The organism is Clostridium lundense DSM 17049 (assembly GCF_000619945.1).
Lineage (GTDB): Bacteria > Bacillota > Clostridia > Clostridiales > Clostridiaceae > Clostridium_AO > Clostridium_AO lundense.
The window spans coordinates 1-57671 of sequence record NZ_JHVC01000021.1 but is presented as its reverse complement, the minus strand read 5'-3'; the positions used below and the strand labels follow the sequence as shown (position 1 = coordinate 57671).

The window sequence follows — 57671 nt, the reverse complement described above, 5'->3', positions numbered from 1 at the left end:
AATAGTTAGACAAGCTTTTCCTCATATTGTATCATTGTGATTATAAGAAAATTATTCTAATAATTGGAGGGAAGCTACGTGTTAGAGACAATGATTCTTGGCATGTTTATTATGGGACTCTTAGTTTGTATATGGTGTAATTTATCCATTCTGTATGCTCTATTATTTGGGTTTACTCTCTTCTTCTTATATGGTTTAATGAAAAATAATTCAGTAAAACATATGATACAAATGTCTTTTAAAGGTATAAAAACAGTTAAAAATATATTAATTATATTTTTCATGATTGGCATGCTTACAGCAGTATGGCGTGCATCAGGGACAATATCCTTTATTGTTTACTATTCTACAAAATTAATTATTCCAAAAGCATTTATTCTAATAACATTTTTATTTTGCTGTATATTATCTATACTTACAGGAACCGCATTTGGCACGGCTGCTACCATTGGGGTAATTTGCATGACCATATCAAATGCCATAGGTTCAAACGAAATATTGGTGGGAGGGGCTATATTATCTGGTATCTATTTTGGTGATAGATGTTCTCCCATGTCAACAAGTGCATTGCTAATAAGCGAACTAACAGGCACAGATATTTATAAAAACATTCAGCTTATGATTAAAACTTCAATTATACCATTTATATTTACATGTGCAGTTTATCTAATTTCTGGTTTTTTATTAGAGAGTAAAAGTGTCTCTCTTGAAATTAGAACCTTGTTTGCAGATAATTTCAACTTGCATTGGCTCACTATTTTACCTGCTATTCTAATTATTGTAACGTCTATATTTAAGTTAAATGTAAAAATCACAATGATTTTAAGTATCATAACTAGTAGTATTATTTGTATTTGGATTCAAAAAATTGAGTTTACCTCACTGCTTAAAATGTTTATTACAGGATATCACTCATCTAATGCAGAACTTGCCCTCATGCTAAATGGTGGCGGTATTCAATCTATGTTAAAAGTTTCTGCCATTGTATGTTTATCATCTTCTTATGCCAGTATTTTTGAAGGAACAGGTTTATTAGATGGCATAAAAAAACATATTAATAATCTTTCAAACACAATTACTCCATTTGGTAGTATTGCTATAACTTCATTTTTAGCAAGCATGATAAGCTGTAATCAGACTTTGACTATCATATTAACTCATCAGTTATGTAATAAGGTTACATCTGACAATTACCAAATGGCAAATTCATTAGAAAATACAGCGGTTGTTGTTGCCCCACTTATACCATGGTCTATTGCATCAGCTGTACCATTAGCTACAGTATCAGCACCAACAATTTGTATTTTAGCCGCTTGTTATTTATATATATTGCCAGTGTATAATTTCTTTCGCTCAAAAACAAGAGGTGCTATATATATGGAAGCATAATGCTAATACAAAAAAATTCATTGAAATAAAAAATAACAGAATCTGTTTTCAGAATCTGTTATTTTTAAGTCCTAATCAATAGTTATCTGATAACTACCCACTTTAATAGCAAATGTATTAATTTTACATATTTCTCCTTAAAATATGTTATAATTGTCTCATGCTTTATATAGGAATAGATTATTTATACTATGGAGGAAAAATAAAATGTTTATTGAATTAATGAAGGGAATAGGAATATTTTATTATTGGACATGGTTTTTGTGGCCCTTTATATTTGTATTTGCATTAGTACATGCTATTTCTTCTATGATAAAAGATGAAAAAGCATCATCAAAAAATAGTAGTATAGTTGCTTCTATTTCACTTTTGATTATTTTAGCAGGAATCGTCTCCCCCGCTTTTAACTAAAAAATAGATTATAAGTTACGCGTCACATTGGATTGTAAGGAGGTTTTATGGTGAAAAAAATTATAGGCATTGCGTCCATTTGTATGATATGTATTTATATGATTGGATGTAATAATGCAAATCAACAATCAGTTGAACATAAAAATGATAATACATCCTCAGTTGTTACAGAAAATAAGAATACATTATTAAAGGAAACCCTTGTAGAGAACACTTCCTCATCAAAAAAAGCTGTTGACTATACTGAACTTTTTAATGGTATTGATGGCTGTGCTGTTTTTTATAATAGTGATACCAAAGAATATCAATTTTATAATGAACAATTATGCGAAAAACAGGCATCTCCTTGCTCAACATTTAAAATAATATCAACATTAGTTGCACTTCAAAAAGGAGTACTTACTTCTACTGAATCAAAAATGAATTATAATGGAACTGATTATCCTATAAAATCTTGGAACAAAGATTTAACTTTAAAAGAAGCTTTTCAAACATCCTGTGTCTGGTACTTTAAAAAAGTTATAGATAAAATAGGGAAAGATGACATGGGAAAATCACTAAAAAAACTTTCATATGGTAACTGTGATGTAAGCCAATGGAACGGCGAAAATATCAATCCATTACCTGAACTAAATGGTTTTTGGTTAGAATCTTCTTTGAAAATTTCACCTAAAGAGCAAGTAGAAGTTTTAGCAAATATTTTTAATGGCAAAACAGATTTTTCAAAACAAAATATTGAAATTCTTAAAGATATAATGTTAGTAAACAAAAATGAACATATTTCCATTTATGGTAAAACAGGTACAGGGTATAAAGATAATGCTTGGTTTGTAGGAATGCTTGAGCATAATACACAGAAATATTTCTTTGCAATTCATTTAAATGATAAAAATAATAAAAATATATCTGGCCCAACGGCCAGGGAAATTGCACTTAAAATTATTGACCGATACTATAATAATTAGATACTTGGGGAACACATATAGATTTGTGTAAATCAAATCTATATGTACTCCCAATGGCCATGAATTCCAAGAATTCCCTTGTTATTTAAGTTTTGATAAATCTATAGTAAATTTATCCCCTACCTTTTTATATTCACCATCCATCCTACCACTTTTCTCTGGATATTTAGCTGCATATGGAGTTAGTGTTAACGTCTTAGCACCTACATTAATTTTTCCAGTTTTAAATAATGCTTCATTTTTTATATCATAGTTCATATAAAACGAAACTTTATTACCTAAATCATCATTTCCTCTTAACTCTATGTCATATGCAGATTTTGTTTTTAAATTAGCTGTTGATGAGGAAGCATAAATTTTTTGACCAAGTGCACTATCTGTATACTTAGTTAAAGTATATTCTTTACCATTTTCAAGTATAAATTTATTATTAAGCGCTATTTCTCTAGTATCAATTTTTAACTGATCCCCATTAGTTTTAAACTCAAAACTCCATGTTCCCTTTTTTTCTTTATTATCTAATATCATGGACTTACATAAAATTTTTATATTTAAATCTCCACTTAAATTAACTTTATCTAAATCATAAGTCATTACTCCTTCTGTAGTGTAATCATCAACAATTGTATCGCTTCCACCAGCTCCATTACTTGCTTTCTTACCATTTATATAGACAGTGAAGAAAGGCATCCAAGATCTACCACCTTCTAATTTTTCATTAGAACTTATATTATAAGAAACATTTAACTGATTTCCATCTAGTATAACTTCATTTAGCTTAACTGTTATCCCTTTATTAGTTACAGATTTATTTACAACAGTTTTATACTCATCTAAATTTTTTTGTATTCCTAAAAGACTACCTATATCTCTACCAATAATGTTACTTACCCTTGTAGCATATACGTAAGCATTATTACCTAGTATTCCTACAGTTAATACTAAAGCTACTGCAGCTGCCACTGCTATATTTCTTTTATAAGGTTTCTTACTATTAATTGATTTTCTAAACTTAACCTTTAGATTCTTCTTTTCAATATCATTAAAATCATCTTTTTTGTACTGCTCCAAATTTATATCTGCATCATTTAGCATGGTATATATATCATTTTTCATATTATTACCCCCTACTTTCCATAATTTTAAACATACTTTTTATTTTTTTCTTTCCTCTAGATAACCTATTATAAATAGTTTCTCTCTTTAATCCTGTCTCTTTACTTACAGCCTCTATTTCTTTTTCTTCCACATATAACTTGTAAAATAACTCTCTATCCCTTTCCTTTAAGCAATTTAACATATCATTCACATCATCATCTAATTCATTTTTAACAACTTCTTCATGAGTTGTATCTGGGACCCCTATTTCTAAATCATCTATATTTTCATACCCCAGACTTTTTAAATACTTCCTTTTATAATCTATAGACTTAAACTTAGCTATGCCAGCTACCCAGTTTTTAAATTCATTTTTACTTTCGTCAAAACTGTCAATGTTATTCCAAATACCAAGAAGTATATCATTGATGCATTCTTCATGAACACTTTGCAAATTATAAAGTTGCTTCTTTACAATAGACTTTATAATCCATCCATAGTTGTCTATAACATAATCTAATGCTTTTTCATTCTTATTCACTAACTGAGATATAAAATTCCCCTCATCAATTTTCATTTTTAACCTTCTTTCTAAAGCAAGCTTGCATTTATTTGTTCCCTACACTTAATACTTCGAGTGTTAGATTGGTATATCTATCAATAGTTTAAATTTAATCCATATTTTTTTATAAGCCATATACTAATTTGCCATATTTTTCTTTAGCAATATGTTATAATTAATTCATGATTGTAGAGTTATTTAATAAATTTATGAGTTATATTTTATAGGGAAGAATTTATGATAGAATCAGGAAAATCACAGAAGATAATTTTCTCATAATCTAAGTGGTATTGGTAAATTTATGTGACTATGAAAGGATGATTTAAATTTTGATTGGCAAGGTTTTTTATTTAGTGAAAGAAAAAAGAGAAAAACTATTTTTCAACCATGCTATACATGAATCTGTCCCATTTGGTATACTTCTTGCAATTGTTGGTGGATTTTTAGATGCTTATACATTCATAGGAAGAGGTGGTGTTTTTGCCAATGCCCAAACTGGAAATATTGTACTTTTAGGCATATATGCTTCAAAAAAAGAATGGAGGCAAGCACTAATCCATGTTCCACCTATACTTGCTTTCATAGTTGGAGTAATTGTTGCTGAATGGATAAGAAATAAACAATCATGTTTATTTTTACAGGATTGGCCACAAACCATCTTAACTCTTGAAATTATAGTGCTTATTATTATAGGATTTATACCTGATACTATTCCTAATATTGTTGTAACTGTTACAGTTTCCTTTGTTGCCTCTATTCAGTCCACTTCCTTCCGTAAATTAGTTGATTCTCCATATGCTACAACAATGTCCACAGGAAACTTGCGTACAGCTTCACAGGCAGCTTATATTGCCTTCTCAAAAAAGGATCATGAATCAGCCATACGTGCTGTACGTTTTTTTACAGTAATTCTATCCTTTATACTGGGAGCATTTTTAGGTGGATTGTCTACATTAGCTATGGGAGTTAAGGCAATATGGGTTGCATCCATTATATTGGTCTGTTCAGCTATATTATTTAGCATTGGCAAACAAAAGAACAAATGTGAATCAGACAAATAAGTCTATATGGAGGAATTAGTTAATGAATAATAAAAAGTTTATTCGTAATTGGGAAAAATATAGACGCAAAGGTAAGAAAATATATGTATTGACTAATAGTATCATCATGGGTATAGCAATGTTTGTAGGCTCTATAATTGGTACATTAGCTAGAGGAAATAATTATAACTTTGATACGCATTTATCATTTTTTTTCGGAGGTCTTTTAGGAGGATTAATTGCGGGACTTATAAACTGGCCTAGAAATGAAAAAAAGTATAAGGAATTAATAAATAATAATTTAGACAACTAGACCAAGTTTTATATATTTATTTAGGAACAATTAGAAATATAAAAATGTACAAGTTATATTTTAAGGGGGCCAATTATGATAGAATTACAAAAAATCACAGAGGATAATTTTAATGATTGCATTAAATTAGAACCAAAAGAAGAACAAAGAAGTTATGTTGCCAGTAATCTATTAAGTCTTGCAGAAGCCTATGTTGCTTTAAGCAATAATGAGGGTATTCCTATGCCCTATGCCATTTATAACAATGACGTTATGGTAGGCTTTATAATGTTAGTATATATTGAAGCAGCTGAAGATACTGATGAAAATACTTATTGGGTTTGTAGATTAATGATCGACAAAGAGTATCAAGGCAAAGGTTATGGTAAGGATGCTATGACAAAAGTAATTGAATTAGTTAGAACTTTCCCATATGGAAAAGCTTTGGCACTTTCCCTTTCCTATGAGCCAGAAAATATAGTAGCAAAAACACTTTACGCATCTTTAGGTTTTGTGGAAACAGGTGATATTGAAGATGGTGAATTAGTAGCAAAGCTTACTTTGTAGAAACATAATATCTTAAAAAACTGTAATTTATTATTTATTGATAATTGTATAATATTTTTATAAATATACTGTTTATAGTGAGGTGATAAATATGTATGAGTATAAATATGTTCAAACAACTTTAGGAGGTATATTCGCTCAAGCCAATCATCATGAAATAATAGATAAATATGCCAAGGAAGGCTGGAGATTAGTACAAGTATTACCTATGTATTATAATTCTCATGGGAAACCTACTGACTATGAGGTTATATTTGAACGAGAAATCACTAAATAAAATTATTCTTCCTCAAATATGGGAGTATTATATAAATACTCCCATATTTTCCTTTATTAATATGTTATAATTGATTCATAATTATTAAATACGTAAATGATACCTAACAATAAAAAAGGGGTGAATAATATGTTCATCAATATAATAAGAACTGAAGATAACATAAATTTTATTGAACCAAAAAGTTATTCAATATTTACTGACAATGATGATGGAACTGTATCAGTTCAACAGAATGTATGTGCAATTTCAGATAGGATTTGGATAGATGAAGAATTTCCTTTCAATACAGGTCAGGAATATATATATAAGATAAAATTACCTAATAATATTTCCTTGGAAGGTTATATTTTTGAAAAAGGTAACGATGACTATGGACACTATATTCTTTTTCTTAATTTTAATGCTTCTATATACCTTCATGACAATGAGAAACGTCCAAATATTCCTTGCGGTAAAGTAGAGATAAATTTAATTTTATCTCCTGATATGATAGAAGGTTCGGATAAATTAATTAAAAATTTCCATGGAACTTGGCCAAGTTTTCATGAGGCAAACATTAGAATTATTGAAAAATCAACAGAATCTATGACTTTAGAATTTCATGATGGATTTCTATTTGATAAAGTAGTAAGACTAATAATAACTGGTATTATTTCTGAAAGCTATGATAAAGATTCTATTGAAAGCTTTAATGATAGATGTTTAACCAATGTTCAATTCAGAAAAGTTGAATCTAATATGAAAATATTACTATTTGATGATTATATCATAGAAAGTCTACCTGAAGATTTTGATACTTCAGTATTTGATGATCCAGAATTTGATACTGATACAATTAGACACCTATATATTACTGAAGAACATAAGAATCATGGTGTTATAGTGTGTAAAAGTTTAAAAATAGTTGTAACCATAAATGAAGATAAAAAGAAGCAGTTGGAAGAAGACTATAAGGAATTTTTAGATGAATGTCAACATAGTGTACAATAGTAATATAGGACTAAACCTAAAACATATTTTAACTCTAAAAAGTGTATTTCTAGGAGGATAAAATGAAAGTCGGTGTTAGCTCTCCATATAAAAAACTTCATTTAATTTCAGAAACATTTAAAGAATATAATATTGAACATATACAAATCTCATTACCTGCTGATCTAAAAATAATTGAAAATGATCTATATAATGAAATTATTAAATATAAAACTAAAAATCCAAGTATTGAAATAAGTATTCATGCATATCCATTCAATTTAGCTGAAAAAGTTCAAGCTGTTCGTAATATATGGATTGAATTAGCTGAAAAAACAATTTCTTTTGCAAATAAAATCGAAGCATCATTTGTCAACTTTCACATTGGATATAGTTGTAATTCTGGAAAGCGAACTGAACACCATAAAATAATAAAAAAACTAATACCAGTATTATACAAAATCACCGAAGTAGGTATACACAACAATGTGGAAATTCATATTGAAAATTCATACCCAGAACAAAGAAACAGTGATTTTAGTAAAATGGGTGATAGATTAAGTGACTTTGAAAAAATATTTGAAGTCATTGATTCTTCTGCATTAAAATTATGCTATGATTATGGCCATGGAAATTTAGATGAACATGGAATTGACATACTTCGTAAATTTCACTTTAGATTAGGTAGTATTCATGCTCATGATAACGATCAATTAGCTGATATACATTGGCCAATTGGAAACAAGAAGTTAGGTACAATTAATTGGAATAAAGAAATTAAGTTTTTAATGGATATCAACTTTCAAGGTGCTTTTATATTGGAAAGTTACATAAAAGATCAATTAGAATCCTTAAATTATCTAAAAAAATTAAAATAGTATGAAAATCATAAAAATGTGAATTAATTTTATTAGTAAAAAGAAACTATGGGGGGGATTTTTATGCTAGTGTTAATTTTAGTAGGCATGGGTATTTATGCTTTCATATTATTTGTGAAACTTGCAAATAGAGGAATTACAGCACTTGATATTTACATAGAGGAAAAGAGAAATAATAAATTGTAGATACATAACTTTCTTAAAACAAATAACTTATTTACCACATTTTATAATTTGTTCTAAACTTTTCTGTTAAATTACCGATGTAATCTTTAAGGAGATGATATAGATGAACACAATAAACAATTTTCAGGGTATAAGTAATTACACAACAAATAAATCTGTTATTGATAGAGTAAAATCTGAAAACCTTCAAACAGAAAAAACATATACACCAAATATATCTAAAGAACAGCTGCTACCAAACCAAGCTATCACAAATCCAGACGATATTGAGCAAGCCATGCTTACAGATTTTACAGAGTTAAGTCGCTTTAGCTGGAGTAGTTTTTCCCCATTATATTTTAAAGATAATACTCAAAAAATTGATAATCTTGTGAATGCTACAAAAAAATACACTCAGTATATAAATGATAATTTTGATGGTGATAAGAAACAAAAGTATTTAGATTCTCTAAATAAATATGTAAATCTTGCTAAGAGCTCAATATCGGATGAAATATCATGCAATATTAGCAAATTTTTTAAGCTAGATGTGGATGATACTAATGATATAAAAAATAATATTAGTAGTATTATAGATAATAAGCTTAATAATACTGCGAAGACAGATAAATCAACTTCACTTAAAGATATGAATTATGAAGATTTAAAAATCTTAAGTGCTGGTATTGAAAGTATCGGTAAAAACTTGATGGAAGATTTTTATTATTCTGATGGTTATAACGTAGCCGCCTTGGGAATGGCTAAGATGAAAACTAACTTTATAGTACAAAAAACCAATTTATCAGATGACATTAAGAAAAAACTTTCAGATTGCGTAGATAATAAGGTAAATAAAGAATTAGATTCTATTTTTAAACTTCAAGGATTTGCTCAAAGACTAAGAGAGGTATTTGCCAGAGAAAAAGGCTTCTCATTGGAAGAGATAACAGGTGTAGATTCTTCTAGTAGGCTTGAACAATTAAAAAAGCGTACCTCAAATACATATAAAAAATTTACAAATATTGAATTTAACATGAATTTTATGAATAGCTTTTTAAATATAATGAACGATATTAATAAGCAATGTTCCGATGATATAGATTATTATAAAAAGATTGATGCTAAACTAGGTACCGGAATAAGCAAGTCTATTTCAGAATTACAAAAGACTATTACTGATAAACTTACTTGTGATTGGAATGATTTCATTGATAAAATGCCTATAGAAGATGATAAATCACAATATTATCTTCCTTCAAGTAACCATAATATCATCTGTACTTTTGCTTGATAGATTATACAGATGTCTTTGAAAATTAAACAAAAATTATATTAAAGAGCCTAGCAAAACACCGTACTATTCAATTCTGAATTTTACGGCATTTTTGCATGGCAATACAAATATATGACGCAAAATATAACTCTTCATATAGCGCTCCCATACATTACACGTCTCCTATTTCTTCTAAGCCTTTTAACCACATTTAAAATATTTATACACCCTTAAACCCATTCTCGTCCATTATATAATAACAAATGTATTACTTCCTCATATATCCATTTAGTAATATGTTATAATTGATTGGTAATTGTTAAACATGGAACTTAAAACCAATAATCAAAAGAGGCTGTTGTATGGGTATATTTTTATAGTAATCCTTATTGAGGAAAAAACAAATAATAAATTGTAATTATGCGCCTTTCTTAAAACAGAACTGAAGAGTATATGGATGACTTAAAAGATTTCAAATGGCAGGAGGATAAAATGATAAATTATAAGTATAGATTATTAATAAAATTAATTGTTATTTGGCTACTCATAAATATTTATCCAATTACAAATCAATTAAATCCTTTAACAGCATACAAGATTAATGAAATAAAATTCTCTATTCCTAATGTTATTTTCTATTCAACTATAGCATATTTGATAACCTTATTTATATTTTGGTTAATTAACAAAATTAGTTTTAATAACTTTGGCAGAAAGGTATTATTAATTACAGGAGTTATTCCAATAATATTACCAGTTATATGTTACATAATAAAAGATGGTTTAGGTACATTTATTTATATGCTATTAGCTATAGTAGCTATAATAAGTGGAGTGATAATATATTTTTTTCAAAAAACAAAAACTCATTTCATAAAAGGTTTGTTAATTTACTTATCTCAATTCCTTGGACTTTACTTAATAATTATCATTTGGGAAAGTATTACAAATATAAACTTTGAAATTATACTTTCTGTTGGACTAGCTACTTTGTTTTTATCAAATTTAATTTTGTTAAATGAATTAAAGATTGATAAAAAAAACTTTTTCTAGAATATTATCTAAAATTATTTATATAACATAAAAGGAATGATGTACTTTGAGTAGTAGACCTATATTTAATGAAAAAATCACAGTTGAAGAATTTAATAAATATTATTGGTATAAAACAGAGCTAGTAAGCTTTTCAAAGATAAAATGAAAGTTGCTTCTATTTATTTGTGAAACTTGCCAATAGAGGAATTAAAGCACTTGATATTTACATAAATGAAAAGACAAATAATAAATTATAAATTTTAAGGAAGTCTATTTCAGACTTTCCTTAATTCACATTTTATAAAAACATTCTAAAACAAAGTTGCTTGAAAACATAATATACCATTACTAAAACCCTTAATAAGATTTCCTTCATATTTTATATAAACTGGATTACATCCATAAACAGGATGAATATATTTTACTTCTATCTTATTAGTTTGAGTTGTATCACAAAGTTCTTTTAGAATAAACAATCCTTGTACAACAGGATTTTCTGTAAGGTGAATAGAATTTGTATCTCCTGTTAGATGGCTGAAATCTGCAATTTCTTCTTTTGAAAAGTTACGCCATAAAGCCCCATTATCTGTAGAAGTTTCTGTTTGAATATATTCTTTAACTTTTACATTCATCATTAAATAAACTGTTAATGTTTGTGCGATTTCATTATTAACATATCCATTACAGTTGATTACACAAAGTCGTCTATTATTTTTTACAATTTCATTTTTATAAGTTTCTTTATCTAATTTTGGTTGGAATCGTTGATATTTTACTTTAGCAATAAATGCACCATCATAAAAAAAATCTTCTTTTGTAGTAAATGCTCTAAATAAATCTATCATTATTATTCTCCTTATATTAATATTATAAGTATGTCCATATAAATTATAATTTTGTCTTTTCTTAATTATACTGAATATTAATAGAAATTCAAATAATGAACATTACTATATAAATAAACTATACTTTAGTATATATATTGTACATTATTGTAAAGTAATTTTCTTAAAACAGAGTTATTGAAGATTATTTTGTACGCTTTTTTTAATTAAATACTTGTTAAAAAACAAATAAAACATTGGCATAAATACTATTCGCCCAATCAAGTGATTCTTAGCTTCAGATGGAATTTTCTTAAAAGGAATACTTACTCCAGCTGAAGCTTAGAAGAACTTATCTAGGGACGTAGCTGCCTTTATCTGCCACTTATAGAGGATGGCAGTATTAGGGCAGGTAGTCATCAGATAAACCAACCAATTTCACCATTTCTCAAATCTACAAAATAACCCCAAATGACTGCAATCATAAATGTAGCTATAATTCCACTATATTTTTTCATATTTAGTCCCCTTCTTCAATGAACAGAATATTGTTTTTTAATCATAATTTTATCTTGTGATTAAGATTTTTAAAAATTATTTTACATATTTAATATATACTTTTTAATTAGTTAAAAAGTGTCATCGTGGTATAATTATAACATATTATTAAATATTATTTAACAATGAATTTAACTAATAGTTCTGTTTTAAGTTTTTATAATATTGTTTTAAATAAGGTGGAATAGGAAAACTTTCAACATGCTCATATTTCTCAAGGATAATCTTATTATTCAATACCTTGAATGTAAAATTATCAGTACCGATAGGATTATGTGCTCCCACAAAAGGTTGAACTTGAAGTTTAAAGATAAATATTAGCCCCTCTTGTCCATATATCATTTTCGCATCAATAATCTTTCCATCCTCTAATTGCCATGGCAAATTCATTCCATAATGGTCCTTTATTTCTTTTGTAGTATATCCAGATAACATATTTACTATATAAATTCTATTAACATCTTCTGTTAAAAATGGTGCTACCGAATCATTATTTTTAATCTCTTTAGGTACACCAAAAGCAAATATATAATTCGGATATTGAATCAGTAGTATTACTACTAATAAAATATTTAATATTCTTTTCAAACATATCACCTTCCAAACAGCATAAGCCTTCGATAATAGTTTTCCCTTTAGTAAAATACTTATTTATAGTATATAAAAAGATAACATGTTTTAATTTATAAAATTAATCAAGCTTTTGTAATTTCATTTGATAATTTTAATTATGTTCTTGACACTATTATTACAATATGAATAAAGAAGAAAAAAATGCAAATGATAATTGAATAAGCAAATAAAAGGAGAATTATATTATGGATTTTAATAAAATCAACTTATATATTGATAACCTATACGAACAAAATGCAGAATTAACCAAGAAGGAGTTTATTAATAATATAAAACTAAAAGATTTTATACCTATTGTTGATGATGATGTTATAAGATTTCTAAAATTAGTAGTTCAAGCTACAAAGCCAAGAAGAATTTTAGAAATTGGAACAAGTATAGGATACTCAACTATATACATGGCTAAAATAGTAAAAGAATATGGTGATAAAATAATTACTATTGAATGCGATGAAAAAATTGCAGCTCAAGCCAAACAAAATTTTATTAATGCTGGTGTAGCCGATTTTATTGAATTGAAAATTGGAGATGCAAAAGAAATACTTCCAAATATCAAAGATGAATTTGATTTAATATTCCAAAATGCAGATAAAAAATTATATTCTCTATTATTTAATGACTGTTTGAAAATTTTAAAAACAGGAGGATTACTAGTGGCGGAGGACACACTGTTCCCTGTATTGGATTTAGATGCGAAGTGGCATGACTTGATTAAAACAATTGAGCAGTTTAATCAGATGGTTGTTAATTGTCCTAACCTTGAAAGCACTCTCTTGCCTATTGGTAAAGGTGTTATTATTGCAGTAAAAAAATAAATATGGTGGAGAATAATAATATATAATCAAAAAACAATAAACTTATTATTTATCATCTAACAAAAGATGTGTACTATATTAGATGTGTACTAATATTAGAAGTGAAGCTTATGTGATAAATAAACTCCACTTCTTATTTTATTATTCTTATAACTATAAAATTCTAATTAGCTATTTATAATTTTCTTTTAAGTATGTTACAGCTTTTTCAATATCAGCAACGCTTGGACATTCAAATTCTTTCTCAGTGAAAGGATCTTTAAATGTAGTTTTGTAACTTGTCTTTTTCAATATGTCTTTATAATCACTTGGTGAAAGTGTATTATTAATACCCTTTAATATTGCTACAAAACCACCTATAACTGGTGATGTTGATGATAGTGAAAAATATGGTATATTATTCCCACCACTAATATTATTCTTTGATTTTTCATACTTTTTATAAGTATCTATCCTTAATACATTATAGTCATAGTTTAGTATATTTAAGTCTGGTTGTCTTTGATTATTATTGATCCTACTTGCAGACATACCGTTAGGCCAAATATTATTAGGGTTATCATAATGTATAAAAGTAGTTACAATATTGTTTTTAATAGCCTTATTAACAGCTTCATCAAATCTTTGTCTATTTTTTTCAGATATTGGAGCTTGAGAATATGTTAATATATCAATTTTATGTTCTATAGCCCAGTCTATGGCTTTTATCATTGCTGTAACTTTCTTATCCTCATTACTATCTGCTATATTCATAGCATATACATCACATTCTGGAGCAATTTCTTTCAAAGTAAGTGACATCCAGTAACCATGATCACATGATTTATTAATGGAATCAGAATTGCCTATAAAATCAATCCCCTCTTTATATAGTTCTTTATGATTTTCATAACCAAAATCATGATCTAAAACACCAACTTTAATCCCTTTTCCTTTACTTATACTTTGCGCCTCCTTCACATTATGCAGCGTAAAGTATGTTTCTCTTGAATTGGCATCCTTAAAATCAATATGCCAAGGTTGTCCTTTTAATTTCAAAAATAAAAAACCATTCAATGATATGGAAATCAATAATATTACACTCACTATAAATTTCATAGATTTAAATTTCATTAAAAATATCTCCTTAGTTGCTAATCATTTACCCCTATGTAATAATTTTATTAGATTTGAATAAAAAGTGTATTAACATTTCCTTATAAAATAATTAAGTTTTTCTTAAAAATATCCATAAATGAAACTTTTAATGTAATTTAAATGTATTTTCATAATTTAATGCTATTCCATTACCATAGATATCTGATAAAACTGCTACTTTCATAGAATAATCTCCCTTATTAATTAATCTTCAGGTACTTCATAAAATCTTTGGAGTGCGACGCAAAAACGCTGTAAAATTCAAATTTGAATAATACAGTGTTTCGGTGAATTGCTCATTTTTTTAGCTGTGACGTTAAATTAAAATAGTACGAATTAATCTATTTGTAGAGTATGCTTTCCTTATAACTATTTTTGCCATACTAATAAATATCTCCAAAAGAGTTTGCGTCTAACTTTTGCTGTAGGAATATGTTTTTGTGCTGACGATTTTATCTCATTAATTGTCATATACCTGTCATGTTTACCATGTCTCTCCCAAACTTCTTTTGAATGAGCGTCATCTTTTTGCAACCTACCGTTTTTTATTAAGTTCATAACGATATTAGGAATAATAGCACTACCCCATATAATATAATCACTTAATGATTTGGCTTTTACAAGGTCTAATATAATTAGTTTACCACCTTTTTTAAGTTTATTCTTTGCGAAACATAGTAGCCAGTCATAGGGCAAATGATGTGCTGTTGCTGTTGTTATAATAACATCAAAGCTATTGCTTTCAAATTTCATATCGAGAATATTTTCACAAATATAACTTATATTGTTATTCGGATGTAAGACTTTTGCACTTTCAATCATTTTATCTGCAAGGTCAACTGCAATTACTTTTTGGGATTTCTTTGACAACATAAAGGAAAGTTCACCTTTTCCACAACCTATTTCCAGGCAGGTTTCAACGTTATTTGGTATAAGTTTTATAAGGTGTTCAAAGTAACAATTATTATGATTCCATGTTAGTTCATCGAGTTGTGAAATTTCATTAAAATCATTTTTAACAATGTTATAATCTTCCATCTTCATACCTCGCCTATAAAAATTAATTTTTGCTTCTACATATTTTACTATTTTGACTTTGTTAATAATAATTGTATCATAAATACAATTATAAAAAACCACATTTACCTCCAATAATTTGCTAAACATTTCTGCTTTTTCACCGCATTATTCAGTTATCAAAGAACATTGTTCGTATCTCTAAATTTAGTAGTTACGTTGTATTTTTTTCATACTATATATCCTTTGCTCAATTTTTATCATAATTATATAAACTAAATACCATATTCACCAACCTTTTTTCTTCACTGATTTAGTTTTCTTTTTCACAGATTTTTTAAGCTCTATTCCATTAGATGTTGTCCATATCAAAGCTGCCGAAATAACAATCATAAGTACCATAGTCAAATAGCAAAGAGGTGTGTTGTATGTGACATCAGGGTCATAGGCACGATATTTAATAATTCCTAAGCAAGCTGATATAGGATACAAATTCAATAGTATTTTATGTCCAGCGGCAAACATTCCAATATATCCATAGACAAAGGCACCAATAGTACCTGCTAAAAATCCGTTTTGCAAATGGCTAGTTCCAATAATGATTGGTAACACCGCCAAGTAAAGTAATAAATTAAAAAAGGTAATTTGAATAAAAGATTGTATAAGTAGAGATACTGTAAAACCTGGAAATTCAACAATAAGATTTGATATAATCATAAAAATCCAGCATGCTATTCCAAACACCAATGATAATAAACCAACAACAATAATCTTTCCCATCAATAATTTTTTAAAAGAAATTGGAACGGCCAAGATACTTTTTAACGTATCATCTTTTTGTTCACGGTTAATAATATATCCTGCAATTAAAGTAATGCACATAGGAAAAATAATGGTCATATTATTTTTTATAACCTGCTCGATAAAGTATCTAAAATCCCATACTGACCCATCATTTGCAAGGGATGTAAACAAAGTTAAAAGTACAGATAAAAGCATTAAAACAATGCCTGTCCATATAATAGAATATCGCTTTAATTTCCATAATTCTGTCTTCACTATATGCCACATTTTCTATCATTCCTCCCTTATTCTATATAAACGAACTATTATAAAAATTGATGCTGTTGCCATAATAAATAGTGTAGTTACCACTTGTATAGTGGATGGAATGAGAAATTCAAGCTTTGTTAAATCCATTTTAATGTGCTTTGCCATATTTCCTGCACTCCAAAAGGTAGTTAGTGGATTAGGGAAAATGTGAAGAACTGATTTAGGTAGCACATCATACATAAAAGTAGCACTCATATTTAAAAAGCTATAAAAAACACAAAGTAGGATAGAAAAAATATAGGAACGGCTGAAGAATACAATGACCACAACCAAAGGAAGAGTTCCTGCTGTAGTAAAAATGCCCATTACTACTGAAAACCATAGTTTATACCATATACCATTTACTTCAAATATTATACTTCCACAAACAATGGATGCTACAGTAGATGCAACACAAAATACAATGCTTACTATAAAAAGTACACATATCTTTGCAAAAACCATTTCAGTACTTGAAACTGGAATAGTCCGTAAATTCTTAAAGGTATCATTATCTCGTTCCATAAAAAACAATATAGCTGCAATTGTGCCTAAAATACAAGGAAACAAAAATTGTATTCCAAATCCAATAATTTCATTCCAAAGTGCATCATAAATCTCTGATGGCCCAGAAAATCTTTCTTGTATTGAAGGCTTCATCATAATAAAAGTTAATGGAATAGGAAATAAAAAAGCTGAAGCAATAACAAGCTGAATAAATTTTTTGCGCTTTAATTTCCAAAATTCACATTTTATCAGCTTAAGCAATACCTACACCTCCAGTTACCTTCTTGAAGTAATCCTCCAATGTGTTTTCACAAACATGAGCTTCTGTAATATCAACTCCGTTTTCTATAAAAGTGCGGTTAATAATAGGTAATAATAAATTGGTATCATAAAGTCTTATTCCATGTTCATCTTCCACATGAAAATTTTTCGTATTGAAGCTTCCTTCTAGAATACGAGCCGCCTGTGCTATATCCGATACAATGAAATGAATATATTTACTGTTTTTACCTTCAAGTTCTTCAAGACTTTCTTCTTCCAAAAGAACTCCATTATCAATAATACCAATATCATCAGCTAACAGAGCAATTTCTGATAATATATGACTAGAAATCAATATGGTTTTTCCTCTTTCCTCAGAGAGCTTACGAATAAATGAACGTACTTCTGCAATTCCAATAGGATCTAATCCATTTATAGGTTCATCTAATATTAATAATTCTGGATCATGCATTACTGCTAAAGCTATGGCAAGACGTTGCTTCATCCCAAGTGAATATTGAGAATACAACTTTTTATCCCTATATGGAAGACTCACCAACTCCAATGCATTTTCAATGGCATTTCTTTTGGGAATCCCCCTTAGCTCTGCAAAAATCTTTAGATTTTCTGTTCCTGTTAAATTAGGATAAAATCCAGGTGATTCAATTAGACTGCCAATACGTGGTAAAATCTTTTTTTCATTGGTTCTAATATCTTTTCCAAAAATATGAACTTCACCAGAGGTTGGTTTTGCTAAGTTTAAAAGCATTTTCATAGTTGTGGTTTTCCCCGCTCCATTACGCCCTAGCAAACCATAAATTCGCCCTTTACGTACATGCATATTAAGATTATTTACGCTTTTTTGATCTCCATACTGTTTTGTTAGTCTATTAGTTTCAATAATAAAATCACTCATATATAAAAGCCTCCTGTGTTTTAATGATTTAATACTACCATCCTAGTCTTACATTAACCTTGTGTTAACCTTGCATTAACCTTGCATTTTAAAAAATAAAAAACCCTGCATTAAACAGAGCTTTTTTAGGAGGCTAGTGGAAATTTAATAGTAAACTTAGTTCCTTTATTTTCCTCACTTTCTACTGTAATGGTGCCATCCATTTTCATAACCAGTTTATGTACAATAGAAAGTCCTAACCCGCTGCCTTTTTGAGAACGTGCTTTATCACACTTATACAAGCGTTCAAAAATATGATCTAAATCATGTTGTGCAATACCTTTTCCATTATCAGCCACACAAACTTTTACATGACTCTCTAAACGGTGAATATTTACTTCTATGCAAGATGCCTTACTGTGAGATACCACATTTTGAATTAAGTTATTCATTATGCGGCTATAAGCATTCATATCAATTTGGATTATGTTTTTCTGTTCAGGAATATCAATTTCAAAATCTAAGGCTTTATCTTCAAAAACAGTTATCCAATCCTTTAAGATGTTTCGTGTTACTTCTGAAATCTCTACATCCTGTTTGGTAAAAGTTTCTTCATTTGAATTCAGCTTGAACCATTGAAATAACATATCCACATATTCTTTCATATCATAAGCTTTTAGTCTTGCAGTTTCAAGATATTGTTCCTTTTCATCACCAGTAACAATATCTTTTTTCACTGCATCCAGATACCCTATTAAAGTTGTTAAGGGAGTACGCACATCATGAGAAAGACTAGTCATTAATTGTTTATTAGTTTCACTAGCTTTTTTTAAATCTATAATTTCCTCTTGGTAATTATAAATGATTTCATTGATTTTATAACTAATTTTAGCTGTTATATCATTTGAGGTAACAAGGATTTTATGATTAAAGTTTCCTTGAGAAATATCATCTAAAACTTCTGAAACACCTTCTAGTTTTAATTTCATAACATGAAATTTTCTCAGAAGAATAACTGAAAATATAATAAAAAAAACTGCTATTAAAAACAAAGCAATTATTATGCTTGAATTTATATTTTCCATAAGCTACACCTCACGATTAAATCTATATCCAACCCCTTTTACTGTTTGAATGTAGGTTGGATGACTGGAATCTGGTTCAATTTTTTTACGAAGTCTACTGATTATTGCCATAATATTGCTATCATCATAGGCATACTGTTCTTTCCAAACTTCTTCGTAAATCTGTTGTTTTGTAAGGATTTTCCCTTGATTTCTTGCACAATAACTAAGTATATCAAATTCTTTTGCAGGCAATTCTATTTTCTCATCATTAACTGTAACTATTCGGCTATCTAATTCAATTATTAAACCTTTAAATGAAAGCTTGTCCTGCCCTTTTTCCTCACTTGAATTGAGTATGGTATATCTACGGATTAGTGAAACCACACGAGCAATAAATTCCTCGATGTTAAATGGCTTTGTTAGATAATCATCTGCACCAATACGAAGCCCATAAACTTTATCGCTATTTTCTGTTTTGGAAGTTAACATCAAAACAGGCACACTACTTACTTCACGGATTTTTTTCAATGCTTCAAAGCCATCCATATCTGGCATCATTACATCTAATACAATTAGCTGAAAATCCATTTGAGAAATTTTAGCTAGTCCATCTTTACCTGAATAACAAACTTCCCCATCCATATTATTTTTTGTGATACACTTTTTCAAAAGAGTACAAAGCTCTTTATCATCATCAATAACTAAAACTTTATTCAAAATTCCACCTTCTTTATTATACAATTTCATGCTAAAATGCAGATTATTTATAGGACAATTATAACATTAATTTGAATAATTGCTATTTACCAAATTGTATTCCATATATCAATCCAATGTTTTTTCAGCTACCTGTCCTCAAGTAAAAAATACCGTATATCATTTTGAATAATACGGTATTTTTTTACTATTTTTAATTTAATTTTCCTTATCTCTTAAAGGATCTAACCAACAAACTGATATTTATCGCAGAGTTTTACTTTGCTTCATCAATTTTTTTGATGGTATCTTCACGAACAGCTTGTCTTAAAGATTTTAAATAATCGGAGAACGCAACCTTATCATCTGCGTAGGTTAGATTGAGTTCAAATTCTTTTGGAATCCAAGTAGACAAGTCGGACACATTGTGCTGAATCAATGCTTCAAGGCCATCAATTGCTTTATAAATCTGAGCTTCAACTGTTTTACGCTCTGCCATTTCCTCATAAAGTTCTCGCATTTCTACTGCATATTCCTCTGGTAAGGAATGAACCCAGCTATACAGCAGATTTTCTTCAATCAGCTCGTGGTCTAGGTTCTTTTCAAAAGTAGGAATATCTCCAGTAAAACATTCTCCCAAGTCGTGAATAATACACATTCTGATAACCTTATCCATGTCAGCTTCAGGAAACTCATCCCTCATAAAGAAAGCCATCAAGGTCATCATCCAACTATGTTCTGCAACACTCTCATGTCTGCCTTTGGAAGTATAGCAATGGCGAGTTGTATCTTTCAGCTTTTCGGCGACCAATAATGCATCCAATAATTTTCTTGCTTCCATATTCATTCCCCCTACAAATTCTAATTTAACAAACCTTATAGCTATATCTCCATCATACATTCAGGTGATACTTCTTTTTAATAGACAATCCTAATTATCAAAAGAAAAACCCAAAATTGTATTCTCATTTCTTGAGTATTCTCTCTAAACTTCCGATATCTAATAAATTCACCGTCTCAAATTTTCCTTTATAAAACACAGCATAGTTATTAAAAACACAAGGTAATTCCTTTGCTTTTTCTAGTATATCCACTTGAATTAAAGATACGGGAACATCATTCATTTCACAATACTGTTTTATCTTCTCAATGTTTTGATAGATATAAGGGCATTGCATATCATAATAAATTATTAAATCTTTACATTCAATTTCTTGTTTTTTAGCATTTTGTGTGAACTTTGGTGTTGTTCCATCAAAAGAAAGTGCAAGCAGTTCATATCCATTATCCGTAGTATCAACAACCTCAAAACCAAACTTCTTCACAAATGATTGATCAGAAAGCCAATGTTTTTGTTTCTTTGCTCCGAGCATGCAAATGCCTGATTTACCCTTTTCTCTTGCATCTGCCAAACAATACTCCATTAGTGATTTTCCATACCCTTTTCCTTTATAACTACCGGAAACCCATAAGCAATATATATAGTAATAGTTATCACCAGTTATAGGAACCCAAGCTGTTTCAAGAGGAGCATATTCAATAAAAACTGTTGCCTTTTCATTTAACTTTCTAAAAACATGCCCTTCATTTAGTCTATCAGAAAGCCATTGTCGTTTTTCGTCAATACCTTGATGGGGTTTTTTACTGCGTATAATACAGCATAAATGTTCATTAGCAAGATTTTCTTTTGTTAAGGTAACAAAATCAGTACACATATTTTAATTTTCCTCTCTTACAAATTTCTAATTTATCAGGTAGTTTAATAAATAACTAACTCACATAATAATACAATTATAATTTAACTATAACATATTTTACAAATACCGTAAAATTCAAGTTTGAATAATACAGTGTTTTTATAAATCATTCATTTTTTAATTGAAAATATTAAATATGAAAATCCCATATCATTTTATCCTTTTATTATAATACAGCTATAAATTACATGATTCTTACTTTTCCAATCATACATTCGCTTTATGTTGTCTAAACCAATTTCTTCATAATCGCAAATAATAGGTTTAATTTTCTGCTTGTCATCAAGCCATATTGACCATAATTCAAGTTTTTGTCCTTCTATAATGTTTTCTTTTAAATATTCTAGAAGTTGATTTGCACGAGATTCTGTATACCTGAAATATACTGAGTATATAAATGTCCTTTTTGTATACCATCTTACATTTTTTTCATATGCAGTACCCTTTGCAATAACTAATTCGCCTAAATCATCCTCGTTATCAACAATCATTACTTTATCATCTGGATTCATTCTTTCCCAAGGAACTAGTTCATGCGGTTTTATACCTAATTTAATTGCTTCTCTCACAGTAATAATTTTCTCTTTTGAGTTATCTAACTCTGGCAATTCATAATCAGTTGCAATAAAAGAATATGCGCTCATGTAATCACTTCCTAGTATAAATAATTTTTATAGCTTACTCTATTCTCTAAAAAAAGTGTATCATACTTTTTTATATTGCCCAGTTTTGTGCTCTTTCCATTTCATTGTACATATTGTAATATCTCTTTTTATTTTTTATTAATTTTTCATGACTGCCCCTTTCTTCTATACAGCCTTCATTTAACACTATAATTTGATCTGCATCTTTTATAGTGTTTAGTCTATGAGCTATTACTATTACAGTTTTATTTGTCGTAAGTTTTTTTATGGCTTTTCTAATTTCAAACTCATTATCTGCATCTAAAGAAGCAGTAGCTTCATCTAAAAGAACTATAGGTGCATCTTTTAATATTGCCCTTGCTATAGATATTCTTTGTTTTTCTCCTCCTGATAAAGTTGATCCACCTTCTCCTACCATAGTGTCATATTTATCTTCTAGTTTCTCTATAAATTCATGACAATTTGCAATTCTTGCTGCTTCTATTACCTCTTCTCCTGTGGCATTAAGGTTCCCTAACTTTATATTATTGTATATAGTATCATTTAAAAGATACACGTCCTGAAACACCATACTTATATGCTTTAATAATGAATCTGGATTTATATTACTTATATCCTGCCCACCTATTTTTATTGTTCCAATGCTTGCATCCCAAAATCTAGCTATAAGACTTGTTATTGTAGTTTTTCCTGATCCAGAAGGTCCTACTAACGCTGTCATAGTCCCTTCCTTGGCATTAAAGCTTAAATTATTAATAGTATTTTCTCCTTCTTCATATTCAAAACTAACATTATCAAACTGTATATCATAATTTTTAAAATTTACCTCTTCATATTTGTAACTCATCTCTGAATGATTATAAATTCCTCTTAATTTTTCTGTTGCAAGCTTAAGATATCTAAATTCTCCATATTGAGCTGCAAAAGCTCTTATTATATTTGTAAGTGCCATATTTATTATAATAAATGTTAAAAACTCTTTTTTACCAATGCTGCCTGATCCAAACTTTGCTGTTCCTATAATAAGTAATATAGGAAAACTTAAATCTACCATTATCTGAAACACAAGTACAAAAGGAGTGATTGAAACTTCTGTTCTTATACTTTCTCTTTTTAAATCTCTAAAGGATTTTTCAAGTCTTTCAAATTTTTCCCCAACTAAATTATGAGATTTAAACACTTGTATTCCACTAAGATATTCAACCATTCTTGATATAACTTCGTTCATTACTATCTTCTTTTCTTTACCTACTTTAGCAACCCTGCGTCCTCCTGCTAAAATAATAGGTATAGCTGCAAGTACAATCCCTAGCTGAATAATAGCTAACTGAGTATCAATAAAAAATGTTATTATAAGAAGATAAGCACTAAGAGCCACTGTTTTTATTAAATCACTGGTATTGTGAGTTATTATTTTTTCAAAATCCTGCAAATCATTGGTCATTATATTAGATAAACTTCCTATACTGTTTTTATTAAAAAATCCTAAATTTATATTTCTAATATGGTCTCCTAATGATATACGCATACTCTCAATACCCCTTGCTCCTCTAGCCTGTATACCTGTATATCCCATAGCATTAATTATAGCTCTGGCTATAAAAGCTATTACCATTACAATAGTATAATTTTTAATTTTAGGGAAACTTAACTGAGAGCTAATTAAATCCAGAAGTACAAAATATAACATTGAATAAAAAAACATATTAAACAAACTATCTATAGTTAATAAAATTATAGGTTTTCTAAGCTTTTTACTGTGATCCCCAAACAATATCTTTATATCCTGTAACATACTACTCCCCTCCTACTGCCTTTGCTAATTCATAATCATACATGTCCCAAAGATGTCTATATAATCCTTTTTTATTCATCAGATAATTATGCTTTCCTTGTTCTATAATTTTCCCTTCATCTAAAACTACAATTTTATCTGCATTCTTTATGGTATACAATCTATGAGCTATGATTATAGCTGTTTTGCCCTTTAATAAGTTCCTAAGAGCTTCTTGTATTTTACTTTCATTTTCTATATCAGAATAAGAAGTAACTTCATCTAAAATTACAATAGGACTATTTTTTAATATTGCCCTGGCAATAGAAATTCTTTGCTTTTCTCCTCCACTAAGTTTAATTCCATTTTCTCCAAGGGATGTATCATATCCATCTGGTAAGCTCATTATAAAATCATGGATTTGTGCCTCTTTACTAGCTTCAATAACCTGATCCATAGTTTTATTAGAACCCATTCTAATATTTTCTAATATTGTATCTTGGAGCATAAATACATCTTGAAATACAAAGGATACCTTATCCATAAGTTCTTCCATTTTAATGTCCTTTAAGTCTATACCATCTATAGTAATGCTTCCCTTATCCACGTCCCAGAACCTTCCTAGCAATTGACCTAATGTGGTCTTTCCTGAACCTGAAGGCCCTACTAAAGCAACTACATTTTTAGGTTCTATAGTTAAGGATAGATTTTTTATAACTTCCTCTTTATCATATTTAAATGTAACATTGTTAAACTGTATTTTTCCATTGATTTTTTCATTTAGATTCCTGCTGCCCTCTACCTGTATAGGCTGATCCAAAATATCTCTTACCTTTCCAGCTCCTTCTAGAAGCATTGAAAATGATACTCCAAATTCTAATAATTGTTTAAAAGAAGTAAGGAAATTTGAACTTAATATTAAGAATAATAAATAGGTAGATACATTTATACTTCCTTTTAAAAACATTATTCCTCCAATTGGAATCATAAATAAAAGTCCTGAATCTATGAGAACTAAAAATACTGCATAGGCAGGTGAACTTTCCTTAGTCATCTTAACCCAGTAATCTGCATATTCTTTTGTGATATCTTTATAATTCTTAAAGGATTTTGCAGATAAATTAAAGGCTTTCATTACATTCATTCCATTTATATATTGAATAATAGTAGAATTAAGCTTTTGAATTAAATAATGATAATGCTCCATTCTTTCATTCATAGCCTTAAACATACCTATTTGGCTTATAATTCCTAAAATAATAGGAATAAATAAAACTAAAGCCAGTCTCCAATCCAAATATATAAGATAACTTATAATTATAATAGGAGTTACGGCTGCTGAAGATAAATCTGGAATTTGATGTGCTATAAAGTTTTCTAACTTTTCTATATCCTCATTTATGGTTTTTTTAACTTCTCCTAAAGTATGACCTGTAAAAAATCCCATATTAAGCTTTGACATATGATTTATAGCTTTCATTCTCAGTTCATAAAGTATAGTAAAGGCTGCTATATGAGAAAATACTCCTGACAGTAAAAACACAGCCATCCTAATTACTACAATAACACCTACAGTTATAGCCATAGATTTAATTCTTTCATAATCTACTGTATTCTTAAAAAGCTCTAATACTATATTATACATAAGTATATATGGTACTATAGAAAGCAGTGAACTTATTACGCTAAATAAAGCAGATAAATATAGTTTAAATTTTTCCTTACCAGATATCTCTAAAAGAAATCCTAAATTTGATTGTTTTTTCATAATTACCCCCCTTAACAAATTAAAATTTAATAAATAATAAACATGTATAATTTTTTCATCATTTATTATTTCCGTAAATTCTTATGATATCATTATAATTGATAATGATTATCATTATCTACTCCAAAAAGTAAAAAAATGCTCCAAAAAACAAAAATCTATGATTTTAGTAAATTGGAAACATTTTATTGGATTATTTACTAATATTCAATTTTCTATATTTTAATGGGGTAATATCATTATATTGTTTAAATACACTGGCAAACTTACTTGGATTTTCATATCCTATTTCATTTGCAACTTCTAAGATTGTCATATCTGTGTTTTTTAATAGCTGTTTTCCCTTTTCAATTCTTAGTTTTTTTATATATTCATAAACTGTATCTCCTGTTATATTTTTAAATTCCTCTTGCAATTTATATATGCTTATATCCAAACTAGAAGCTAACTCTTTAACAGAGGGTGTATTTTGAAGACTTTTACTTATTATTTCTTTAGAGGCAATTATAATTTCTGTTTCTTTTTTAGTCGAATCTTTTAAAGATTTTTTATTGCACTTCTCTCCAAAAAATGTGGCTAAAAGCTCCATAACTTTTAGCTTTAGTTTCATATAGTCTAACATATTGTTTACTACCATACTATCTATTTCTTCTGCTATTTTTTTTATTTCACAACTAGCATTTTCAATGACTAATATATCTCCTTTAAATATTTCATTTATATTATTTTGCCAGTCTATTATTATTTTGTCTTCCCATATTGGATTTATAACATTTTTAATTGTATTAAAGTTCATATGAACAGATACAGTCTTACAGTTATCGTATTTGAATTTAAAATAATCTACATCATTTAATCCTTTATAAATACAAATCTGTCCTTCCTTGAATGCATATTTTTTCTTATGTGGAAAAGTCATAATTTCCCCAGTTCCACTATAACAGTAGCTTATTTCTAAAATATCATCTTCATATATACTATTATCAAAATGTGTATCTGCTTTATACATATGAAATATGGAAAGCTCCACTCCATCTTCTATCTTCATTCTAGAAAAATTCCCCATGCCAAATTTTTCACCGATAATGTATTTCTTTCCTAAAATCTCATCTGAGGTTTTACACCCAAACTCTTCTTCAATATATTTGCAATATCTATCTATAATGTCTTTTTCAACTCCCAAAACCATCCCCCCAATTTATTAGTTGAAAATTGAGAATGGAGAGTTGAGAATGATTGAATCTTTTCTTTTCAGAAAAGCCTTTAATTATATTTTTTAGCTTACTCACAAAAAAGATTTTTTAACTTTCCACTTTCAATTCTCAATTATCTTAAACTATCAATTTTCCATTTGATAAAAGTTCTCAACTAAGTACTATATATTCAGTTTACCATTTTAATAGTATTTATCCTATACTCAAATATTCTTTTTTAGAATTTAGTTTATTAAAATACAGCATTTTCATATAGTTTCGTGATTAAAATCATCTACAGAAAATCTCTTTTATGATAAAATAGTGTTTATAATAAATGATAAAATTAAGCATTCAAGATCATTCGCTAAAAAACTAATAAGTAATAAAGCATAATCTGAGTTATGATTTTCTAAAATGAAATGAGGTGAATTTTAGTGGGAGTTTTGTACTTACTGTACACCCTCCCATTAAAGATAATTAATGAAAAAAATAGGTATTATCAACTGTTTAGAAGTATCTAAGAGATGTTCTGGTTCTGGATGTTTTAAGGCTTTCAATAATAAATCTGGTTCCTTTGAAAAATACACAGAGGAAGATTCTGAATTATTAAGTTTTATACAATGTAATGGGTGTACTGATAATTCAGTTAAAGAACTATTAATAAAAGCAGAAGATTTAAAAAAACTTGGGGTAACTACAATACATTTATCTTCTTGTATTAGATCTAAATGTCCTTGGTACAATGAATTTATAGAAGAACTTTCAAAAGACTTTCAAGTAGAAGGATATACTCATGAAAAAAAGGGAAAGAGATAGCGGCTTTCTTAAAAATATATAAGCAGCAAAGCTGTATCCAACAGATATTGATAGCTATTTAGAATACAAAAGTCCTTGTATTCTTCAAATTTATAAGAAAATTGGATTAGAAAAGGCCAGGTAATGGAATTAAGTTCCATTACTTGGCCTGCTTTTACACGTATCTCGGCTGTACCCCGAAATTATTTTATCCCATGACTACTCGCTCTAATACTCCCATCTTCTTTAAAGTGAGAGTAAAAACTCCTTCTAAAACCAAGAATTCTGTTTATGCCACCTATCATAATTGAGTATCGGTAATATGTTTTTCCTTATACGGGAACTGTTTTTCGAAAATGTTCAATTCTTCATCATCTACTTCAAAAACAGAATCCTCATAGTACTTACCTGAAATTCCTTTAAGCGAACCTTCATACAACTCAAGTACCATGAATGCTTGAAAATTGACACCCCAAGATGTTTGAATATTATATTTCTCAGCATTTTCAAAACCAAAGCGATGATAATAGTCTGGATTACCAAAAATAATAATTGCTTTATAGCCTAATATTCTTGCAACATTAATAGAATGCTGTATAAGTAAAGTTCCAATACCTTTACCTTGATAAGAAGACAATACTCCAAGAGGACCCATGCACAAAACTTGAAACTCTTCATTATCTTCATTAATTATCTTTGCTTTTGAGTAAATAATATTACCAATAGTTACTTCTCCATCACACGCGATAAAATCCAACTCTGGAATAAATGAACACACTTTTCTAATCTAATTGATATATTCATTTTTAATATACTCCTTTGATATGTCATTTTTCCTTTTAACCAATTTTATCCGACGGCTAACATCCGTAACACTCCCATCACACTTTGTGAAAGCGATTCACATAAAATCAAAGATTTTGGTTCTCTGCTTTTCTTTAAGTGGGAGATATTAGAACTCTTGAGCTTCAGCGATTTAGAGTTCCTATGCTGTGCATAACGGCTGACACGCCCCTGGATAAGTTCTTCTAAGACTCAGATGGAGAGAGGTATTCCTCATAAGCAAACTCCACCTAAGTCTAAGAATCACTTGATGGTGATAAAAGAATAACACGCAAAGTTATAATATATGTTCAAATAGTATCTTTGGTGTGTTATTCAAAAACCAACCTTGATACATTGCTCTTTTTATTCATCACGAAAACACTTACTCTCTTTACATAATATAAATGATTACGAAACAAGTATTAAAATACTGATTTTTGTTTCCTCCATTTAAATATTTTTTGCAATAGCCTTGCGGAAGAAAACAAAAAGTAGATATAGCAAAACTATATCTACTGAATAATCTATATATAGGTTCAGTTTGATATCTTCTGCAAGGCATTTTTTAGGTATACAAAATAAAAGTAATTTCTTACTTTTTTACCTGTAAAAATAAATGCTCATTACAGAACCACTGACAAACAGACACCACCTTTTTAAATATCTTTTGCTATTTCATAGGCATCCCATACAGCACTCATTATGTTATTAGCATGCCTTGCATCACCTATCACATAGGTTTCATAAGATTTATTTTTAATTTCATCATATAGTTTATTCTCATTTTTGTAACCTACTGCAATAACTACAGTATCTGCTCTCAATTCTTCCTTTTTAAAGTCTTTATTTATTATTTGTACTCCATTATCTGTAACTTTTAGAGCACTGCTATTTGTAACTACATTTACATTATTGAATTTCAAAAGATCAATAAGCATTATTCTATTCATATGTGGCATAGGTACTCCACTGGAAATAAGTATATCTGAAAGAGCTTCTACTACGGTTACTTTCTTTCCTTTTTGAGCAAGCCATAAAGCAGTTTCACAACCTACTAATCCTCCACCAATAACTACAATTTTATCTCCTGCTTTATTCATGCCTAAAAGAACATCTTCTGCTAAAACTACTTTTTCCTTATCTATTCCTTCAATATTTGGTTTAATAGCCTTTGAGCCTGTTGCTACAAATACCACATCTGGAGTTTGGCTTTGGATTAATTCTTCATCTACTTCTTTATTTTTTAATACGCTTACCTTTAATTCACTTAATTCATTTTCATACCATACCATTAATTTTCTATCCGTTTCTTTAAATTCTGGAGTTGATGCTGGAATAACGTGTCCACCTAATCTATCTGTTTTTTCATATAATGTGACCTCATGCCCTCTAAGTGCAGATACTCTTGCTGCTTCCATTCCTGCAATTCCTCCACCTACTACTAAAACCTTCTTTTTATTGTATGCAGGTGTTATAGCATATTCCTTTTCACGTCCTGTAACAGGATTTACAGCACAGGAAAGACGTCTTCCTGCAAACATTCTTCCCATACATCCATCATGACATGCTATACATGGACGAATTCTTTCTTCCTGTCCTTTCATTACTTTTTCTGGCCAATATGGATCAGCTAGTAATCCTCTTCCTATGCCAACCATGTCTAACTTCCCATCATTTAATGCCTTTTCTGCTAACTCTGGTATTTCCATTCTTCCTGCTACTATTACAGGAACTTTAACCACTTGTTTTAGTTTCTTAGTAAATGGGAGATAACATCCATGTTCTAAATAAATAGGTGGATGAGCCCAATACCAAGCATCATAAGTTCCACAGTCAGCATCAAAAGCATCATATCCTGCTTCTTCTAATATTTTAGCTGCTTCTAATCCTTCTTCTAAGTCACGTCCTAATTCTTTGAAATTTTCTTTTGGAAGTCCGCCTTGTCTCCAATCCTTTATATAACTTTTTATACTGTATCTTAATCCTACTGGAAAATCATTTCCTGCAGTTTTCTTAATCTCTTTAACTATTTCTATTGGTAAAGTTAATCTTCCTCTTAAATCTCCACCATATTTATCTGTTCTTCTATTAAATACTGAAAGTGTAAATTGGTCAAGAAGGTATCCCTCGTGCACTGCATGTATTTCCATTCCATCAAAGCCTGCTTCTTTTGCTATATGTGCAGCTTCACCAAATCTTTTAACCATAGTCTCAACTTCTTCAGTTGTAAGTTCTCTACATGTAACAGAAGGATCCCAATAATTTGGTATTGCTGACGGAGCCACTGCCTGACAATCTAAAAATGCTGGTGCAGCACTGCGTCCAAGTCCCATAGTTATTTGAATAAATATTTTTGCCCCATAAGAATGAACCTTTTCCGTAAGCTCTGAAGATGTTTGTATAAAATGTACTGGATTCAATGTAATACATGGAAAACTTGGCATCTTAAGTTTTTCTATTTCATTTTCTACCTTTACAGCTCCAGTTATAATAAGACCAGTACCGCCTTTTGCCCTCTCTACATAATAGTCTATAGCTCTTTGAGAAAAACATCCATCTTCTGTAATAAGCCCTAAATTAGCCATAGGAACCATAGCAATTCTATTCTTTATCTCTACTTTTCCTATTTTTATTGGCTGAAAAATCTTGTTCATAAGTTTAATCCTCCCATTTTCTTTTTAATTAACTTTGGTGAATTATTTTTCACTTACTCTTATATTTTATTCCATTATTTGTAAATAGTCTAGATGTTTTATATCTATTGTTTTATTAAAAGTTCCAAATAAGGAGGATGAAACTGAACTCAATTTATATAATATACTCCCATTTAATATTCTATAAAATTATTGACAATACAAAACTTGATATCATATTGATGATAATATGAGAAATCATACACGGTATAATACTCCCCTGGCATTTTCTATCCATAATATATCCAAATACGTATCCTAACAAAAATGCATTCATAATTCGGACAATAATATCTGCTATGGAAGCTGACCCTAGTATAACAAAATGAGGACTTGCAAACACAATAGCTTGAATAACATTTCCCTTTGAAAATCCAAGTCTTTTTATAAATTTCTTTGCAATAAATCCCCTAAAAAAAATCTCTTCCGCTATTCCTGTTTTCATACCATATATTAAAAGGTATATAAATAATTCCGCTGCTTTATACCCCTGTAAGTCTACAGAATTTCTCCCGCTATTTTCTGTTACAATTACTATAATATTAGCCCCTAATGTTATTAAATATACTGTTGTTACAATAATGGCTACCTTTAAAATATTTATTTTTTCCGGCTTATATATGCCTAATGAATGAATAAATCCCTTAAATGTTTTTTCTTTTAATAAATACCATACCATTGGAATAATGGAAAACAATAATATATTAGTTATAGTGCTAATAATTTCAGTTGCTAATGAACCACTGACATGCATTTTATTTTCTCCTTTTATTTTGTTACTTGTAATTTTACCATACTTTTATTATTTTACATAATTATACCCATATTAATTAAATAGGGACATTTAACAACATCTGTATCTTATGTATCTTATCTAAAGACTAAAGGTTGTTAAATGTCCCTAAATTCTATAACTTAAATTTATTAATTTGTTCCTCTAATTCGCTGCATATATTCTTAAGATTTGAAGCTGAATTATTAAACTCATTCATTGTTGCAGTTATCTCTTCTGTAGTTGCAGAGACTTCCTCAGTACTTGCTGAAGCTTCCTCAGATACAGCTGATATATTTTGCATTTTGTTAACTATCTCATTTTTGTTTTTGTTTGTATGTGCTATGGAACTTTGTACTAAATTTATTTTGCCTAAGGTTTCCTTAATAGAATCTAATATTTTATTAAATATGTCCTTAGTTTCGGTTACCGCTTCATTTTGAAGTGTCACAATATCTTTAGTATCTTCAATAGATTTAACTGCTAACTCTGACTTATCTTTTATATTATTAATTAAACTTTGTATTCTCTTTGTTGCATCTGTTGATTGCTCCGCAAGCTGTCTGATTTCCTCTGCTACTACAGAAAATCCTTTTCCCGCTTCCCCTGCTCTTGCTGCTTCTATAGCTGCATTCAATGCAAGCAAATTAGTTTGCTCTGCTATTTGATTTATTGTATCTGTTATAAGTCCTATTTCTCCAGTAGCTTCATTCATATTATCTACTACTTCGGAAACTTGTGATACTGCTAAATTGTTTTCATCTGTTCTTTTAGTAAGATCACGGACAACTTTTAGCCCTTCTTTTCCAAGCTCATTAGACTGATTAGACTTTTCTATCATATCAATCGTTAATTTTTTAATATTGTCAATTTCACCGGCTAACTCATTTACTATACTAGCGCTACCAGAAATATCTTCAGCTTGGGCTGATGAACCTTGAGCAACTTGGTCAATAGTAAAAGCAACTTCATTTATAGCCACATTAGTTTCTTGTGACATTTTACTTATGGAATCTGAACTATTAACAATTGTATCAGACGAACTTTTAACATTGCTTACTAAATCACTAATATTTTCTATCATCTTATTAAAATGGTTTCCCAAATGTTCAAATTCATCATTAGTATTAAAGTTAACTTTAGCACGTAGATCTCCATTAGCAGCCTTGCTAAATTCTTCTTCTAATTTTTGTACTAACTTACCTATTCTATTACTTATAATTAAAGAAATAAATATAACTATTGCCCCTAATACTAAAACCATAATAAGTGCAGCTTTTTTTATAACACTGGTATCTTCTAATAACTCTGACTCTTCAAGGGAGGCAATAAGTTTCCAGTTACTTTTTTCATTTGTTATATAACTTGCATATTTTACTTCATTATTATATTTATACTTTTCAAAACCTTCTTTACCTGAATTTATTTTTGACCAACATTCTAATTTGGTTGCTTCATCTTTTCCAAGTAAAGTTTTATCTCGATGTGCAATCATTATTCCTTTACTATCTGTTATATATATGTATCCATTTTTACCTACCTTTATATTGGAAAGTGTGTCAACTAAATTTTCCAGATCAACATCTATGGAGAGAACCCCTACTATCTGTCCATTCTTTTCCACAGCCTTTGATAAAGATACAACTATCTTTCCATTACTAGCATCCTTATAAGGGTCTGTGTAAACTACTTTTCCTTTATTTTTTACACTATTTTTATACCAATCTCTTGTAGTTGGGTCATAGTCACTTCCAAATGTACGTGCTGGATATCTAGTTGCTTTTTTGTTAACTTGTACAAAACACATTGCCATTATATCCTTATTACTATTTTTGAAATTCTTTAATGCTTCTAAAGTAAAAGGTTCATACTCTGAATGTTCATCAAGATTCTTAACATCTGTACTCTCTGAAAGTATATTTAAATAACTTTCCATGGTCCCAAAATAATTGCTTACTCCTCTGTTTACTTCTTTTAAGTTTTGCTCAGTACTTACTGTTAAATTGTTTGATAATATTTTATTAGCTTGAATATATGATATTACAGACATTATACTTATACATATTAAACATACACTAACTAATACTAACGACAATTTAAACTTTATACTCCAAAACTTATTTTTGGATTTTCTTTTGTTTCCCATATTTAACACCCTTTCTTCATTTTTTACTTTTTTTCACTATAAATATCGTTTATTTTTCCTATTTTTTTACCATTTTGTATAAAAAATTAAAATAAATATTAAAATTCATATTTTGCATTATACAGTATAAGAAGTTTACAATGTCTTTTAATTACTATTTATTCCTGAATGATTAGGTGTTTTATTAAATAAATCATTGAACTTGTGCATATCAAACTTATATATGTTTACTTTTTACAATCATTTATAAAATAAAAATGATAACTGGTAATTTTATATCACCAATTATCATTTGCTATATCTTCTATCTGTGTAATATCTTTATTTATTCAATATATATAAATTTCATCATATGCATTTTTGTACTATACTATAATTTAAATTTATTAATCTGTATTTCTAATTCGCTGCATATATTTTTAAGCTTTAAAGCTGAATTATTAAATTCATTCATTGTTGCAGTTACCTCTTCTGTAGTTGCAGAAACTTCCTCGGTACTTGCTGAAGCTTCCTCAGATACTGCTGATATGTTTTGCATTTTGTTAACTATCTCATTTTTGTTTTTATTTGTCTCAATTATGGAACTTTGTACTAAATTTATTTTACCTAATGTTTCCTTTATAGAATCTAATATTTTATTAAATATGTCCTCAGTTTCGGTTACTGCTTCATTTTGAAGTTTCACAATATCTTTAGTATCTTCAATAGATTTAACTGCTAAATTTGATTTTTCTTTTATGTTATTAATTAAATTTTGTATTCTCTTTGTTGCATCTGTAGATTGCTCCGCAAGCTTTCTAATTTCCTCTGCTACCACAGAAAATCCTTTTCCTGCTTCCCCTGCTCTTGCTGCTTCTATAGCTGCATTCAATGCAAGCAAATTAGTTTGCTCTGCTATTTGATTTATTGTATCTGTTATAAGTCCTATTTCCCCAGTAGCTTCATTCATATTATCTACTACTTCTGCAACTTGTGATACTGCTAAATTGTTTTCATCTGTCCTTTTAGTAAGATCACTGACAACTTTTAGCCCTTCTTTTCCAAACTCATTAGACTGATTAGACTTTTCTATCATATCAATTGTTAATTTTTCAATGTTATCAATTTCACCAGCTAACTCATTAACTATACTAGCGCTACCAGAGATATCCTCAGCTTGGGCTGATGAACCTTGAGCAACTTGATCAATAGTAAAAGCAACTTCATTTATAGCCACATTGGTTTCTTGTGCCATTTTACTTATAGAATCTGAACTACTAACAATCGTATCAGATGAACTTTTAACATTGCTTACTAAACCACTAATATTTTCTATCATCTTATTAAAATGATTTCCCAAATCTTCAAATTCATCATTAGTATTAAAGTTAACTTTAGCACGTAGATCTCCATTAGCAGCTTTGCTAAATTCTTCTTCTAATTTTTTCACTAGCTTGCTGGTTTTATTACTTATAGTTAAAGAAATAATTATCACTATTACTCCTAATATTAAACTCATAACAAGTGCGGCTTTTTTTATAACACTTGTATCTTTTAATAGCTCTGACTCTTCAAGAGATGCAACAAGCTTCCAGTTATTTTTTTCATTGGTTATATAACTTGCATATCTTATTTTATTATTATAATTATACTTTTCAAAACCTTCCTTACCGGAACTTATTTTTGACCAGGATTCTAATGTAGTAGCTTTATTTCCACCAAGCAAAGTTTTATCTGGATGTGTAATCATTATTCCTTTGCTATCTGTTATATATATGTATCCACTTTTACCTATCTTTATATTAGAAAGAGTATCAACTAAAGATTCTAATTTAACATCTATAGAAAGAACTCCTACTACCTGTCCATTCTTTTCTACAGCTTTCGATATAGACACAACTAGCTTTCCATTACTAGCATCCTTATAGGGATTTGTATAAACTATTTTTCCTTTAGCATTTACACTATTTTTATACCAATCCCTTGTAGTTGGATCATAACTACTTGGAAATGTACGAGCAGGATATACATTTATTTTTTTATTAGCCTGCACAAAACACATTACCATTATATCTTTATTACTATTTTTAAAATTCCTTAGCGCTTCTAGAGTAAAGGGAGTATACTCCGGATGTTCATTAAGATCCCTAATATCTGTGTGGTCAGACAATATATTTAAATAACTTTCCATAGTGTTAAAATAGTTACTTATCCCTCTATTTATTTCTGTAAGATTTTGCTCAGTACTTACTCTTAAATTGTTTGATAATATTTTATTAGCTTGATTATATGATATTATAGACATTATAGCTATACAAGCTAAGCATAAACTAACTAATACCAAAGTTAATTTAAGTTTTATACTAAAAAATTTGTTTTTTGTTTTCACCTTATTTTGCATTTACAACATCCTTTCTTTATTTTTACTTTTCAGCACTATAGCATAAAATTTCCATGTTGAAAATTTATGCATATATTTAATTTTTTTGTAATTGCCTACAGAACAAAAAATGACAACTGGCAATTTTACATTGCCAATTATCATTTATTATATATTCTAATGCTTCATCCATTTAATAAATGTCTGTTTCATAACAATCTTCTCTATAATAATAATTATCCTCTTTAGAATTACAAGGTGGATAATCATTTCCATATTTATATTTCTCTCTCATTTTTTCATCTGTAACATTAAAGTAACCATGCCATATTTTACTATTATCATTATCAAATACATCATCAGCTGTAACGTCTAAGTGATACCATCTTCCATTAATTTTTATTATATTCCAGTCATAGTTTAGTCCGTCTTTAGTTGATGTAATCTTTCCGCACTCTATTGAAAGTTGATTCATAACATACTGCATAGCTTCAGCATAACCATCACATGTACCTAATCCATTTACTAAAACACCATAGGCCGAATGGCTTTCTGCTGCAGTTATTGAAGTGTTTGCACATCCTCCCTCACGGTCATAACGGCAATGAGTTACAATATAATCATGCATAGCCTTTTCTTTTTCATACTCATCCATTTCAGGTTTAATTAACTCTTTTATTATCTCATTTGTCTTTTTTCTTAATTTATCCATATCATCCATGTATGCTTTTCTATCCTTAAAATATTCCCAATCTATATTACCATCTGCATCCGTCCATGCACCGCTATAATATAATATTAAAGGATTTTCATTAACCACTTTATTTATAGTTTGTGGTACCTTTTCGTAATCAAAATCTACACAATTTTTAATATTAACCTTTGCATCTACTGCAAGTAATGAATTTTTTATAGCATTATACATAGTATTTTCTTCTTGAGAATCTTTTTCTACAACAAATTTCATTCTGCACATTCTTTTTATTTTTTGTTTTTTAGTAGAGTTAAGTCCAGACTTTACAACAACATAATAACTTCCTTCTGCAAAACCATCCTTTGGAGGATGAATATCAATTATATTGTTTTTAGTTCCTATAGTAATGTTTACCCCTTCAACAGGAGATTTTCCAAGGGGATCCTTTGCAATAACTACATAATTCTTACAGTTATTTAAATCCACATCTTGGGTAAATTCAACATAAAAAACTTTATCTTTCTCTTTTGTATTCATGTCTTTAAAGTCTTTAGCATCTAAATTTTCATTATCTTCTTTTCCTGTTTCATTCTTTTCTTCAACATCATTGTTGTTAGATATATTTAATTTTACATCTTCCCATTTCATATATTCCTCAAAATAAGGATCAGAAATAGAAATTGTTTCCGGCTTAGTAAGATCAAATATTTTTCCATTTATGTAATTATAAAATTTAAGCTTATTTTCACCACTTAGCTTTTGCCATATATGAACACAAATATCTTTATGGATGATTACCTTAGTTTGTGAATAAAATTCTTTACAAGTTTTAGCTTCTAACTCTTTTTCATCTTGTTCATCAAATTCTTTCCACACTATTCCATCCTTAGATGTTAGTATTTTTCCCCATAGCGTATTTATAATGAATCTATCCTTAACATATGCTACCTCTACTGGTGTACCATATGTATCCGATAATGATTTATAATCACAATCAGTACTACTGAAGTTTACTCCATCTACAGAGGTTACTATAGTACCTCCATCTACTATTACAATTTTTTTATCACTTTGTGCTATCTTATATATAGTTTGGCCCACAAAATTACTGTAATCAATATCCGTTCTAACTTTTTGCCATGACTTTAAATCCTCTGAAACATATATAGTATGTGTACTTCCTATAGCTATATATTTACCTTTATAATAACTAATTGATAAAAAATCAATTTTATTATTTATTGAACTCTTTGTCCAGTTTTTACCATCTTCTGATGTTAGTAATATTCCCTTTCCACCTACAGCAATGAACTTACCATTAGCAAATGTAATTTTATAAATAGTCTCCTGGGTATTGCTATTTATATTCTTCCAATTTAGCCTATCGGTAGAAGTTTGAAGTAACCCCTTATCTCCAACAATGACATATTTACCATTTCCATAAGTAATATCTTTAACAAAAACATACTCATAAATGCCATTATTTGAAGCAGCATGGGTTAAATTAGTACTAAATGCAATTGTAAATAAAAAAATTAATGCAAATAAAATCCATCCCGATCTCTTCATACATTTCCTCCATTCCCAAATATATCAAAATACGACTACATATTTTTTTATTCTACACTATAATTTAAATTTGTTCAATACAATATGCAAATACAAAAGGCTACTGGAAAATATCCAATAGCCCCATTCTTTACACAACTATATAAAACTAAAAAGCTTATAGATAGATTTAACAAAAGAAATATTACTTCATATAAATACAATACTAACCTATTAAATGTTTCTAAAGTAAAGCAACAACTATAAGTGCTAAAAGAAAATACATTATTATCAATATCTCGTCTTTTACACTTTTAATCTTATATACTTTTTTTCTTTTATAACTTTCAAAAGCCTCACTAAATAGCCCCTCTTGTCTTACTTCTCTAGCCAACTTTTTTATATTGCCTTTCCCCATTTCAACACCTCTCATTATTATCTGAAATCATTTATTGTTTTTTTAAACAGCGCGAAAAAATCAACACTCTTTTGATTATTCAGAAAAATACACCGAATAGTATACTTGCAATGATAAGCATTAATCCACCGCCAAGACGAGATGATATTTGTGCAAATGACATTAATTCCATACGTTTTGCTGCTGTCAAAACAGCTATATCTCCAGATCCTCCACGATTAGCCATGCAAAGTCCCGCGGTTATAGCTGTTTCAATTGGATAAAATCCTACAAGCCATCCAACAACTCCTGAACCTAGTATAGCTCCTAAAACTATAAGTGCAGCTATAACAACATTTCCAATGGTAAATGCAGCTATTAATTCTCCAAGATCCGTTAATGCTATTCCAACTCCAACCATTACTACTATAGTAAATTGCTTTGAAAAGAACCCCTGTAACTTTTTAGCACCTTCTTTTAATTCTACAGGTATTATGTTTGCAGCATTGGCAATTGCAACAAATATAACCATCCATGCAAATCTGTGTATATCTATTTTTACATCAGTTCCAAACAAAGTGAACTCAGGTATTTTTATAATCTTTGAAAATATGTTTCCTAATACATAAAATGAGCAAGCCAGTATTAATCCTACTGCCACTTCTCTTGCAGTAACTTTAATTTCTACTTTTTCCTCTAATTTAGAAATATCATCTGCTGTTTTAATTAATTTACCATGTCCATTAAACTTTTTACCTGATTTTGTTTCTCCAAATTTGCTTAATATAGAAGCTGAAATTATAGCTATTATATTGGCTATAGTTAATATTGATAATGCAAAAGATAACCATGCCGCTGGATCTCCCCCTGTTACACTGGAATATATTTCGCTCATAGGTATAGCTCCCGCTCCAGTACCTCCACCCATTATAGGTAAAACATATTTTGTGGAAATTTCACTAGCAGGTATACCAAATACTACTCCTCCTACAATTCCAAATACAAAGGCCGCTAAAATACCACCAAATATTGCTGGAATATACCCTAAAAATGCTTTCATTAATAATTTACGATTAACTGCTAATATAGAGCCTGTTATAAGTACTGCAATGAATAAATCCAAGAAGTCAGTTGTATCCATGAATAATTTTACGGTTTCTACACCTTTTTGTGGTATTACTTCTAAGTAAACTAATGCCGCTGCACCTAAAAATGCTAATATTGGTCCTCCCCCTACATACTCATTCCATATAGGAATCCTATCACCTAAAAATCCAAACAATATGCCTACTGTATAAAGCAATGCAAAACCGCCCACCACATTGTTAGGTAAAAATCCTTTTGCTGTTGCAAATATAACTATTGCTGATGTCCCTATCAAAATATACCATGGCATTCCAAATACCTTGAAGGTCTCCTTTATTTCTTTAGAGGTTTTTGTAATATTTGTTGTTACCATTTTAATTTTCCTCCCCCAATTTATTATTCTAAATGGCAAGAACTCTATTTACTCATTTCTCTTTTTAATTACATCAATTATACTTCCATCTCTATACTCTACTATAGCTACAATTTCATCAGTAAATTCTATATCTTTGGGTGTACCTAATAACATTGTAGAAATTTTTCTTAATTCTTCCATTGTTATAAGGGAAATGCCTGCTTTTTTAAATTTCTCAATTAAGTCCTTACGTCTTGGATTAACAGTTACACCATAATCAGTTACAACTACATCCACAGTACTTCCTGGAGTAACAACAGTAGTAACCCTATCAATTACTGTTGATATCCTTCCTCGAGTAAGAGGAGCAACTACTATAGAAACCTTAGCCATTGCTGCGGTATCGCTATGACCTCCTGAAGCAGCTCTTATAACTCCATCAGATCCGGATATAACATTTACATTAAAATCCTTGTCTATTTCTAATGCACTTAATATGACAAAATCCAATTTATTTACTGCTGCTGATTTATTAAATGGATTAGCATAAAAATCTGCACTTATTTCAACATGCTTTTCATTTTTTCCTAAAGATTTAGCTGCATATAGGTCAAAAGATTGTACATCAAATAATGTATCTACTAATCCTTCTTCTAATAGTTCAATCATGGGTTTAGTTATTCCACCTAAAGCATAGCTAAGCTTTATGTTTCTTTTTTTCACTTCATCTTTTACAAATCGAGTAACTGCAAGAGCCGCCCCACCTGAACCAGTTTGCATTGAAAACCCATCCATAAATAATCCTGTGGCTAGCATAACATCTGAAACTTTCTTAGCCATCAATAACTCCTTTGGATTAGATGTAAGTCTTGTTGCCCCTGACATTATTCCTTTAGAATCTCCCACTTCATCAACTACAACTACATAATCAACTAGGGTTTGTGAAATGCTTTGTGGAAAGTTAGGGTACTGAACTAATGTATCTGTAACAACTATAACCTTATTTGCATACTCTGCATCTGGTTTGGCATATCCCATAGAACCACAAATAGATTTTCCTCTTACCCCATTAGCATTACCCATACAATCTGATGATGATGCAGCAATAAATGCAACATCTATTTTTATTTCACCTTCACATATAGCTCTAGCTCTTCCACCATGAGAACGTATTACTGCTGGATGCTTGCCTAATATTCCTTTTGATATTTCTGTTGCTAGTCTTCCTCTTATACCACTAGTCTCTATTCTTGTAACTGTACCATTTTTTATATATTCAACAAGTTCTTCATGAGCACTTGTAAGTGAACTTGCAGCTATTCTTAAATCTTTGATTCCCATCTCTGATAGGATTTTTATAACCATCATAACTAGTTTATCCCCAGCTCTAAAATGATGATGGAAAGAAATTGTCATTCCATCCTTTATACCTGCCCTTTCTATGGCTTCTCTTAAAGACCCTATTACCTTGTCCCTTTTTATTTTTTCTTTTATGTTTTTACTCTCAACATGTATCATAGTGTCTTTAGGTTGGTAAGTAAAGGGCTCAACATAAGCCTTCCTATGTTCATATCCTTCTATATATTTTAATAATGTTTCATCTACTCTTTTATATTTCATTACAGTCACCTCCTACTCTAACACCAGCTGCCTTTGCTAATGCTAGAACATGATTAGCCCTATCTATTATAGGTTTGTCCACCATTTTCCCATCTACAGTAAATACTCCTTTATTTTCTCTTATAGCTTCTTTAGTAGCTTCAACTATTTTATAGGATTTTTGTATTTCCTTTTGTGATGGAGTGTAAACTGAATGAATAAGCTCAATTTGCCTTGGATGTATTAAGGATTTACCATCAAACCCCAATTGTTTTATAAGTTTTGCTTCTCTTAAAAAGCCTTCATCATTATTTACATCTGAATATACTGAATCTAAAGCTGAAATTCCAGCAGCTCTGGCAGCCATAGCTATCATTCCTCTTGCTGTAAATAGTTCCAATCCTTTTTCTGAACGGTTCGTCTTCATACTGGTTACAAAGTCTTCTCCTCCTATAGCCATAGCTACAAGTCGCTTTGTGGAAGTAGCAATTTGATATGCATTTAAAACTCCTAATGGTGATTCTATGGCAACCATTATTTTAATTGGTCCACCATCTATCCCAGCTTCTTTTTCTATCCTTTCTATATGCCTTTCAACTTCTAGTACATCCTCTGCAGTTTCTATTTTTGGTATTCTAATTATGTCCGGTTGAGCCAAAACCACCGCTTCTAAATCCTCTAATCCAAAATCAGTGTCTAACCCATTTATTCTAACTACAGTTTCTATATTTAGTTTCTTATAATAATTCTTTAGCTTTTTCAGCATATTATATACTAAAAATCGTGCTGAATCCTTTTCAATAATTGAAATAGAATCTTCTAAATCAAACATAACTGAATCTGGTCTATATATATGCACATCTCTAATCAAAGCTGGATTATTACCTGGAACAAATAGCATAGACCGTCTAAGCTTCATCTTTCCATCTCTCCTTTACATCCATTTAAAATCTGTTGACTGTGCCGATCTGTATACCGCAGTTTGAACTCTACTTATAATCACCGGATCTATTGCACCCTTATCATTGGCAAATATTTTTGCATTTTTAACTCCTAAGGAATCTAAAGTTTCTTTAATAACAGTTTTTATTTGTTCTCCAAATTGGGCTTTAACAACACTGTCTAACTCAATGTTTATTCCATGATTATCTGGCTCTACTATTATTTGAATATCACTTGATTCCAGAGTTCCTGCTTTGGCTACTACCTTAAGTTCCATACCAAATCCCCCTTTTCCTCATTTTTCTATATTTCATTTAGGCAATGTGCATTTAATATATTGTATACAATCTTGTTAAATTGTATACCGTTATTAGTTATTGTATACCATATTTCTGACAATTTCAATAGTTGTTTGCAAATTTTAGTATTATGATATAATTATTTCCAAAGAAAGTGCAATAAAAAAGGACATATACAATGTATTCCATGGTACATGTCCTTTATCTTTTACATTTCTGCTATAAATGCATTCTTAGCATTTACAACATGTTCTCTTGATAATCTTTCTGCTAATGCTTCATCGCCTTTTGCTATTGCTTCTACTATATTACTATGTTCTAAAAGTGCCTTCTCTCTTCTAATCTTATAAGATAAACTTACTTTTCTCATACTTTTTAAGTATTCATATATACTTTTTAAATTTACTATAAGTCTTTTATTTTTTGAAGCATTTAATATTATTTCATTATATTCATTATGTGACTTAATATAACTTTCATTGTCATTGTTATCAATACATGTTCTCATTTCATTAATTATTTCTTTTAACCTTAATATTTCTATTCTTGAAATGTTTAAACATGCATTTCGTACTGCTAACCCCTCTAGAACTTCTCTTATCTCATAGATTTCCACAGCATCTTTTTTACTAATACCTTTTACTAAAGTTCCCTTTCTAGCAATATTTATAGCTAATCCTTCTATTTCTAATTGTCGTAAGGCTTCTCGCACTGGCGTTCTACTTACTCCCATACTTTTAGCTATATTATTTTCAACTAGTCTATCTCCTGGTTTTAACTTTTTATCTAAAATAGCACATCTAAGCTCTTCAAGAATAATTTCTCTAGAAGGTCTTGAGTCATTATCATCAATCTTTTTAAAAATCTGATCCATAAATTCAACACCCTTAAATAATCATTATATTTTTATATAAAGTATCCCTATACATTTTTTTATTCTACACCATAACTTAAATTTATTCAATGTATTGGCTTAATTGCTATACCATTTTTTTATTATTAAGTTAACTTTTACCTTACAGAGATAGCTATGTGAATATTTGCTATTTATTTGTAATTCTATTACTAATAATTTAATATTATACAAATATACTAATATTCCGGAGATGATCCATGATAAAACACTATAAATTCGACATAATCTATCATATTAGCCTGAGTAGGCTTTATAACTGTTTTGACCCTTACTAATCATGATGCTATAATCAGTGCCAAGATTGACTTTACGGTGAAATACTAAGGAGGAGATATTTAAAAATGACAATTTCTACAACATGGAATGCTGAAGCAGATACTATTTTGACCAACGGTAAAATATATACTGTTGCTCTTACTATTGATGAAATCAAAAAAGGTAAAACTGATTTTCCTATTTTAAAAAATGGAGCTGTTGCTATTAAAGATGGTAAAATCATTGCAGTAACAGACATGAAAAACATTGATGCATATAAAGGAAAAAGCACTTCAGTTATGGATTTAAAGGGACAAACTGTAATCCATGGCTTAATTGATAGCCATATGCACGCCTTTTTCGCTGGTATAAATTTAATGAATATTGATCTTAGTCATACCAATTCTTTAAATGATCTATTAGAACTTCTAAAAAAAAGAACTGCAACTACCAAACCTGGTGAATGGATTAATGGGCAGTGTTGGAATAATTCAACTTGGAAGGATAGTTCCTTTCCAACTCGTAAAGATCTAGATACTGTATCACCTAACAATCCAGTGCTTTTTATGAGGGTTTGCTATCATGTAGCTGTTGTAAATAGCAAAGCTTTAGAATTAGCTGGAATCACAAAAGATACTCCTGATCCTGAAGGTGGTGTAATTGGTAGAGATGAAAATGGGGAACCAAATGGATTACTATATGAAAATGCAGCAATGGGACTGGTACAAAGTGTAATTCCTCCCTTTACTAGCGAACAATTAGTTGACTCAATTGATGCTATAGGAAAAGAATTAAGTGCTTATGGAATTACTGGTGTTATAGATGCCAATCTAAGCGTAGAACAAATGCGTACTTATTTAAAAGCTTATAAAATGGGAAAACTTAAATATAGATCTCGTTTAATGTATTATCTAGATACTGCTGTTGGTTCTGTTAAACAACACCTAAGAAGATTAGAGGAAGCAGCAACAATAACAGGATTTGGTGATGATATGTTAAAACTAAATGCTGTTAAAATTACATTAGATGGTACACCTTCTTCTAAAACTGCTTGTATGCGAAAACCATATAAACTCGATTCATCAACCTGTGGATTTACAACAGTTACAGAAGATGAACTTAAACAAATGGTAGTAAAAGCACATAGCCTTGGATGGCAAGTTGGAATACATGCTGTTGGTGACAAGACAGCTGATGTAGCTTTATCAGGTTTTAAAGCTGCTCATAAGGTAAGCCCTATCCAAGAGAGAAGACATTATTTAATACATCATCCTTGGCCTGCAAAAGACCAATTAGAGCTTATGGATGAATTAAATGTTGGAGTTACTGTACAACCAACAATGCTTCATTTACTTAATGAAGCACCGGTTTTATATGATGACATGGCTCATAGAAATATTCCATGCAAAACATATTTTGATAATGGAATTATTATTGGAGGAAGTTCTGACTGTCCTGTTGTACCATTTAACCCATTCTTAGGTATGTGGGCTGCAATAACTCGTACTGATTTAAATGGAGATGTATGGGGTCCTGATGAAAGAATAACTCCAATACAAGCTTTAATTATGTGGTCAAAAAGTTCTGCTTTCTTTTCTCATGAAGAAAATATTAGAGGATCTATAGAAGTTGGGAATCTAGCTGATATAGTAGTAGTAGACCGTGACTTTATAGAAGGTCCTGTAAATGAAATTCGTGATACTAAAGTTGTAATGACCATATTAGATGGAAATATAATATATAAAAATGAAAATCTTTAATTAATTTAAAAACTTGTGTATTTTAAATTGAACATTGAGGGATGAATATTTATCTAAAACCTTTTTATTCATTCCTCTTCTCTATTATAAAATATCCATATAAAAGTATGTTATTCATATCATTAAATCCTTTTTAAAATATTTCACACTATATATAATTTCTATATCATAATTTATATTATTATTCAGTTCTTTTTTTAAATAATTTTTCATAAGAAATTCAAATACTTTAATAATTCATATTAGAAAATCTATTTAAGATTGTATACTTTTCTATCGATAATTGTATAAAATTGTACTTATCCAATAGTTTACGCTTTTGGATAAGTTTTTCTAAGGTTTAGATGAAAAAACTAACTCTGTTAAATAAGTTTCATCTAAACCTTAAAATGGCCTTATAAACAATATAGAAATTCCTTAGGAGGTATATATGGAACAAAATTACAATTTTCAAGTAAATTTAGATGGCATAATTTCTTTGCTTTCAGAAAATTTATATAGTAACCCAGGTGTTTATATAAGGGAAGTATTACAAAATGCAGTTGATGCTATTACAGCACATAAAAAGATAGACAATGATTTTGAAGCTGCTATTAATTTTGAATTATTTGAGGATACTCTTATTATTGAAGATAATGGTATAGGTTTAACCTTAGAAGATATTCATAGTTTTTTATCTGTCATTGGACAATCATCAAAACGTAAAGACTTAGGAACAGATGTTGATGATTTTATAGGAAGATTTGGTATAGGATTATTGTCCTGTTTTATTGTTTGCGATGAAATAACCTTAATTACCACTTCTGTTCATAGTGATTCTACTTATGAATGGAAAGGTAAAAATGATGGTACATATACCATAAGAAAGATGGATATAAATTTAGAGCCTGGAACTAGAGTATATCTAAAAGCCAAAAAAGGCTCTGAAGAATTCTTTGATTACGACTATGTATACACTACTTTAAAATATTATGGTAAGTTCTTACCTTATGAAATTACATTAAGTAATGAAAATATGAGCAAAAAAATTAATAAATACTTTGCGCCATGGAAAAAAGATATCATAAATAAGGAATATTGGCTTTTAGTAGGAAGAGAAGAATTTAAAGAGGATTTTATAGATTGTATTCCTATAAACTCTTCTACTGGGAACTTAAGCGGAGTAGCCTATATCTTATCCAGAAGCGTTAGTATTAGCGCTAAAATTAAAGGGAAAATTTATGTTAAAGACATGTTTGTATCAGATAACTTAGAAAAACTTATGCCATCTTGGGCATTTTTCACTAAACCACTTATAAATGCTGAAAATATTAGGCTTACTGCCTCAAGAGAAGACTTTTTTGAAGACAAAGTCTTAGAAAAAATGAGAGAAGAAATTTCAAATTGTATCAAAAATTATTTTTATAAATTAGCAAAAGAAGATCAAAAAAAGTTAGTAAATATCATAAATATTCATTATGATTCTTTAAAATTAATGGCAGTTGAAGATGATGATCTCTATGCTATATTAATTAACTATCTTCCTTTTCAAACTTCTTTAGGAAAAAAGACTCTTTGGAGTATTTATGAGGAATATAAGTATATAAAATATACACTAACTGTAGATGAATTTAAACAAATAGAAAATACAGCAAAAGCTCAAGATCTTTGTATTATAAATGGTGGATACGTAAATGATGCAGATTTAATAGAAAAGTTCAATGAATATATGCCACAAGGTTTTGTTGAAAGAATAAAACCTGAACATATCACAGAAGAATTTGAAGAGTTAAGCTTTAGTGAAGCAGATGAAGCTTTTGACTTTATTAATTTTGCAGATAATGTTTTAAAAAGTGAAAAATGTGTTTGTAGCATTAGAAAATTCGAGCCTTTAGAGGTTCCAGCTATATATAACATTAGTGAAGAAGCAAAATTTTTAAAAGAAGTTTCAGAAACTAAAAAACAAGCCTTTAGCACTAATAATGACTTATTTGCTGATTTGGCAAGTATATTTGAAAATGAAATTGAAGAAAGCTTTGCTACTTTATGTTTTAACCATAATAATTTTTTAGTTAAAAAACTAATAAACTGCAAAGATGATTATATAAAGAAATCTGTTATAGAAATACTTTATGTTCAAAGTTTAATGCTTGGAAATCACCCAGTTAAAAAAGAAGATAATATCCTTTTTGCAATGGGAGTTAATAACTTAATAAATTTAGTATTAGAAGGAAAGTAAAATTATGAATTATGAAGATAAAATTAAAGAATTTGTTTTTAAAGCTTATGATTATATGGATGTACGTAAATACTCTTTGTGTGTACCACTATTAGAAAAAGCAGCAAATATAGCAAAAGAGAATAATGATATATTAATGGAAATGTATTGTAAATTTGATTTAATAAAAGCATATATATTTTCTAACCAGGCCAAAAAAGCAATGATTACTTTTTTTTGGTGTGTATCTCAAATGGAACAAGGATATACAGATGATAAAGTAGTATATCAAGTTATTTGGGAGTATAAATATATATTGGATAATATGCATAACTACCTAGCTATTCCTAATGAAAAAATAAATCAAACTTTTGAAAAAATGAAGAATTTTTATTTAGAAAATAACCTAAGCCTTAGCCCATACTATTCACTAAAAGTAGAAGCTTATCAATCAGGAATTGCGGATGGTACTAGTATAGAAGAATATTATCAAAAATGGATTACAACATCTCCAGATGATAGATATGAAGATTGTACCGCTTGCACTATAAATAAAAAAGTAACCTATTATATTTTTATGGGAGATTACAAACAAGCTTTGCAACAAGGGAAAGATATCCTAAATGGTAGATTTACCTGTGGAGAAGTTCCTAGTACTACTTTTGCTAATTTGTTAATCCCAGTTTATTCTTTAGGTAAATATGAATTAGCAGAAGAATTTCATAAAAAAGGACTTAGATTAATTAATGGCGACAAAGAATTAATTACCTCCATACCTTATCATATAATGTACTTATCTATTAGTAATATTGAAAAGGGAATTGAAGTTTTTCAAAAAAATTATTCTGCTTTATTTAAAAATGAAAGTGCTGCCACTACCATGTGGTTTGATGCTGCTTGCTATGCTTTATTTTCTAACATTAATAAAAAAGGTATAGAAAAAATCAAGCTAAGGCTTCCTAAAAATTCCCCAATATATTCTGGTGATGACTATGATATTAAAGCTTTAGAAAAATACTTTTTGGATGAAACTGAAAAACTTATGAATGCCTTTGACAAAAAGAATGGTAATTACATAGTATCTGAATTCCTAAAAAGACATTTAAAAGTTTGCGGATGTTAGCTATCGGATGAATTAGAAATTTTTACAAAATAGGAGATGATAAAATGGACTATAAAAGTGAAGTAGATGAGTTACTAGATGATGGTGATGATTATTGTGATGAAAACAAATATACTCTAGCTTTACCTCTATATGAAGAAGCTGTAAAAATTTCAAGCCAATATGATGATATAGTATATCAACTACATTGTAGATATAGATTGACTAATGCCTATGTATTTTGTGGAGATTTAATGAAAGGTATTATTAACTTCTCTTGGTGTATTACCCAAATGGAAAAAGGATATGTTGACGATGAGATACTTTATCAACTTCTTTGGCAATATAAGTTTTTACTTGATAGTGCTCCTAAGTTTATAGCTGTTCCTACAAGTAAAATAAATGAACTTTTTCAGGATATGAAAGAAAAATACCTAAAAAATAATGCAAGTCTTAAATCCTATTATTCTGAAAAAGTTGAAGCTTATATGTATGGAGTTACAGATGATAAAGTATCAGATATAAGAGAATACTATAAAATGTGGATTTCTGAACCTGGAGATGGTGAGTATGAAAATTGTACAGCTTGTACTTTAAGTCAAAAGGTAAGCTATCATATATTTTTAGGTGAATATGAAAAAGCCTTGAAAATGGCACATACTATTATAAATGGTGTACATACTTGTGCAGAACAACCTCATGTAACTTTTGCTGGATTGTTATTACCGCTATATGTCTTAGAAAAACATGAGCTGGCAGAATCATTACAAATAAAAGGTCTTAGGCTAGTTAATAGAAAAAAAGCTTTCATTAAACAATTAGCCTACCACATAATGTATTTATCTATTACAAATTTAGAAAAAGCTATACAAGTATTTGTAGCCAATTATCCAAACTTTTTAAAATGTAATGTGGACGATTATATCTTGTGGTTTAATGCTGCTTCCTATGTTTTATTTTCTAAACTTAACAAGATAGGATTAGAAAAAATTAGATTAAAAACACCTAAAACTTCCCCAATATATAGTAATGGTGACTATGATGTTAACAAATTAAAGGAATACTTCTTTAATGAAACTGAAAAATTTATGGATGCCTTTGATAAAAGAAATGGTAATACTGTAATATCAGAATTTGTAAAGAGATATTTAAAAATTTGCGGATGCTAAATAAGAGTTGCTGTGTCAAAACAAATTATTATGCAAAGTATTTTAAAATAGCCCCAAATATATTATAAGTAATTAATCTCTTAAATAAAATTTGGCTATAAAACAGAGAAGGAACTTCTCATATTGCACTTTTATGCATTATGAGATAGTTTCTTTTTAGCTTTTAAATAATTAATTATGTTTTATTTACTAAAAATATATTTGAAAATTTCTTAAATTTACGACGTTGAACTAAGCTAGTTAATCCTTACATCTACAAAATGCATACTTTATCAAAAAATACAAATAATGAAATAATAAACTTATTATATTTAGTTATAAATATCTATCCTTATTTAATGGGGGTGTTTGATAAATGTGTGCTGCTAAACTTTTATCTGAAGATATGAGTGTAAATATAGATGAATTAACTACAAAATTCAAAGACTGTCCTGATATAGTTAATAAAAAGTTAATACTTAAGGATGGAAGACAAGGATGTTTATTTTATATAAAAGGTTTTATAAATATTGATTTAATACAAAGAGATCTTATAAAACCTATGATGTCAATAGATATTACTAATGTATCTGATAAAGAAATTTTGGAGTATCTACCTTTAATCAATACTTCAACATGTTATGATATTGATACTGTTATTTCATCAGTATTAAATGGAAAAACAGTTTTTTTAATAGATAAATCAAATTATGCTATTATATGTGAGTTAAACGATTTTGAAAAAAGAAGTATTAGCGAACCGGAAAATGAAAAAAATGTTAGAGGTCCACATGAAGGATTTATAGAAAATCTTGATTCAAACCTTGGCATACTAAGGAAAAGGATTAAAAATGAAAATTTAAAATTTAAAAATATAATATTGGGAAATGAAACAAAACAAAAAATTGTTATTGCATATATTAATGGAATTGCAAACCCTAAGCTATTAAACATATTAACTGATAAAGTTAGTAAAATTAATACAGATGGATTGCCTGCCATTGGTTATATAGAACAATATATTACAGATTCACCCAATTCCCCATTTCCTCAATATTTACCAACAGAAAGACCTGATAAAGTAGTTTCAGCTTTGCTAGAAGGAAGACTGGTAATATTAATGGATGGAACTCCTTTTTCACTAATTGTTCCAGTTTCCTTTTGGTCTTTTATTCAAGCCCCTGATGATTATAACACTAAGTGGATGTTGGGATCATTTATAAGATATATACGATTACTTTCATTAATAATTTCAATGACTTTACCATCATTATATATATCTGCAACTGCTTTCCAATATTATTTAATTCCTCTTAATTTACTTATACCATTAGCTATATCTAGAACTCGTGTAGCCTTTCCACCAGTTATTGAAGCCTTAGTAATGGAATTTACAATTGAAATTATTAGAGAAGCATCCATTAGATTGCCAACATATATTTCTGCTACTATTGGTGTAGTAGGAGGAATTATAATTGGGCAGGCAGCAGTTAATGCAGGAATCGTAAGCAGTTTATTTATTATTGTAGTTGCAGTTACGGCTATGGCATCCTATGTAGTTCCTATTTATGATTTTGGATCAGCATTAAGGTTTACTAGATTTTTATTTTTAATATTATCATCTTTTTTTGGAATTATTGGGGTAGTTGTAGGAATAGCTCTTATTATTTCACATTTGTTATCCTTAGAATCATTAGGTCAACCTTATTTTATGCCAATAATGCCTTTCAAAAAAGATAGTATTAAAGATACAATAATTAGAGCGCCATTAAACTTTATGAAAATACTACCACATATTTCTCTACCACTAAAAAAGAAAAGGGAGGGTAAATAATTTGGATAATAAAGAAAATGCCATCACGTTAAAGCAATTAACAACCTTTGCTATATCTGCTCAAATTGGATTAGGCATTCTTACATTACCCTCTACCCTTGCAAAGAAAATGGGCCATGATGGATGGATTGCTGTAGCTTTATCTGGGTGCATAATAGTAATTCTTATTACTTTTATAATATTACTCATGAATAAATACCAAAATAGTTCAATTTTAGATATTAATATTTTGTTATATGGCAAATATCTAGGAATGTTTTTCAATTTTATATTTGTATGTTATCTGCTTTTTATTACAGGTTTAGGAAATAGATTTTTTGCTGAAGTAATTAGAATTATAGTATTAAATCAAACACCTGTACTTGTCATAGGAGCTTTAGTTTCTATACCTACTATTTATCAAACAACAAAAGGGTTAAAAGTTATATGTAGATTTGCTACCTTACTATTATTAGCACATATTTTATTAATTTTAACTTTTCTATTAGTTTTAAAAAATGTAAGATTTACTTATTTATTACCAATAGGCGAATCAGGTTTTTTTGCAATAACTAAAAATATTACTTATGCGTTTTATTCATTTTTAGGTATTGAATTAATAACAATTTTTTATCCAAATGTTACAAATAAAAAAAATGCCGCAAAGCATATAATTGCCGGAAGTATATATGTAACCATAATTTATATTATTATTATTATCTTTAGCACAGCATTATTTGGAGAGAACAAGTTAAAGATGCTTATATTCCCAATGTACAGTATTGAGCAATCAATAAAGGTTCCAATACTTGAGAGGTTGGATATATTTTTTATTGGATTTTGGTTCCCTATTATGGCAGGCTCCGTAAGAAGTTATTTTTTTTCATCCTACTACTGTTTATCTGAAATATTTAAAACACGTAGAAAAGAACTATTGATTCCAATAGTTTTTATTATTTCACTGTCAATTGGCAGAATACCAAAAAGTCTTGAAGATATTTTTACCTATATGAATCATTTAGGACTATTGGGTACAGCTAATATATTACTTATGGTATTTTCATTTTTTGTTTCTTTGGTAAAAAGGAGGTAATACTACTAACAATGAAAAAATTAATTGTTGTACTTATTGTACTATCTGTATTTTTACAGGGCTGCTGGGACCAAAAAATTTATGAAAACACAGGATTTGTATTACAAGTTGGATTAGAACCTTCAAGTAATGACCAAGATAATCTTTTAATAACTTATTCAATTCCTGTTGTAGAACCAAATGCAAAAGAACAAATCGAAGTTATATATAATAGCAATGAAAAAATATTAAGAGAATTTAGAGAAGATGCTAGAAGAATATCACCTAAACTTTTAGAAGGTGGAAAAGTTCAACAAATCTTAATATCTGAATCTTTAGCCGCAAAAGGCGGAATAAGTAATTTACTAGAAGTTTTTGAACGTGACCCATCTAATCCTTCAGTAGCCTATGTAGCAATTGTAGATGGTAGCCCTAAAAATTTAATAAAAACAGCTCAAACTTTTGGTGATAAACCAAGACCAGCATTTTATGTAAATCAACTTATTGAACATAATATAAAACTATCGTATGTACCAGATACTCAAGTACATCTTTTTACTACAGATTTTTTTTCACCGGGAATAGATCCAATAGCACCTATATTGAAAATACAATTTGATAAAGGAAAAGGTGTTGAAACAATCGGAACAGCTCTGTTTTCAGGGGATAAATTTGTTGGTAAAATAGATACAAAAGATACTTTACTTTTGTTATCAATGATGGGTAAGGCAAAGAAGTCAACATACATAAATAGTTCACTTGAAAATCTAGGAAATAATAATGTAAAAAAAGGATGTGCCTTTAATATTAGTAAAGTTAAAAGAAAAATTGGCACATATGTAATAGCAAATACACCAGCAGTAGATATCAATCTAGATTTTAAAGGATCTCTAAGTGAACTTTACTGGGATGCAATTCCAGATAAAGCGGCACAAAAAAATATCGAAAAAATACTAGCAAATGAAATAGAAAAAAGCTGCAAGAAGGTTCTAAAATACACTCAAGAGGTTGGTAGTGATCCATTAGGTATAGGTGATATAGTCCGTGCTAAACATAATTCATATTGGAAAAGTGTTGATTGGAATAAAGTATATCCACATGTTAATTTTAATATTAATGTAAATGTGCATATTTTACATCATGGTAATATAAATTAAAATACTCTTGAAAAAAACTTTTCTTTTTTAAAAATGGAGCATATATAAATTTGTGTAAATCAAATCTATATATGCTCCTAATTCATTTCATAATTAAAGTTAAGCTTTTTAACTTTCGGCTATGTTAAATAAGAATGTTTATAATATAGCAATTATTAACTATATACATAAATTTTTATCAGCAGCAAATGATAATTATAGGTTCATTGAAATGATATTCAAAAACCTTAAAGGAGAGAGTATAAATGAATAATGAAAATTTGCCTAATCTAGATGTTTTCTCTAGTACTCATAAACCATATTGGATTATATCTAGCTCTACAACAGATTATCCTATACTAGACCACGATATTAATGTAGATGTGGCTATAATTGGAGGAGGAATAGTTGGAATCACTTCAGCTTTTCTTTTAAAAAGAAAAGGTTTAAAAGTTGCTATAATAGAAGCAAATAAAATCGCTCATGGGACTACAGGACATACAACTGCAAAAATAACTTCTCAACATGATTTAATTTATGATAATATGCTAAAAAAAATAGGAGAAGAAAAAGCAAGGCAATATGCAGAAGCAAATGAATCTGCAATTCACTTTATTGCTAATTTAGTTAAAGAAAAAAATATAGATTGTGACTTTTCCTGGAGACCTGCTTATATATATACCCAATCTGATGAATACATACAAAAAATTGAAAGTGAGGTAGAAGCTGCTTCGCGTCTAGGGATAAAGGCATCCTATTTAGATAAAGTACCTCTTCCCTTTAATATAAAAGCTGCCGTACGCTTCGATGACCAAGCTCAGTTCCATCCATTGAAATACTTATTTACCCTTGCTAAGGAAATACCTGGTGATGGAAGTTATATTTTTGAACACACAAAAGTTGTTGATGTTGATGACAACAATAATAAAGATTGTGTAATCTTAACAAATCAAGACAAAAAAGTGTCTGCATCTAAAGTAATTGTGGCATCTCACTTTCCTTGTTATGACGGGCTTGGAATGTACTTTGCTAGGATGTATGCTGAAAAATCCTATGTATTAGGAGTTAAGATTAAAGAACCATTTCCTGATGGTATGTTCATAGCTGCTGAAAAGTCAGGACATTCTCTTCGATCTCAAAAATATAATGACAGCGAAATTATATTAGTAGGTGGAGAACCCCATAAAACTGGCAGTGAAAAAAATACTAATGTTCACTATGAAAACTTAGCGGATTTTGCAAAAACAACCTTAAATTTAGAAAGTATATTGTTTAGATGGTCAACGCAAGATTGTATCACTGTAGATAATATTCCTTATATTGGGTATCTCACTTCAAAAACCTCTAATATACTTGTAGCAACAGGTTTTGGTAAATGGGGTATGACAAGTGGCACAGCATCAGCAATGATTTTAACAGACATTATCACTAAAGGAGAGAGTTCGTGGCAGGAAGTATATAATCCATCAAGATTTGATATAAGCTCAATTCCTAAGTTAGCATCAATAAATTTAGATGTAGCCTCTACACTTTTAGAGGGCAAAATTATGCCTATACCTAATGATGTTAAAATCAATAATGGAGAAGCAAAGGTTATTAGCGTAGACGGTGAAAGAGTTGGTGCTTATCGCGACGAAAATGGTAAGCTGCACATAGTTGATATTACTTGTACACATCTAGGTTGTGAATTAGTATGGAATGAAGCAGAAAAAACTTGGGATTGTCCTTGTCACGGTTCTAGATTTACCTATGATGGCGATAATGTTGAGGGACCTGCATTTAATCATTTGAAATATCAAGGTGAGGGGCATAATAAAAAAGATCCAAATATATTTTAAATTATAACTTTTTAGAGCCTGTGAAAAAAAGTCTGTAAATTACAAAATATAGCAGCTTTCTATGATAAAATATAAATATCATAGGAGGCTGTTTTGTTATGGGTAAAAGAAAAGAAAGATTAACAGAGGGAAAAAAGAATATTATTGCTGATTTAATTAGGGAGTATGACATTCAATCTGCTGAGGACATTCAAGACGCATTAAAAGACCTTCTTGGAGGTACTATTGAAAGCATGCTTGCAGCTGAGATGGATAACCATTTAGGGTATTCTCCATATGAGCGTACTGATGTAGAAAATGCACGCAATGGAAAGAAACAAAAAACTATTCGTAGTAAATATGGAGAAATGGAAATAGAT

At 29.2% G+C, this 57671-nt stretch carries 53 protein-coding genes; 24 read left to right on the top strand and 29 right to left on the bottom strand.

The annotated features are described in order from the left end of the window. The first annotated feature begins 78 nt into the window (after positions 1-78). The 3 genes from T514_RS0118690 (at position 79) to T514_RS0118680 (ending at position 2765) form a co-directional block, all read left to right on the top strand. Positions 79-1389 carry a Na+/H+ antiporter NhaC family protein gene (locus tag T514_RS0118690; protein ID WP_027626153.1) on the top strand — a complete coding sequence of 437 codons (1311 nt, stop codon included), beginning with the start codon at positions 79-81 and terminating at the stop codon, positions 1387-1389. 207 nt (positions 1390-1596) lie between these two features. Further along, positions 1597-1800, top strand: a complete 204-nt coding sequence (locus tag T514_RS0118685) for a hypothetical protein (protein WP_027626152.1) — start codon at positions 1597-1599, stop codon at positions 1798-1800. A gap of 47 nt (positions 1801-1847) precedes the next feature. Then, positions 1848-2765, top strand: a complete 918-nt coding sequence (locus T514_RS0118680; RefSeq protein WP_027626151.1) for a serine hydrolase — start codon at positions 1848-1850, stop codon at positions 2763-2765. Between the two features lie 81 nt (positions 2766-2846). Here T514_RS0118680 and T514_RS0118675 read toward each other — a convergent pair whose 3' ends face one another. Together T514_RS0118675 and T514_RS0118670 are read right to left on the bottom strand one after the other, a co-directional pair. Next, positions 2847-3881 (bottom strand): DUF4179 domain-containing protein, encoded by a 1035-nt coding sequence (locus T514_RS0118675; RefSeq protein ID WP_027626150.1) that lies wholly within the window; start codon positions 3879-3881, stop codon positions 2847-2849. 4 nt (positions 3882-3885) lie between these two features. Next, entirely contained in the window at positions 3886-4440 is a 555-nt protein-coding gene (locus T514_RS0118670) for a sigma-70 family RNA polymerase sigma factor (protein ID WP_027626149.1), read from the bottom strand. Positions 4441-4751: 311 nt separating this feature from the next. Between T514_RS0118670 and T514_RS0118665 the strand changes: the two genes are divergently transcribed. The 10 genes from T514_RS0118665 (at position 4752) to T514_RS27710 (ending at position 11090) form a co-directional block, all read left to right on the top strand. Then, positions 4752-5486: a YoaK family protein gene (locus tag T514_RS0118665; protein ID WP_423219366.1), complete on the top strand. Its 735-nt coding sequence runs from the start codon at positions 4752-4754 to the stop codon at positions 5484-5486. 22 nt (positions 5487-5508) lie between these two features. Beyond that, positions 5509-5778 carry a hypothetical protein gene (locus tag T514_RS0118660; RefSeq protein ID WP_027626147.1) on the top strand — a complete coding sequence of 90 codons (270 nt, stop codon included), beginning with the start codon at positions 5509-5511 and terminating at the stop codon, positions 5776-5778. 75 nt (positions 5779-5853) lie between these two features. Next, positions 5854-6324 carry a GNAT family N-acetyltransferase gene (locus T514_RS0118655; protein WP_027626146.1) on the top strand — a complete coding sequence of 157 codons (471 nt, stop codon included), beginning with the start codon at positions 5854-5856 and terminating at the stop codon, positions 6322-6324. 91 nt (positions 6325-6415) lie between these two features. Next, a complete protein-coding gene (locus T514_RS0118650) occupies positions 6416-6601 on the top strand; it encodes a DUF4177 domain-containing protein (RefSeq protein WP_027626145.1) in 186 nt (61 codons plus the stop codon). 129 nt (positions 6602-6730) lie between these two features. Continuing rightward, positions 6731-7594, top strand: coding sequence for a hypothetical protein (locus tag T514_RS0118645; RefSeq protein WP_242850632.1), 864 nt, complete (start codon positions 6731-6733; stop codon positions 7592-7594). A 62-nt stretch (positions 7595-7656) separates the two neighbouring features. Next, positions 7657-8451: a sugar phosphate isomerase/epimerase family protein gene (locus T514_RS0118640; RefSeq protein ID WP_027626143.1), complete on the top strand. Its 795-nt coding sequence runs from the start codon at positions 7657-7659 to the stop codon at positions 8449-8451. Positions 8452-8514: 63 nt separating this feature from the next. Then, a complete protein-coding gene (locus T514_RS27595; protein ID WP_278246537.1) occupies positions 8515-8637 on the top strand; it encodes a hypothetical protein in 123 nt (40 codons plus the stop codon). Positions 8638-8740: 103 nt separating this feature from the next. Then, positions 8741-9907 (top strand): hypothetical protein, encoded by a 1167-nt coding sequence (locus tag T514_RS0118630; protein ID WP_027626142.1) that lies wholly within the window; start codon positions 8741-8743, stop codon positions 9905-9907. Positions 9908-10381: 474 nt separating this feature from the next. Continuing rightward, the gene (locus T514_RS0118625; RefSeq protein ID WP_027626141.1) at positions 10382-10942 is read left to right on the top strand and encodes a hypothetical protein; all 561 of its coding nucleotides are present in this window, start codon (positions 10382-10384) and stop codon (positions 10940-10942) included. A 46-nt stretch (positions 10943-10988) separates the two neighbouring features. Continuing rightward, the gene (locus T514_RS27710) at positions 10989-11090 is read left to right on the top strand and encodes a hypothetical protein (RefSeq protein ID WP_423219365.1); all 102 of its coding nucleotides are present in this window, start codon (positions 10989-10991) and stop codon (positions 11088-11090) included. Positions 11091-11235: 145 nt separating this feature from the next. Here T514_RS27710 and T514_RS0118620 read toward each other — a convergent pair whose 3' ends face one another. Then, positions 11236-11769, bottom strand: coding sequence for a MaoC family dehydratase (locus tag T514_RS0118620; protein WP_027626140.1), 534 nt, complete (start codon positions 11767-11769; stop codon positions 11236-11238). A gap of 672 nt (positions 11770-12441) precedes the next feature. Continuing rightward, positions 12442-12894: a DUF3888 domain-containing protein gene (locus T514_RS0118610; protein ID WP_027626139.1), complete on the bottom strand. Its 453-nt coding sequence runs from the start codon at positions 12892-12894 to the stop codon at positions 12442-12444. A 230-nt stretch (positions 12895-13124) separates the two neighbouring features. On the opposite strand from T514_RS0118610, the gene T514_RS0118605 reads away from it, so the two are divergent. After that, positions 13125-13754, top strand: coding sequence for an O-methyltransferase (locus T514_RS0118605; RefSeq protein ID WP_027626138.1), 630 nt, complete (start codon positions 13125-13127; stop codon positions 13752-13754). Positions 13755-13925: 171 nt separating this feature from the next. On the opposite strand, the gene T514_RS0118600 is transcribed toward T514_RS0118605, so the two are convergent. From T514_RS0118600 to T514_RS0118540, 13 genes are all read right to left on the bottom strand, one after another. Continuing rightward, positions 13926-14867 carry a S8/S53 family peptidase gene (locus T514_RS0118600; RefSeq protein ID WP_027626137.1) on the bottom strand — a complete coding sequence of 314 codons (942 nt, stop codon included), beginning with the start codon at positions 14865-14867 and terminating at the stop codon, positions 13926-13928. A gap of 393 nt (positions 14868-15260) precedes the next feature. After that, positions 15261-15935, bottom strand: coding sequence for a class I SAM-dependent methyltransferase (locus T514_RS0118595; RefSeq protein ID WP_242850631.1), 675 nt, complete (start codon positions 15933-15935; stop codon positions 15261-15263). A gap of 261 nt (positions 15936-16196) precedes the next feature. Next, on the bottom strand, positions 16197-16979 hold the full coding sequence (locus T514_RS0118590) for an ABC transporter permease (RefSeq protein WP_027626135.1): 783 nt from the start codon (positions 16977-16979) through the stop codon (positions 16197-16199). Positions 16980-16985: 6 nt separating this feature from the next. Next, on the bottom strand, positions 16986-17768 hold the full coding sequence (locus tag T514_RS0118585) for an ABC transporter permease (RefSeq protein ID WP_027626134.1): 783 nt from the start codon (positions 17766-17768) through the stop codon (positions 16986-16988). Then, on the bottom strand, positions 17761-18684 hold the full coding sequence (locus T514_RS0118580) for an ABC transporter ATP-binding protein (protein WP_027626133.1): 924 nt from the start codon (positions 18682-18684) through the stop codon (positions 17761-17763). The genes T514_RS0118585 and T514_RS0118580 overlap by 8 nt, the downstream gene beginning before the upstream one ends. A gap of 125 nt (positions 18685-18809) precedes the next feature. After that, on the bottom strand, positions 18810-19748 hold the full coding sequence (locus T514_RS0118575) for a sensor histidine kinase (RefSeq protein WP_027626132.1): 939 nt from the start codon (positions 19746-19748) through the stop codon (positions 18810-18812). A gap of 3 nt (positions 19749-19751) precedes the next feature. Continuing rightward, a complete protein-coding gene (locus T514_RS0118570; RefSeq protein WP_027626131.1) occupies positions 19752-20447 on the bottom strand; it encodes a response regulator transcription factor in 696 nt (231 codons plus the stop codon). A gap of 256 nt (positions 20448-20703) precedes the next feature. Beyond that, positions 20704-21267 carry an HD domain-containing protein gene (locus T514_RS0118565; protein WP_027626130.1) on the bottom strand — a complete coding sequence of 188 codons (564 nt, stop codon included), beginning with the start codon at positions 21265-21267 and terminating at the stop codon, positions 20704-20706. A gap of 124 nt (positions 21268-21391) precedes the next feature. Continuing rightward, positions 21392-22141, bottom strand: coding sequence for a GNAT family N-acetyltransferase (locus T514_RS0118560; RefSeq protein WP_027626129.1), 750 nt, complete (start codon positions 22139-22141; stop codon positions 21392-21394). Between the two features lie 197 nt (positions 22142-22338). Further along, entirely contained in the window at positions 22339-22827 is a 489-nt protein-coding gene (locus T514_RS0118555) for a hypothetical protein (protein ID WP_027626128.1), read from the bottom strand. A gap of 70 nt (positions 22828-22897) precedes the next feature. After that, positions 22898-24622 (bottom strand): ABC transporter ATP-binding protein, encoded by a 1725-nt coding sequence (locus T514_RS0118550; protein ID WP_027626127.1) that lies wholly within the window; start codon positions 24620-24622, stop codon positions 22898-22900. Position 24623: 1 nt separating this feature from the next. Further along, positions 24624-26369, bottom strand: coding sequence for an ABC transporter ATP-binding protein (locus T514_RS0118545; RefSeq protein ID WP_027626126.1), 1746 nt, complete (start codon positions 26367-26369; stop codon positions 24624-24626). Positions 26370-26562: 193 nt separating this feature from the next. After that, positions 26563-27558, bottom strand: a complete 996-nt coding sequence (locus T514_RS0118540; protein ID WP_027626125.1) for a helix-turn-helix domain-containing protein — start codon at positions 27556-27558, stop codon at positions 26563-26565. 487 nt (positions 27559-28045) lie between these two features. On the opposite strand from T514_RS0118540, the gene T514_RS0118535 reads away from it, so the two are divergent. Next, positions 28046-28381: a CGGC domain-containing protein gene (locus T514_RS0118535; protein ID WP_027626124.1), complete on the top strand. Its 336-nt coding sequence runs from the start codon at positions 28046-28048 to the stop codon at positions 28379-28381. A 280-nt stretch (positions 28382-28661) separates the two neighbouring features. Here the strand turns inward: T514_RS0118535 and T514_RS24955 are convergent, their stop codons facing one another. From T514_RS24955 to T514_RS0118475, 12 genes are all read right to left on the bottom strand, one after another. Next, complete coding sequence (locus T514_RS24955) at positions 28662-29117, bottom strand: GNAT family N-acetyltransferase (RefSeq protein ID WP_207640953.1); 456 nt, start codon at positions 29115-29117, stop codon at positions 28662-28664. 724 nt (positions 29118-29841) lie between these two features. Continuing rightward, positions 29842-31839 carry an FAD-dependent oxidoreductase gene (locus tag T514_RS0118525; protein ID WP_034869643.1) on the bottom strand — a complete coding sequence of 666 codons (1998 nt, stop codon included), beginning with the start codon at positions 31837-31839 and terminating at the stop codon, positions 29842-29844. Positions 31840-32020: 181 nt separating this feature from the next. Next, positions 32021-32632 carry a CPBP family intramembrane glutamic endopeptidase gene (locus T514_RS0118520; protein ID WP_027626122.1) on the bottom strand — a complete coding sequence of 204 codons (612 nt, stop codon included), beginning with the start codon at positions 32630-32632 and terminating at the stop codon, positions 32021-32023. Between the two features lie 154 nt (positions 32633-32786). Further along, the gene (locus T514_RS0118515; RefSeq protein WP_027626121.1) at positions 32787-34796 is read right to left on the bottom strand and encodes a methyl-accepting chemotaxis protein; all 2010 of its coding nucleotides are present in this window, start codon (positions 34794-34796) and stop codon (positions 32787-32789) included. A gap of 370 nt (positions 34797-35166) precedes the next feature. Then, a complete protein-coding gene (locus tag T514_RS0118510) occupies positions 35167-37176 on the bottom strand; it encodes a methyl-accepting chemotaxis protein (protein ID WP_034869640.1) in 2010 nt (669 codons plus the stop codon). 172 nt (positions 37177-37348) lie between these two features. Continuing rightward, complete coding sequence (locus tag T514_RS0118505) at positions 37349-39418, bottom strand: transglutaminase domain-containing protein (protein ID WP_027626119.1); 2070 nt, start codon at positions 39416-39418, stop codon at positions 37349-37351. 223 nt (positions 39419-39641) lie between these two features. Next, a complete protein-coding gene (locus tag T514_RS26760) occupies positions 39642-39815 on the bottom strand; it encodes a hypothetical protein (protein WP_156939993.1) in 174 nt (57 codons plus the stop codon). A gap of 79 nt (positions 39816-39894) precedes the next feature. Continuing rightward, a complete protein-coding gene (gene citS, locus T514_RS0118495; RefSeq protein WP_027626118.1) occupies positions 39895-41253 on the bottom strand; it encodes a citrate/sodium symporter CitS in 1359 nt (452 codons plus the stop codon). Positions 41254-41301: 48 nt separating this feature from the next. Beyond that, positions 41302-42855: a citrate lyase subunit alpha gene (gene citF, locus T514_RS0118490; RefSeq protein WP_027626117.1), complete on the bottom strand. Its 1554-nt coding sequence runs from the start codon at positions 42853-42855 to the stop codon at positions 41302-41304. Next, positions 42845-43753, bottom strand: a complete 909-nt coding sequence (locus T514_RS0118485) for an aldolase/citrate lyase family protein (RefSeq protein ID WP_027626116.1) — start codon at positions 43751-43753, stop codon at positions 42845-42847. The genes citF and T514_RS0118485 overlap by 11 nt, the downstream gene beginning before the upstream one ends. Positions 43754-43768: 15 nt before the next feature. Then, complete coding sequence (gene citD / locus T514_RS0118480) at positions 43769-44053, bottom strand: citrate lyase acyl carrier protein (RefSeq protein WP_027626115.1); 285 nt, start codon at positions 44051-44053, stop codon at positions 43769-43771. A gap of 230 nt (positions 44054-44283) precedes the next feature. After that, complete coding sequence (locus tag T514_RS0118475; RefSeq protein ID WP_027626114.1) at positions 44284-44949, bottom strand: GntR family transcriptional regulator; 666 nt, start codon at positions 44947-44949, stop codon at positions 44284-44286. 383 nt (positions 44950-45332) lie between these two features. Here T514_RS0118475 and T514_RS0118470 point away from each other — a divergent pair, with 383 nt between their 5' ends. The 9 genes from T514_RS0118470 to T514_RS0118430 form a co-directional block, all read left to right on the top strand. Continuing rightward, the gene (locus T514_RS0118470; RefSeq protein ID WP_027626113.1) at positions 45333-47006 is read left to right on the top strand and encodes an amidohydrolase; all 1674 of its coding nucleotides are present in this window, start codon (positions 45333-45335) and stop codon (positions 47004-47006) included. A 430-nt stretch (positions 47007-47436) separates the two neighbouring features. Then, positions 47437-49224 carry an HSP90 family protein gene (locus T514_RS24950; protein ID WP_051542151.1) on the top strand — a complete coding sequence of 596 codons (1788 nt, stop codon included), beginning with the start codon at positions 47437-47439 and terminating at the stop codon, positions 49222-49224. A gap of 4 nt (positions 49225-49228) precedes the next feature. Beyond that, complete coding sequence (locus T514_RS0118460) at positions 49229-50326, top strand: hypothetical protein (protein ID WP_027626112.1); 1098 nt, start codon at positions 49229-49231, stop codon at positions 50324-50326. Between the two features lie 44 nt (positions 50327-50370). Then, positions 50371-51474 carry a hypothetical protein gene (locus T514_RS0118455; RefSeq protein WP_027626111.1) on the top strand — a complete coding sequence of 368 codons (1104 nt, stop codon included), beginning with the start codon at positions 50371-50373 and terminating at the stop codon, positions 51472-51474. Positions 51475-51829: 355 nt separating this feature from the next. After that, positions 51830-53287: a spore germination protein gene (locus T514_RS0118450; RefSeq protein WP_027626110.1), complete on the top strand. Its 1458-nt coding sequence runs from the start codon at positions 51830-51832 to the stop codon at positions 53285-53287. 1 nt (position 53288) lies between these two features. Further along, positions 53289-54359: a GerAB/ArcD/ProY family transporter gene (locus T514_RS0118445; protein WP_027626109.1), complete on the top strand. Its 1071-nt coding sequence runs from the start codon at positions 53289-53291 to the stop codon at positions 54357-54359. Between the two features lie 11 nt (positions 54360-54370). Next, positions 54371-55495, top strand: a complete 1125-nt coding sequence (locus T514_RS0118440) for a Ger(x)C family spore germination protein (RefSeq protein WP_027626108.1) — start codon at positions 54371-54373, stop codon at positions 55493-55495. A 245-nt stretch (positions 55496-55740) separates the two neighbouring features. Further along, entirely contained in the window at positions 55741-57312 is a 1572-nt protein-coding gene (locus T514_RS0118435; protein WP_034869637.1) for an FAD-dependent oxidoreductase, read from the top strand. A 98-nt stretch (positions 57313-57410) separates the two neighbouring features. Next, positions 57411-57671: transposase (locus T514_RS0118430; RefSeq protein WP_027626106.1), on the top strand; the 261-nt coding region annotated here is incomplete at its 3' end.

Excerpts from the sequence above, each read along its gene's own strand:
- T514_RS0118535 (WP_027626124.1), top strand. The coding sequence starts at position 28,046 with ATGAAAAAAATAGGTATTATCAACTGTTTAGAAGTATCTAAGAGATGT.
- T514_RS0118565 (WP_027626130.1), bottom strand. The coding sequence starts at position 21,267 with ATGGAAGCAAGAAAATTATTGGATGCATTATTGGTCGCCGAAAAGCTG.
- T514_RS0118440 (WP_027626108.1), top strand. The coding sequence starts at position 54,371 with ATGAAAAAATTAATTGTTGTACTTATTGTACTATCTGTATTTTTACAG.
- T514_RS27595 (WP_278246537.1), top strand. The coding sequence starts at position 8,515 with ATGCTAGTGTTAATTTTAGTAGGCATGGGTATTTATGCTTTCATATTA.
- T514_RS0118625 (WP_027626141.1), top strand. The coding sequence starts at position 10,382 with ATGATAAATTATAAGTATAGATTATTAATAAAATTAATTGTTATTTGG.
- T514_RS0118470 (WP_027626113.1), top strand. The coding sequence starts at position 45,333 with ATGACAATTTCTACAACATGGAATGCTGAAGCAGATACTATTTTGACC.
- T514_RS0118510 (WP_034869640.1), bottom strand. The coding sequence starts at position 37,176 with ATGCAAAATAAGGTGAAAACAAAAAACAAATTTTTTAGTATAAAACTT.
- T514_RS0118515 (WP_027626121.1), bottom strand. The coding sequence starts at position 34,796 with ATGGGAAACAAAAGAAAATCCAAAAATAAGTTTTGGAGTATAAAGTTT.
- T514_RS0118560 (WP_027626129.1), bottom strand. The coding sequence starts at position 22,141 with ATGTGTACTGATTTTGTTACCTTAACAAAAGAAAATCTTGCTAATGAA.
- T514_RS0118680 (WP_027626151.1), top strand. The coding sequence starts at position 1,848 with ATGGTGAAAAAAATTATAGGCATTGCGTCCATTTGTATGATATGTATT.
- T514_RS0118595 (WP_242850631.1), bottom strand. The coding sequence starts at position 15,935 with ATGAAGATGGAAGATTATAACATTGTTAAAAATGATTTTAATGAAATT.
- T514_RS0118685 (WP_027626152.1), top strand. The coding sequence starts at position 1,597 with ATGTTTATTGAATTAATGAAGGGAATAGGAATATTTTATTATTGGACA.
- T514_RS0118550 (WP_027626127.1), bottom strand. The coding sequence starts at position 24,622 with ATGTTACAGGATATAAAGATATTGTTTGGGGATCACAGTAAAAAGCTT.
- T514_RS0118435 (WP_034869637.1), top strand. The coding sequence starts at position 55,741 with ATGAATAATGAAAATTTGCCTAATCTAGATGTTTTCTCTAGTACTCAT.
- T514_RS24950 (WP_051542151.1), top strand. The coding sequence starts at position 47,437 with ATGGAACAAAATTACAATTTTCAAGTAAATTTAGATGGCATAATTTCT.
- T514_RS0118525 (WP_034869643.1), bottom strand. The coding sequence starts at position 31,839 with ATGAACAAGATTTTTCAGCCAATAAAAATAGGAAAAGTAGAGATAAAG.
- T514_RS0118600 (WP_027626137.1), bottom strand. The coding sequence starts at position 14,867 with ATGAAATTTAAATCTATGAAATTTATAGTGAGTGTAATATTATTGATT.
- T514_RS0118670 (WP_027626149.1), bottom strand. The coding sequence starts at position 4,440 with ATGAAAATTGATGAGGGGAATTTTATATCTCAGTTAGTGAATAAGAAT.
- T514_RS0118640 (WP_027626143.1), top strand. The coding sequence starts at position 7,657 with ATGAAAGTCGGTGTTAGCTCTCCATATAAAAAACTTCATTTAATTTCA.
- T514_RS0118475 (WP_027626114.1), bottom strand. The coding sequence starts at position 44,949 with ATGGATCAGATTTTTAAAAAGATTGATGATAATGACTCAAGACCTTCT.
- T514_RS0118630 (WP_027626142.1), top strand. The coding sequence starts at position 8,741 with ATGAACACAATAAACAATTTTCAGGGTATAAGTAATTACACAACAAAT.
- T514_RS0118455 (WP_027626111.1), top strand. The coding sequence starts at position 50,371 with ATGGACTATAAAAGTGAAGTAGATGAGTTACTAGATGATGGTGATGAT.
- T514_RS0118650 (WP_027626145.1), top strand. The coding sequence starts at position 6,416 with ATGTATGAGTATAAATATGTTCAAACAACTTTAGGAGGTATATTCGCT.
- T514_RS0118450 (WP_027626110.1), top strand. The coding sequence starts at position 51,830 with ATGTGTGCTGCTAAACTTTTATCTGAAGATATGAGTGTAAATATAGAT.
- T514_RS0118505 (WP_027626119.1), bottom strand. The coding sequence starts at position 39,418 with ATGAAGAGATCGGGATGGATTTTATTTGCATTAATTTTTTTATTTACA.
- T514_RS0118660 (WP_027626147.1), top strand. The coding sequence starts at position 5,509 with ATGAATAATAAAAAGTTTATTCGTAATTGGGAAAAATATAGACGCAAA.
- T514_RS0118460 (WP_027626112.1), top strand. The coding sequence starts at position 49,229 with ATGAATTATGAAGATAAAATTAAAGAATTTGTTTTTAAAGCTTATGAT.
- T514_RS0118540 (WP_027626125.1), bottom strand. The coding sequence starts at position 27,558 with ATGGTTTTGGGAGTTGAAAAAGACATTATAGATAGATATTGCAAATAT.
- T514_RS0118575 (WP_027626132.1), bottom strand. The coding sequence starts at position 19,748 with ATGGAAAATATAAATTCAAGCATAATAATTGCTTTGTTTTTAATAGCA.
- T514_RS0118655 (WP_027626146.1), top strand. The coding sequence starts at position 5,854 with ATGATAGAATTACAAAAAATCACAGAGGATAATTTTAATGATTGCATT.
- T514_RS26760 (WP_156939993.1), bottom strand. The coding sequence starts at position 39,815 with ATGGGGAAAGGCAATATAAAAAAGTTGGCTAGAGAAGTAAGACAAGAG.
- T514_RS0118520 (WP_027626122.1), bottom strand. The coding sequence starts at position 32,632 with ATGCATGTCAGTGGTTCATTAGCAACTGAAATTATTAGCACTATAACT.
- citS (WP_027626118.1), bottom strand. The coding sequence starts at position 41,253 with ATGGTAACAACAAATATTACAAAAACCTCTAAAGAAATAAAGGAGACC.
- T514_RS0118645 (WP_242850632.1), top strand. The coding sequence starts at position 6,731 with ATGTTCATCAATATAATAAGAACTGAAGATAACATAAATTTTATTGAA.
- citD (WP_027626115.1), bottom strand. The coding sequence starts at position 44,053 with ATGGAACTTAAGGTAGTAGCCAAAGCAGGAACTCTGGAATCAAGTGAT.
- T514_RS0118620 (WP_027626140.1), bottom strand. The coding sequence starts at position 11,769 with ATGATAGATTTATTTAGAGCATTTACTACAAAAGAAGATTTTTTTTAT.
- T514_RS0118555 (WP_027626128.1), bottom strand. The coding sequence starts at position 22,827 with ATGAGCGCATATTCTTTTATTGCAACTGATTATGAATTGCCAGAGTTA.
- citF (WP_027626117.1), bottom strand. The coding sequence starts at position 42,855 with ATGAAATATAAAAGAGTAGATGAAACATTATTAAAATATATAGAAGGA.
- T514_RS0118590 (WP_027626135.1), bottom strand. The coding sequence starts at position 16,979 with ATGTGGCATATAGTGAAGACAGAATTATGGAAATTAAAGCGATATTCT.
- T514_RS0118580 (WP_027626133.1), bottom strand. The coding sequence starts at position 18,684 with ATGAGTGATTTTATTATTGAAACTAATAGACTAACAAAACAGTATGGA.
- T514_RS0118675 (WP_027626150.1), bottom strand. The coding sequence starts at position 3,881 with ATGAAAAATGATATATATACCATGCTAAATGATGCAGATATAAATTTG.
- T514_RS0118485 (WP_027626116.1), bottom strand. The coding sequence starts at position 43,753 with ATGAAGCTTAGACGGTCTATGCTATTTGTTCCAGGTAATAATCCAGCT.
- T514_RS0118605 (WP_027626138.1), top strand. The coding sequence starts at position 13,125 with ATGGATTTTAATAAAATCAACTTATATATTGATAACCTATACGAACAA.
- T514_RS0118545 (WP_027626126.1), bottom strand. The coding sequence starts at position 26,369 with ATGAAAAAACAATCAAATTTAGGATTTCTTTTAGAGATATCTGGTAAG.